This window comes from Dechloromonas denitrificans (genome assembly GCF_001551835.1).
GTDB classification, from domain to species: domain Bacteria; phylum Pseudomonadota; class Gammaproteobacteria; order Burkholderiales; family Rhodocyclaceae; genus Azonexus; species Azonexus denitrificans.
This window is the reverse complement of the sequence record NZ_LODL01000013.1, coordinates 231,336-286,453: the sequence shown is the minus strand read 5'-3', so window position 1 is coordinate 286,453 and position 55,118 is coordinate 231,336. Positions and strand designations below refer to the sequence as shown.

The 55,118-nt window shown below is 63.3% G+C and carries 60 protein-coding genes and 2 riboswitches (1 of these 62 only partly in view); of the genes, 40 read left to right on the top strand and 20 right to left on the bottom strand.

All coding sequences use genetic code 11. The features are described 5' to 3' along the window. From AT959_RS07610 to cobT, 3 genes are all read right to left on the bottom strand, one after another. Positions 1–368: the 5' portion of a hypothetical protein gene (locus tag AT959_RS07610; protein ID WP_066882249.1), read on the bottom strand. It extends 205 nt beyond the left edge of the window; only the first 368 of its 573 coding nucleotides appear in the window; its start codon is at positions 366–368; its stop codon lies beyond the left edge, outside the window. An 83-nt stretch (positions 369–451) separates the two neighbouring features. Continuing rightward, on the bottom strand, positions 452–1,213 hold the full coding sequence (locus AT959_RS07605) for an adenosylcobinamide-GDP ribazoletransferase (RefSeq protein ID WP_066882248.1): 762 nt from the start codon (positions 1,211–1,213) through the stop codon (positions 452–454). 5 nt (positions 1,214–1,218) lie between these two features. After that, positions 1,219–2,268, bottom strand: a complete 1,050-nt coding sequence (gene cobT / locus AT959_RS07600; protein WP_066882246.1) for a nicotinate-nucleotide--dimethylbenzimidazole phosphoribosyltransferase — start codon at positions 2,266–2,268, stop codon at positions 1,219–1,221. An 80-nt stretch (positions 2,269–2,348) separates the two neighbouring features. Then, a riboswitch (cobalamin riboswitch) is annotated at positions 2,349–2,531 on the bottom strand. A gap of 36 nt (positions 2,532–2,567) precedes the next feature. Here cobT and cobU point away from each other — a divergent pair. The 4 genes from cobU (at position 2,568) to AT959_RS07580 (ending at position 5,641) form a co-directional block, all read left to right on the top strand. Beyond that, positions 2,568–3,128 (top strand): bifunctional adenosylcobinamide kinase/adenosylcobinamide-phosphate guanylyltransferase, encoded by a 561-nt coding sequence (gene cobU, locus AT959_RS07595; protein WP_066882244.1) that lies wholly within the window; start codon positions 2,568–2,570, stop codon positions 3,126–3,128. A 36-nt stretch (positions 3,129–3,164) separates the two neighbouring features. Then, a complete protein-coding gene (locus tag AT959_RS07590) occupies positions 3,165–3,590 on the top strand; it encodes a Pvc16 family protein (RefSeq protein ID WP_066882242.1) in 426 nt (141 codons plus the stop codon). An 84-nt stretch (positions 3,591–3,674) separates the two neighbouring features. Then, the gene (locus tag AT959_RS07585; RefSeq protein ID WP_066882240.1) at positions 3,675–4,283 is read left to right on the top strand and encodes a sensor histidine kinase; all 609 of its coding nucleotides are present in this window, start codon (positions 3,675–3,677) and stop codon (positions 4,281–4,283) included. After that, positions 4,283–5,641, top strand: coding sequence for a response regulator (locus AT959_RS07580; RefSeq protein ID WP_066882238.1), 1,359 nt, complete (start codon positions 4,283–4,285; stop codon positions 5,639–5,641). The genes AT959_RS07585 and AT959_RS07580 overlap by 1 nt, the downstream gene beginning before the upstream one ends. On the opposite strand, the gene AT959_RS07575 is transcribed toward AT959_RS07580, so the two are convergent. After that, on the bottom strand, positions 5,638–7,104 hold the full coding sequence (locus AT959_RS07575) for a cobyric acid synthase (RefSeq protein WP_066882236.1): 1,467 nt from the start codon (positions 7,102–7,104) through the stop codon (positions 5,638–5,640). The two genes, AT959_RS07580 and AT959_RS07575, sit on opposite strands and share 4 nt — an antisense overlap. 99 nt (positions 7,105–7,203) lie before the next feature. On the opposite strand from AT959_RS07575, the gene AT959_RS07570 reads away from it, so the two are divergent. The 10 genes from AT959_RS07570 (at position 7,204) to AT959_RS07525 (ending at position 16,943) form a co-directional block, all read left to right on the top strand. Beyond that, entirely contained in the window at positions 7,204–8,259 is a 1,056-nt protein-coding gene (locus AT959_RS07570; RefSeq protein WP_066882234.1) for an NYN domain-containing protein, read from the top strand. A 74-nt stretch (positions 8,260–8,333) separates the two neighbouring features. Then, a riboswitch (cobalamin riboswitch) is annotated at positions 8,334–8,521 on the top strand. Positions 8,522–8,562: 41 nt separating this feature from the next. Further along, positions 8,563–9,318 carry a 5,6-dimethylbenzimidazole synthase gene (bluB, locus tag AT959_RS07565; RefSeq protein WP_066882232.1) on the top strand — a complete coding sequence of 252 codons (756 nt, stop codon included), beginning with the start codon at positions 8,563–8,565 and terminating at the stop codon, positions 9,316–9,318. A 23-nt stretch (positions 9,319–9,341) separates the two neighbouring features. After that, a complete protein-coding gene (cbiB, locus tag AT959_RS07560) occupies positions 9,342–10,232 on the top strand; it encodes an adenosylcobinamide-phosphate synthase CbiB (protein WP_066882362.1) in 891 nt (296 codons plus the stop codon). After that, the gene (gene cobD, locus AT959_RS07555; protein ID WP_066882230.1) at positions 10,225–11,217 is read left to right on the top strand and encodes a threonine-phosphate decarboxylase CobD; all 993 of its coding nucleotides are present in this window, start codon (positions 10,225–10,227) and stop codon (positions 11,215–11,217) included. Before cbiB ends, cobD begins: the two co-directional genes overlap by 8 nt. Then, on the top strand, positions 11,214–12,128 hold the full coding sequence (locus AT959_RS07550; RefSeq protein ID WP_205629853.1) for a cobalamin-binding protein: 915 nt from the start codon (positions 11,214–11,216) through the stop codon (positions 12,126–12,128). The genes cobD and AT959_RS07550 overlap by 4 nt, the downstream gene beginning before the upstream one ends. Before the next feature lie 6 nt (positions 12,129–12,134). Continuing rightward, the gene (locus AT959_RS07545) at positions 12,135–12,926 is read left to right on the top strand and encodes a cobalamin-binding protein (RefSeq protein ID WP_066882228.1); all 792 of its coding nucleotides are present in this window, start codon (positions 12,135–12,137) and stop codon (positions 12,924–12,926) included. A 57-nt stretch (positions 12,927–12,983) separates the two neighbouring features. Continuing rightward, the gene (locus AT959_RS07540) at positions 12,984–13,316 is read left to right on the top strand and encodes a hypothetical protein (RefSeq protein WP_066882226.1); all 333 of its coding nucleotides are present in this window, start codon (positions 12,984–12,986) and stop codon (positions 13,314–13,316) included. Continuing rightward, positions 13,313–13,903: an SCO family protein gene (locus tag AT959_RS07535; protein WP_066882224.1), complete on the top strand. Its 591-nt coding sequence runs from the start codon at positions 13,313–13,315 to the stop codon at positions 13,901–13,903. The genes AT959_RS07540 and AT959_RS07535 overlap by 4 nt, the downstream gene beginning before the upstream one ends. 17 nt (positions 13,904–13,920) lie before the next feature. Continuing rightward, entirely contained in the window at positions 13,921–14,853 is a 933-nt protein-coding gene (locus AT959_RS07530; RefSeq protein WP_066882222.1) for an ABC transporter substrate-binding protein, read from the top strand. Beyond that, the gene (locus AT959_RS07525) at positions 14,850–16,943 is read left to right on the top strand and encodes a diguanylate cyclase (protein ID WP_066882220.1); all 2,094 of its coding nucleotides are present in this window, start codon (positions 14,850–14,852) and stop codon (positions 16,941–16,943) included. Before AT959_RS07530 ends, AT959_RS07525 begins: the two co-directional genes overlap by 4 nt. Positions 16,944–16,950: 7 nt before the next feature. On the opposite strand, the gene AT959_RS07520 is transcribed toward AT959_RS07525, so the two are convergent. The 3 genes from AT959_RS07520 to AT959_RS21070 are packed head-to-tail and all read right to left on the bottom strand — an operon-like array spanning position 16,951 to position 19,906. After that, positions 16,951–19,038 carry a TonB-dependent receptor plug domain-containing protein gene (locus tag AT959_RS07520; RefSeq protein ID WP_083518275.1) on the bottom strand — a complete coding sequence of 696 codons (2,088 nt, stop codon included), beginning with the start codon at positions 19,036–19,038 and terminating at the stop codon, positions 16,951–16,953. Then, positions 19,035–19,640 (bottom strand): PilZ domain-containing protein, encoded by a 606-nt coding sequence (locus tag AT959_RS07515; RefSeq protein ID WP_066882218.1) that lies wholly within the window; start codon positions 19,638–19,640, stop codon positions 19,035–19,037. The genes AT959_RS07520 and AT959_RS07515 overlap by 4 nt, the downstream gene beginning before the upstream one ends. Before the next feature lie 41 nt (positions 19,641–19,681). After that, positions 19,682–19,906: a hypothetical protein gene (locus AT959_RS21070; RefSeq protein WP_157651241.1), complete on the bottom strand. Its 225-nt coding sequence runs from the start codon at positions 19,904–19,906 to the stop codon at positions 19,682–19,684. Here AT959_RS21070 and metX point away from each other — a divergent pair. Genes metX through AT959_RS07500 form a run of 3 tightly spaced genes read left to right on the top strand, consistent with a single transcriptional unit; the run spans position 19,895 to position 22,895 of the window. After that, positions 19,895–21,019, top strand: a complete 1,125-nt coding sequence (gene metX, locus AT959_RS07510; RefSeq protein WP_066882216.1) for a homoserine O-succinyltransferase MetX — start codon at positions 19,895–19,897, stop codon at positions 21,017–21,019. The genes AT959_RS21070 and metX overlap by 12 nt on opposite strands. Beyond that, positions 21,016–21,627, top strand: coding sequence for a methionine biosynthesis protein MetW (gene metW, locus AT959_RS07505; protein ID WP_066882214.1), 612 nt, complete (start codon positions 21,016–21,018; stop codon positions 21,625–21,627). The genes metX and metW overlap by 4 nt, the downstream gene beginning before the upstream one ends. Beyond that, positions 21,627–22,895, top strand: a complete 1,269-nt coding sequence (locus AT959_RS07500; protein ID WP_066882212.1) for an AmpG family muropeptide MFS transporter — start codon at positions 21,627–21,629, stop codon at positions 22,893–22,895. Before metW ends, AT959_RS07500 begins: the two co-directional genes overlap by 1 nt. Here AT959_RS07500 and AT959_RS07495 read toward each other — a convergent pair. From AT959_RS07495 to AT959_RS07480, 5 genes are all read right to left on the bottom strand, one after another. Then, complete coding sequence (locus AT959_RS07495) at positions 22,879–23,187, bottom strand: hypothetical protein (RefSeq protein WP_066882356.1); 309 nt, start codon at positions 23,185–23,187, stop codon at positions 22,879–22,881. The two genes, AT959_RS07500 and AT959_RS07495, sit on opposite strands and share 17 nt — an antisense overlap. A gap of 2 nt (positions 23,188–23,189) precedes the next feature. Continuing rightward, positions 23,190–23,483, bottom strand: coding sequence for a YqjK family protein (locus AT959_RS20455; protein WP_083518273.1), 294 nt, complete (start codon positions 23,481–23,483; stop codon positions 23,190–23,192). Next, positions 23,480–23,887 (bottom strand): phage holin family protein, encoded by a 408-nt coding sequence (locus AT959_RS07490; RefSeq protein ID WP_066882210.1) that lies wholly within the window; start codon positions 23,885–23,887, stop codon positions 23,480–23,482. The genes AT959_RS20455 and AT959_RS07490 overlap by 4 nt, the downstream gene beginning before the upstream one ends. A 4-nt stretch (positions 23,888–23,891) precedes the next feature. Next, positions 23,892–24,206 (bottom strand): ElaB/YgaM/YqjD family protein, encoded by a 315-nt coding sequence (locus AT959_RS07485; protein ID WP_066882208.1) that lies wholly within the window; start codon positions 24,204–24,206, stop codon positions 23,892–23,894. A gap of 79 nt (positions 24,207–24,285) precedes the next feature. Further along, the gene (locus tag AT959_RS07480; RefSeq protein WP_066882206.1) at positions 24,286–25,065 is read right to left on the bottom strand and encodes an exodeoxyribonuclease III; all 780 of its coding nucleotides are present in this window, start codon (positions 25,063–25,065) and stop codon (positions 24,286–24,288) included. A gap of 47 nt (positions 25,066–25,112) precedes the next feature. Here AT959_RS07480 and pyrE point away from each other — a divergent pair, with 47 nt between their 5' ends. Together pyrE and AT959_RS07470 are read left to right on the top strand one after the other, a co-directional pair. Further along, positions 25,113–25,754: an orotate phosphoribosyltransferase gene (gene pyrE, locus AT959_RS07475; RefSeq protein ID WP_066882204.1), complete on the top strand. Its 642-nt coding sequence runs from the start codon at positions 25,113–25,115 to the stop codon at positions 25,752–25,754. Next, positions 25,747–26,394, top strand: a complete 648-nt coding sequence (locus tag AT959_RS07470; protein ID WP_157651240.1) for a hypothetical protein — start codon at positions 25,747–25,749, stop codon at positions 26,392–26,394. The genes pyrE and AT959_RS07470 overlap by 8 nt, the downstream gene beginning before the upstream one ends. On the opposite strand, the gene gatB is transcribed toward AT959_RS07470, so the two are convergent. Genes gatB through gatC form a run of 4 tightly spaced genes read right to left on the bottom strand, consistent with a single transcriptional unit; the run spans position 26,395 to position 30,137 of the window. Further along, a complete protein-coding gene (gatB, locus tag AT959_RS07465) occupies positions 26,395–27,849 on the bottom strand; it encodes an Asp-tRNA(Asn)/Glu-tRNA(Gln) amidotransferase subunit GatB (protein WP_066882200.1) in 1,455 nt (484 codons plus the stop codon). 12 nt (positions 27,850–27,861) lie between these two features. Then, positions 27,862–28,392, bottom strand: a complete 531-nt coding sequence (locus AT959_RS07460) for a hypothetical protein (protein WP_066882198.1) — start codon at positions 28,390–28,392, stop codon at positions 27,862–27,864. Between the two features lie 3 nt (positions 28,393–28,395). Then, positions 28,396–29,853 (bottom strand): Asp-tRNA(Asn)/Glu-tRNA(Gln) amidotransferase subunit GatA, encoded by a 1,458-nt coding sequence (gene gatA, locus AT959_RS07455; protein WP_066882196.1) that lies wholly within the window; start codon positions 29,851–29,853, stop codon positions 28,396–28,398. Further along, the gene (gene gatC / locus AT959_RS07450; RefSeq protein WP_066882194.1) at positions 29,850–30,137 is read right to left on the bottom strand and encodes an Asp-tRNA(Asn)/Glu-tRNA(Gln) amidotransferase subunit GatC; all 288 of its coding nucleotides are present in this window, start codon (positions 30,135–30,137) and stop codon (positions 29,850–29,852) included. Before gatC ends, gatA begins: the two co-directional genes overlap by 4 nt. A 104-nt stretch (positions 30,138–30,241) precedes the next feature. Between gatC and AT959_RS07445 the strand changes: the two genes are divergently transcribed. The 9 genes from AT959_RS07445 to ubiT all read left to right on the top strand — a co-directional run bounded on the left by AT959_RS07445 (position 30,242) and on the right by ubiT (position 39,280). After that, positions 30,242–31,285: a rod shape-determining protein gene (locus AT959_RS07445; RefSeq protein WP_066882192.1), complete on the top strand. Its 1,044-nt coding sequence runs from the start codon at positions 30,242–30,244 to the stop codon at positions 31,283–31,285. A 30-nt stretch (positions 31,286–31,315) separates the two neighbouring features. Then, the gene (gene mreC, locus AT959_RS07440; protein ID WP_066882190.1) at positions 31,316–32,254 is read left to right on the top strand and encodes a rod shape-determining protein MreC; all 939 of its coding nucleotides are present in this window, start codon (positions 31,316–31,318) and stop codon (positions 32,252–32,254) included. Beyond that, positions 32,254–32,775, top strand: a complete 522-nt coding sequence (mreD, locus tag AT959_RS07435) for a rod shape-determining protein MreD (protein WP_066882189.1) — start codon at positions 32,254–32,256, stop codon at positions 32,773–32,775. The genes mreC and mreD overlap by 1 nt, the downstream gene beginning before the upstream one ends. Before the next feature lie 15 nt (positions 32,776–32,790). Next, positions 32,791–34,701, top strand: coding sequence for a penicillin-binding protein 2 (mrdA, locus tag AT959_RS07430; protein WP_066882187.1), 1,911 nt, complete (start codon positions 32,791–32,793; stop codon positions 34,699–34,701). Continuing rightward, positions 34,698–35,810, top strand: a complete 1,113-nt coding sequence (gene rodA / locus AT959_RS07425) for a rod shape-determining protein RodA (RefSeq protein WP_066882185.1) — start codon at positions 34,698–34,700, stop codon at positions 35,808–35,810. Before mrdA ends, rodA begins: the two co-directional genes overlap by 4 nt. Then, positions 35,807–36,793, top strand: coding sequence for a septal ring lytic transglycosylase RlpA family protein (locus AT959_RS07420; RefSeq protein ID WP_066882183.1), 987 nt, complete (start codon positions 35,807–35,809; stop codon positions 36,791–36,793). Before rodA ends, AT959_RS07420 begins: the two co-directional genes overlap by 4 nt. A 108-nt stretch (positions 36,794–36,901) precedes the next feature. Then, positions 36,902–37,909, top strand: a complete 1,008-nt coding sequence (gene ubiU, locus AT959_RS07415; RefSeq protein ID WP_066882181.1) for a ubiquinone anaerobic biosynthesis protein UbiU — start codon at positions 36,902–36,904, stop codon at positions 37,907–37,909. 10 nt (positions 37,910–37,919) lie between these two features. After that, complete coding sequence (locus AT959_RS07410; protein WP_066882179.1) at positions 37,920–38,822, top strand: U32 family peptidase; 903 nt, start codon at positions 37,920–37,922, stop codon at positions 38,820–38,822. 2 nt (positions 38,823–38,824) lie between these two features. Beyond that, positions 38,825–39,280 carry a ubiquinone anaerobic biosynthesis accessory factor UbiT gene (ubiT, locus tag AT959_RS07405; protein WP_066882177.1) on the top strand — a complete coding sequence of 152 codons (456 nt, stop codon included), beginning with the start codon at positions 38,825–38,827 and terminating at the stop codon, positions 39,278–39,280. Here the strand turns inward: ubiT and AT959_RS07400 are convergent. From AT959_RS07400 to AT959_RS07385, 4 genes are all read right to left on the bottom strand, one after another. Continuing rightward, positions 39,266–40,516, bottom strand: a complete 1,251-nt coding sequence (locus AT959_RS07400; RefSeq protein ID WP_066882175.1) for a SpoIIE family protein phosphatase — start codon at positions 40,514–40,516, stop codon at positions 39,266–39,268. The genes ubiT and AT959_RS07400 overlap by 15 nt on opposite strands. A 105-nt stretch (positions 40,517–40,621) precedes the next feature. Continuing rightward, the gene (locus AT959_RS07395) at positions 40,622–40,906 is read right to left on the bottom strand and encodes a ubiquitin family protein (RefSeq protein ID WP_066882173.1); all 285 of its coding nucleotides are present in this window, start codon (positions 40,904–40,906) and stop codon (positions 40,622–40,624) included. 110 nt (positions 40,907–41,016) lie between these two features. After that, positions 41,017–42,852 (bottom strand): PHA/PHB synthase family protein, encoded by a 1,836-nt coding sequence (locus tag AT959_RS07390; RefSeq protein WP_066882171.1) that lies wholly within the window; start codon positions 42,850–42,852, stop codon positions 41,017–41,019. Positions 42,853–42,868: 16 nt separating this feature from the next. Then, complete coding sequence (locus AT959_RS07385; protein ID WP_066882169.1) at positions 42,869–43,906, bottom strand: MBL fold metallo-hydrolase; 1,038 nt, start codon at positions 43,904–43,906, stop codon at positions 42,869–42,871. A gap of 101 nt (positions 43,907–44,007) precedes the next feature. Between AT959_RS07385 and AT959_RS07380 the strand changes: the two genes are divergently transcribed. From AT959_RS07380 to AT959_RS07325, 12 genes are all read left to right on the top strand, one after another. After that, positions 44,008–44,400 carry a MerR family transcriptional regulator gene (locus tag AT959_RS07380; protein WP_066882167.1) on the top strand — a complete coding sequence of 131 codons (393 nt, stop codon included), beginning with the start codon at positions 44,008–44,010 and terminating at the stop codon, positions 44,398–44,400. A 52-nt stretch (positions 44,401–44,452) separates the two neighbouring features. Continuing rightward, on the top strand, positions 44,453–44,896 hold the full coding sequence (locus AT959_RS07375; protein ID WP_066882164.1) for a PaaI family thioesterase: 444 nt from the start codon (positions 44,453–44,455) through the stop codon (positions 44,894–44,896). A 24-nt stretch (positions 44,897–44,920) separates the two neighbouring features. Beyond that, positions 44,921–46,093, top strand: a complete 1,173-nt coding sequence (locus AT959_RS07370) for an isovaleryl-CoA dehydrogenase (protein ID WP_066882162.1) — start codon at positions 44,921–44,923, stop codon at positions 46,091–46,093. A 54-nt stretch (positions 46,094–46,147) separates the two neighbouring features. After that, positions 46,148–47,296, top strand: a complete 1,149-nt coding sequence (gene can, locus AT959_RS07365; protein ID WP_066882160.1) for a carbonate dehydratase — start codon at positions 46,148–46,150, stop codon at positions 47,294–47,296. Between the two features lie 28 nt (positions 47,297–47,324). Next, a complete protein-coding gene (locus AT959_RS07360; RefSeq protein ID WP_066882158.1) occupies positions 47,325–48,515 on the top strand; it encodes an acetyl-CoA C-acyltransferase in 1,191 nt (396 codons plus the stop codon). Then, complete coding sequence (locus tag AT959_RS07355; RefSeq protein ID WP_066882156.1) at positions 48,516–49,427, top strand: DMT family transporter; 912 nt, start codon at positions 48,516–48,518, stop codon at positions 49,425–49,427. After that, positions 49,427–50,563: an acyl-CoA dehydrogenase family protein gene (locus tag AT959_RS07350; protein ID WP_066882154.1), complete on the top strand. Its 1,137-nt coding sequence runs from the start codon at positions 49,427–49,429 to the stop codon at positions 50,561–50,563. Before AT959_RS07355 ends, AT959_RS07350 begins: the two co-directional genes overlap by 1 nt. A 70-nt stretch (positions 50,564–50,633) precedes the next feature. Then, positions 50,634–51,239 (top strand): 2-hydroxychromene-2-carboxylate isomerase, encoded by a 606-nt coding sequence (locus AT959_RS07345; protein ID WP_066882152.1) that lies wholly within the window; start codon positions 50,634–50,636, stop codon positions 51,237–51,239. A 7-nt stretch (positions 51,240–51,246) separates the two neighbouring features. After that, on the top strand, positions 51,247–51,846 hold the full coding sequence (locus AT959_RS07340; protein WP_066882149.1) for an LOG family protein: 600 nt from the start codon (positions 51,247–51,249) through the stop codon (positions 51,844–51,846). Between the two features lie 54 nt (positions 51,847–51,900). Next, complete coding sequence (locus AT959_RS07335) at positions 51,901–53,508, top strand: carboxyl transferase domain-containing protein (RefSeq protein WP_066882147.1); 1,608 nt, start codon at positions 51,901–51,903, stop codon at positions 53,506–53,508. 10 nt (positions 53,509–53,518) lie between these two features. Continuing rightward, the gene (locus tag AT959_RS07330; protein ID WP_066882146.1) at positions 53,519–54,304 is read left to right on the top strand and encodes an enoyl-CoA hydratase/isomerase family protein; all 786 of its coding nucleotides are present in this window, start codon (positions 53,519–53,521) and stop codon (positions 54,302–54,304) included. A 2-nt stretch (positions 54,305–54,306) separates the two neighbouring features. Beyond that, a partial coding sequence (locus AT959_RS07325) for an ATP-binding protein (protein ID WP_157651243.1) occupies positions 54,307–55,118 on the top strand: 812 nt, incomplete at its 3' end.

Sequence of the window (55,118 nt, the reverse complement as noted above, 5' to 3'; positions counted from 1 at the left end):
TTGTAGTGCGCCAGCAACTGGGTGCGATGGTCAAGATACAGCGGGCTGTGGCGGATGAATTCAAGCTCGGCCTCCTTGGCCCGTATTTCGGCCTCGATTTCGGCATCGCTGCTGCGGTAATGAGCTTTTTCCGCTTCGGTCCAGTGCGGCTTGTCGCCGTGTTTTTCGCGCAGGATGGCCGAAGTACTCTGCAGCACGATCTGCGAATGGGTGCCGGCATCGCGAAAGACATGCACCATGTCCTTGCCGTGCCCTTCCTTGCCAACGTAGCGCATGCCCGCCGTGACCCGCTTCGGGTTGAAGGCGAACTGGCGGGCACAGGCGGCCCGCAGCAGATCGAAGAGTTCATTGATTTTTGCGGGATTCACAGGCCGATCCTTTCGTTCAAGTCTGGCGACAACGAGGACAACTGATCCCCGTGAGCATACGCCACACTAGGCCGGTACGGCGGCTAATGAGCGAACTGGGCGAGCAAGCCGAGGTAGAAGGCGATTTCGCTGATTTGCTGCGTCGCCCCCAGGCAATCGCCGGTGTAGCCACCAAGCCAGCGTCGGAACTTGGCGGCCAGCCAGAAGGTGGCCAAGCCCGCCAGCAGGCAGCCGGCGACGGCCTTGGCGAGCGGCAGCAGGGCCAGGGCGAGCCCGACGAACAACAGCGCGCAGAACAGGGCGCCAGTGGACAGCCGGGTGGCCAGCGGCTTGGCCTTGGCCAGCAGGTCTTCACGCACGTAGTCCATCGTTGCCAGCAAGAGTGTCGCGCAGAAGCGCGACACGGCATGGCCGGCCAGTAGCGCAAAAGGCACCAGCGCCGGGTCGAGCGCCACCAGCAGCGTGAATTTGCCGAGCAGGGCGAGCACCATGGCGACGACGCCATAACTGCCGACCCGCGAGTCCTTCATGATCTCCAGGATGCGCAGCTTGTCCCAACCGCCACCGAGGCCGTCGACGGTGTCCGACAACCCGTCCTCGTGGAAGGCCCCGGTCGCGTAGATGGTGGCGGCCATCGACAGCAGCACGGCGACCGCCGGCGGCCAGAGCAAGGCGGCCGCGCCATAGACCAGCGCCCCGATGCCGCCGACCAGCAGGCCGACGGCGGGAAAGTAGCGCGCCGAGTGGTTCAGCGCCTCGGCCGAATGCCCGACCCAGCCGGGCACCGGCAGCCGCGTGAAGAAACGGACGGCACCGAAGAAATACTCGACTTCGCGCTTCAGCATGCGCCCTAGGCCTTGTCGGAAACGCCGGCCGACTCGAAGCTGGCCATCTCGTTGAGGAAATTGGCCGCCGCCTGGACCAGCGGATAGGCCAGCGCGGCGCCCGTCCCTTCGCCGAGGCGCAGGCCGAGGTCGAGCAGCGGCTCGGCCTGCAGCGCCCGCAACTGGGCCTGATGGCCGGGTTCGGCCGAGCGGTGGCAGAAGACGCAGTAATCGGCCAAGGCCGGGAACAGGGTGGCTGCGGTCAACGCTGCCGAACTGACAATAAAGCCGTCGATCAGCAGCACCATCTTGGCTTCGGCCGCGGCCAGCATGGCGCCGACCATCATCGCGATCTCGAAGCCGCCGAATTCGGCCAGCACGGCCAGCGGCTCATTGTTGCCGCCGGCGGCACGATAGCGGCCGAGTGCTTGTTCGAGCAGGCCCTGCTTGCGGACGAGGCCGGCATCGTCGAGGCCGGTGCCGCGGCCGACACAATCGGCCAACGAGACACCGGTCAGGCAGTGGGTAATCAGCGACGCGGCGGCCGTGTTGCCGATGCCCATTTCACCGAAACCGACGATATTGCAGCCATTGGCGAACAGATTGCGGCTGATTTCGGCGCCGCGCTCGATGGCCGTGGCGCACTGCTCGACGGTCATCGCCGGCTGTTCGAGATAATTGGCCGTGCCCGGCGCCACCTTGGCGTTGATCAGGCCGCTGCGCTTGCCGAAATCATGTGCCACACCGGCGTCGATGACGGCGAGGTGCATGTCGGCCTGGCGCGCGAAGACGTTGATCGCGGCGCCGCCGGCCAGGAAATTCTCGACCATCTGCCAGGTCACGTCCTGCGGAAAAGCCGAGACGCCGGCCTTGGCCGCGCCGTGATCGCCGGCGAAAACCAGCAGGTGCGGCTGGCCGAACTGCGGATCGAGCCGCTGCTGGATCAGGCCGAGCTTTTTGGCGACCTGCTCCAGCTGGCCAAGGGCGCCGAGCGGCTTGGTCTTCTGGTCGATCTTGTGCTGCAACGCGGCGGCGAGGCCCTGATCCGGGGCGACGATATTAAATTTTGAATGCATCCGATTCTTCCTTGAAAACGCAAAAGGGCCTCGCGGCGGCGTTCGCAAAAACGCTACCGCGAAGCCCTGTCCACAGGCTTCCAGCCCAAACTGAAACGATAGGTCTTCTGGCTCTCGGATCAGCCGTCTGCCGCACCTTCCCGCCGGGTCTGTTTCCCCATAGGCAGTGGTCTGTCGCGACATCCGTCCCCGATTACAGCGGCGGGCCCGCCACGGATTTGCACCGTGTTCCGTTTTATCGAATCGGCCCGGATTATCCGGCTTGCCGGTTGGGGGCGCAATCACCTAAAGTGCCGGCCATGAAAGAACTGATCCTTGGCGGCGCCCGTTCGGGCAAGAGCCTGCTCGCCGAACAGCGGGCCGCGGCCAGCGGCCGGCGCGTAATTTACCTCGCGACGGCCGAAGCGCGCGACGGCGAAATGGCCCGGCGCATCGCCCATCACCGCGCACGCCGCCCGGCCGACTGGGGCTGCGCCGAAGAGGCCCTGCACCTAGCGGCCAAACTGCGCGAATTGGCGGCGCCGGACACTTGCCTGCTGGTCGACTGCCTGACCCTGTGGCTCTCCAACCTGCTCTTGGCCGGCCGCGCGGCAAGCCAGGCCGAGGCTGGCGAGGCCATCGACTGCCCGCTGTTCACGCAGCAAACAGGCGAACTGATCGCCCTGCTCCCCCAACTGCCCGGCCACATCATTCTCGTCTCCAATGAAGTCGGCTGGGGCATCGTGCCGATGCATCCGGTGTCGCGCCTCTTTGCCGACGAGCAGGGCCGCCTCAACCAGCACGTCGCTGCCGTCTGCGACCAGGTGACGCTGGTCGCGGCCGGCCTGCCGCTGACCCTCAAGGCACCCGGCCTGTGCTAACCTGAAGAATCTAGCCGGCATTTTCAGGAGGTCGCCATGCCCCTTTTCTCCCGCCTGACTGCCTTGTCTCACGTCATCGAGAAACATGCCACGCTGCCGGTCCGGATCAGCCGGCCGGACGACGCCCCCGGCCTGTTCATCTGGCCCTGGCGCATCGAGGAAGACTCCCGGGTGCGCAATTCGCCGCTGCCGCGCCTGCCCGGCGACGCCCCGCTGATCCGCGTCCCGGCCCCGGTCATTCACTTTCTCGTGCTGGCCGGCACCCAGCTTGACGAAGCAACGATCGCCACACTCGAAGCCGCCCGCTTGGCCCTGCTCGAAACTCCGGTCTTCGAAGCCGGCAACGGCCGGGTCAGCGTTGCTCCGGCCGTAATGACGGCCGGCGAGCTGACCGACCTGTTCACTGCCGCCGCCATCCCGCTCCGCCTCTGCCTGGCCTACACGCTGCGCTCCTCGGCCTGAGGCGCCGGATCTATCCCGCTTTAGCGCCAGCGGAGGTATGCTTGCCAGCAAAGACACGACAGATGTCACTGGAGAGGGACTGCTTTGGACAAATTGCTCGATATTCTCGCTTCCGGCATTCACGACGCGAAGAACCAGATGTTCGTCGCCGAATCGCTGATTGCCGCCACCGAAGCCCAGCACGGCATTTCACTGGGTGAAGCCCGCTATGCCATCGAAGCGGCGGCCGACCGACTGTCGCGGACGCTGGCGGCCTACCGCTTGCTGCGCCATAGCGCGACCCCGGCCGTCACCCCGGTCATCGTCAGCGACCTCTGTGCCGAAGTCGCTCTCGCCCAGAAAAGCCATCTTGCCCGGCAAAACATCGAACTGACGGTGGACTGTCCGCTGGCCGACGAATGGCCGCTTGATCGCGATCTGGTCGGCGACATGCTGAACAACGCCGTGCAGAACGCCGGCCGCTTTGCGCGCCGTGCCGTTCTCCTCAGCGCCCGCCGCGACGGTGACGGCCTGGTGCTGGCGGTCGAGGATGATGGCCCCGGCTTCGCCAGCCTGCCACCGGCCGCCGGGGTTGGCCTGACGGTGGCCGAACGCCTGGCTCTGCTGCATGTCCGCCAGGGCCGGCAAGGCAGCCTGCGCCTGGATAACTCGGCCAGCCTCGGCGGCGCCCGCTTCGAACTGAGGCTGCCCTGATGGCCGACTTCAGCCAGAAACGCTTTCTCGTCATCGACGACCAGCCGCTGGCCCGCGATGCCTTGCGCACCATCGCGCAGACGGTCGGCGCCTTTGCCGTCGAGTTCGCCTCCAACTATCAGGACGCCATTTACCGCATCCGCAACAACACGCCGGACATCATCCTCTGCGACTACGTGCTCGGCGAAGGCCGCTCGGGCCAGCAACTGCTGGAAGAACTACGCCGCTTCAACCTGCTGCCGGACGAATGCATCTTCATGATGGTGACCGGCGAACAGGCCTACGAACAGGTGGTTTCCGCCGTCGAACTGGTCCCCGACGACTACATCATCAAGCCCTTTTCGCCGGACAAGCTGCTGCTGCGGCTGGAACGCATCGTCGCCAAGAAGAATTTCTTCGCCGCCTATTACAAGGAAAAACGGCAGCAGGAATATGCCCGGGCGCTGGCCATCCTCAATGCGCAGCGCGACAGCGAGGCCGGCCGGCCCTATCGTTTCGAAATCCTCCGCCAGGAGGCCGAAGTGCAGCTCGCCAGCGGCGATGCAGAAGCGGCCGAAGCCAGCTACCGGAACATTCTCGACAATTACGAATTCCCCTGGGCGCGGGCCGGCGTCGCCCGCTCGCTGCACAAGCAGAACCGGCTGACCGAGGCACGCGACGAAATCGAGCGCGTCGTCGCCGGCACGCCGCACTTCTTCGATGCCTCGGACATCAAGGCCAACATCTGCATGGCCCAGGGCGAGCACGCCGAAGCGCAGAAGGTACTCGACGAAGTAAGCAAGAAAACGCCACGCAATTACTTGCGCAAGCGCCTGCTGGCCGAGGCCGCGACCTTGAACGGCGATATGGAGACGGCGCGGGCGGCGCTGGCCGATGTCGTCGCCAACGACACCATGCCCGGCGCGGTGACCACCGAAGACCGGCTGAGCCTGGCCCGTAGCCATATCGACAAGGGCGACAAGATTTCGGCCGAAAAGGTCCTGGTCGGCCTGCGCGACAGCGAAATCATGGTTCTCGGTCTCGACGGCCAGGCCAGCTTTGCCGCGCTGCTGGCGATCAGTTCGGTCGACAAGGGCAAACCGCGCTTTGCCGGTCTGCGTCCGGCGCTACTGGCCAGCGAACTCGAACCGGCAACCCGGCTCGACGTGATGCGGGCGGCGCTGTCGCTCACCGACAACGACCTGGCCGACCGCCACGCCGAACACCTGATGGCCAGCCCGGATGCGAAAAAAGTGTTCAGCGCCATCCGCAGCCAGTACGCGCTGCACGGCCGGGAAAACGATTTCCGCGAAATCCAGCGCCAGGTGGCGCTCAAGCGCATCCACCACGACGACGTGCCGGCGGCCGGCCCCGGCTAGGCCAGCGGCAGGAAAGTCGCCATCTTCGACCAGTCGAGCGCCGCTTCGACCGAATCGGCCAGGCGGTCGAGATCGGCCTCGCGGCGGGCGGCGAAATCGACCTGGGCGCTCTCCGTCATGCCGGCCCAGGCAAGCAAGGCGGTCAAGGCATCGGGATGATCGAACAGGCCGTGGCAATAGGTGGCAAAGACCTGGTTGTCGTCCGAAATGGCCCCGTCGCTGCGCCCATCGGTCAGTTGCACCGCCGCTTGGGCCAGGCCCGGGCCGCGCGTGATGCCGAGGTGGATCTCGTAGCCGGTCATCGCCGGCGAGCCGGGCAGGCCGAGATGACCCGCGACATTGCGCAGCTGCTTTTCCGTTTCCAGCGTCGTGTCGACATCCAGCACGCCAAGGCCCGGCGTGCTGCCGGGCTGGCCTTCGAGGCCGAGCGGGTCGTGCAGCATGCCGCCGAGCATCTGGTAGCCGCCGCAAAGGCCGACCACCTTGCCGCCGTAGCGCAGGTGTTTCTTGAGCGCCGTTTCCCAGCCCTGCGCGCGCAGCCATTCGATGTCGGCGCGCACCGCCTTCGAGCCGGGCAGCACGATCAGGTCGGCGGCGGGCGGTGTTTCGCCCGGGCCGATCCAGCGGAAATCGACTTCCGGGTGCAGGCGCAGCGGGTCGAGGTCGTTGTGGTTGGAAACGCGCGGATAGGCCGGGGCAACCACTTTCAATTTTGCCGTTTTTTTGCCGTCGACCGCAGCGGTCGCGATAGCGTCCTCGGCATCGAGCATCAGGCCGTGTAAATAAGGCAGCACGCCGAGCACCGGCTTGCCGGTGCGCTCTTCCAGCCAGCTCAGGCCGGATTCGAGCAGCCCGATGTCGCCGCGGAAGCGGTTGATGACGAAGCCCTTGACCCGGTTCTGCTCGGACGGCGAAAGCAGTTCCAGCGTGCCGACCAGGTGGGCGAAGACGCCGCCGCGATCGATGTCGGCGACGATGATGACCGGGCAATCGACCGCCTCGGCGAAGCCCATGTTGGCGATGTCGCGGGCGCGCAGGTTGATTTCGGCCGGCGAGCCGGCGCCTTCGACCAGCACGCAGTCGTAGGCGGCGGTCAGGCGCTCCCAGGAAGCGAGCACGGCGCCCATCGCCCGCGGCTTGTACTCGTGATAGGCCTTGGCATCGAGGTCGATCGCCACCTTGCCGTGGATGATGACCTGCGCCTTCTTGTCGGTGGTCGGTTTCAACAGCACCGGGTTGAAATCGGTATGCGGCGGCAGGCCGCAGGCCAGCGCCTGCAGCGCCTGGGCGCGACCGATCTCGCCGCCGTCCACGGTGACCGCCGAATTGAGGGCCATGTTCTGCGGCTTGAAGGGCGCGACATTGATGCCGCGGCGCTTGAAAATCCGGCACAGGGCGGCGACCAGCGTCGATTTGCCGGCATCGGAGGTGGTGCCTTGCACCATCAGGGAAAAGCAGGACATGGCAACTCTCAAGGGAAAAAACCTCGATTATCGCCGCAAGCGATGAGGAACAAATCAGGCACAATGCAACAGCCTATCCTGATCGCATGAAACGCCCGCATGAAACACGACTTACCCAATTTTGCGTTGCTAATCGACGCCGACAACGATACTCCGGACATCATCGCCCCGATCATCGAGGAAATCACCCGTGACGCCCGCCTATCTGTGCGGCGGGTTTATGGAGACTTCACGACACCACACTTGGCGAAATGGCGTGAAACGCTAGCCAACCACGGCATCCATCCGATTCAGCAATACCAGAATTCGGTTGGCAAGAATGCCAGTGACAGCGCTCTCATCATCGATGCCATGGACCTGTTACATGGACGAAGGCTAGACGGCTTCTGCCTAGTTAGCAGCGATGGCGACTTCACTCGGCTCGCCACCCGTATTCGCGAAGACGGCCTCAGCGTCGTCGGCTTTGGCCGGAAACATGCGCCCAAAGCCTTTGTCAGTGCCTGTGAACGCTACACCTACGTTGAAAACCTGGGCTTCGCTCCGGAGTCCGCTCCACCAGCAGCTTCCGCCTCCGTACCGGTCGCCACATCAGCCCAATCCTCGTTAGGTAGCACCTCGAGCCGCAACGGCGACATATCGCCCGAAATTAAGTCTCGACCACCAACGGGAAAATCCCCAGCAACCGAGCATATTAAGCTCAAGAGTCAGTTGCTGCGCGCCTACACCAACGTCGCAGATGAGGATGGCTGGGCTTTGGTTTCCCGAATCGCACTCTATCTGCGCGCCAATCACAGTGATTTCGACCCACGCAGCCATGGCGCCAGTAACTTTATCAAGCTGCTACAAACAAGTGGCAGCTTCGAGCTCAAGCAACGCAAACAAGGCAACGGCACCGCCCACTTCTGCCGCCCAACCAAGCGCCCAATGAGCACCGAATATATAGCTGCCCTCAAGGCCGCGGTGGCCACAGGTCAAGGTATCGATGGCTGGACGAGCCTTGCAGCAATCGGCAACCACCTGCGTGAAAACGGCTACAACCTCGAATCATCTGGCTGCGCCAGCCTTACCGAGGCTATGCACGCATGTGGCCTGTTCGATATGCGCGACGCTAGCGGTGCCCACAAAGATTTCCGACTCGGCAAAAGAACAGCCTGACGTTGGGGAAACCTTGTAATTATGGCACTTGCTTCGCTGCGCCGCCTCGCTTAGCATCGGCCCCGCCCAAATTGCTTGGGCAGGTGTCTCCGGGTGCCGTTCGGTTCGCGCCGGGCGGAGAATCGGGAAGGCGGTGCGATTCCGCCACGTGCCCAGCGCTGTAAGGATGACGCTCGACGCAACAGGCCACTGGTTTTAGCCGGGAAGGCGCGGCGAGCGGGTGAATCCGAGTCAGAAGACCGGCCGGGAGACAAGGCAAGGCTGCACGGCCAGGCAGCCATCGTGTTTCCAGAAGGGGAATCCATGGAAAACCACAACGCGCCCAGCGCGCACCCTTTTTCCGACGCCGACCGGGCGGCGGTCTATCAAGCCATTTTCAACCGTCGCGACGTGCGCGGCCAGTTCCTGCCGACGCCGGTTCCCGACGAGGTGCTCAGCCGCGTGCTGATGGCCGCCCACCATGCGCCTTCGGTCGGCTTCATGCAACCGTGGAATTTCCTGCTCGTCCGTTCTGATGAAGTGAAGCAACGCGTGCATGGCGTGTTCAGCGCCGCCAACCGCGAAGCAGCGCAGATGTTCCCGGACGAGAAACGCGAGATCTACAGCAGCCTGAAACTGCAGGGCATCCTCGAAGCGCCGCTCAACCTGTGCATCACCTGCGACCGGACGCGTTCCGGCCCGGTCGTCATCGGCCGCACCCATATGCCGACCATGGATTTGTACAGCAGCGTCTGCGCCGTGCAGAACCTCTGGCTGGCCGCCCGCGCCGAAGGGCTGGGCGTCGGCTGGGTCAGCATCTTCCATGAGAAGGCGCTGCAGGACGCGCTCGGCATCCCCCACCACATCGTGCCCGTCGCCTACCTGTGCATCGGCTACGTCAGCCATTTCAAGGACAAGCCGGAGCTGGAACAGGCCGGCTGGCTGCCGCGCCTGCCGATCAACGACCTGGTCTATTTCGAACAATGGGGCGCCACGGATTCGGCCCAAAACGACCCGTTGACCGCAGCCCTCGGCGCCATGCAGGCCGCCATCCAGCACCAGCAGGTTTTCCCGAAGTGACGCTGGCCTTCGAGTCCTTTGCCATGCCGCTGGCCGCCCTGACGGCCGTACTGCTCGACCGCCTGCTCGGCGAAGTCAGCCGCTGGCACCCGCTGGTCGGTTTCGGCCAGCTGGCGGCACGGCTCGAACGCCAACTCAACCGCCGTTCGCTGGCCGGCGGCGCCATCGCCTGGCTGCTCGCGGTCGGCCCCTGGGTCGGCCTCGCCGTCTGGTTGCACCCGCTGGCGCCGTTCGCCATCGACGTCGTCCTGCTCTATTTCGCGCTCGGCGCGCAAAGCCTGTGCGAACACGCCGTAGCCATCGCCCGGCCCTTGCAGGAAGGCCGTCTCGACGAGGCCCGGCAGCGCGTCGGCTGGATTGTTTCCCGTGAAACATCGAGCCTCGACGAGTCCGGCGTCGCCAAGGCCGGCGTCGAATCGGTGCTCGAAAACGGCAACGACGCGATCTTCGGCACGCTGTTCTGGTTCGCGCTGCTCGGCGGCCCGGGCGCCCTGCTCTTCCGGCTGGCCAACACGCTGGATGCGATGTGGGGCTACCGCACCGAACGCTACAACCTGTTCGGCCGTTTTGCCGCCCGTTTCGACGACGCGCTGAACTTCATTCCCGCCCGCCTGACCGCCCTGACTTACGCCCTGCTCGGCCGGACGCGGACGGCGCTGGCCTGCTGGCGCACCCAGGCGCCGGGCTGGGACAGCCCGAACGCCGGACCGGTGATGGCGGCTGGCGCCGGCAGCCTCGGTGTGCGCTGCGGCGGCGCCGCGATTTATCACGGCCACGAAGAAATCCGCCCGCCGCTCGGCGACGGCCCGGCCCCGGTCGCCGCCGACCTGCAGCGCGCCATCACCCTGGTCCGCCGCAGCCTGTGGCTGTGGCTGGCCGTCCTGTTCATCATTTCCGGAGCCCTGCATGCTTGAGCATGGCGGACGCCTGCGCCTGGCCGCAGCCCATTACGACATTCCGCTCGACCGATGGCTGGACCTGTCCACCGGCATCAATCCCCACACCTGGCCGGTGCCGGCCTTGCCGAACGAGGTCTGGCATCGCCTGCCGGAAAGCGGTGATGGCCTGGAAAGCGCCGCCGCCGCCTATTACGGCAACGCCAACCTGCTGCCGGTCGCCGGCTCGCAGGCCGCCATCCAGTTGCTGCCGACGCTGTTGCCACGCGCCGTCGTCGCCTGCATTTCGCCGATCTACGGCGAGCACCCGCAAGCCTGGCAACGCGCCGGGCACCGCCTGCGTTTCCTGCAGAACGCCATGCTGCCGCGCGCCCTGGCCGCGGCGACGCCCTACGTGCTGCTCTGCAACCCGAACAACCCGACCGGCGACCGCCACCCGCGCGAACTGGCGGTGGACGCTGCGCAACAGCTGAAAAAGCGCGGCGGCTGGCTGATCGTCGATGAAGCCTTCATCGACCCGACGCCGGCCGACAGCCTGACGCCGCTGGCTGGCACCGACGAAGCGCCGAACCTGATCGTGCTCCGTTCGCTCGGCAAGTTCTTCGGCCTGGCCGGCGCCCGCGTCGGCTTCCTGTTCGCCGCCCCCGACCTGCTGAACCGGATGCAGGAGGCGATGGGGCCATGGACGATCAGCGGCCCGGCCCGTGAAGTGGCCAAACTGGCGCTGCAGGATCAGGCCTGGCAGGCCGGCACCCGGCAGCAACTGCTGGCCGCCGGCCAACGCCTGCACCAGTTGCTGGCGCCGCTCGGCGAGGTCAAATCGACCGCCCTCTTCGCGACGCTGAGCTCGCCGCAGGCCAGCGAACTGCACGAAGCCCTGGCCCGCCAGGGCATCCTGACCCGCCGTTTCGACCAGCAGCCGCTGCTCCGCTTCGGCCTGCCCGGCGATGAAGCCGGCTGGCAGCGCCTGGCCACCGCCCTTGCCGGATGGAAACCCGCATGACCAAGACCGCTCCCGCCCTGCCCGTTTTTCGTTTTCTGGCGGCGTTGACCGCCGGACTCGCCACGCTGCCCGCCGCCCAGGCCGATGTCGTGGTCAAGGACGACACCGGCCAGGAAGTCCGCCTCAAGGCGCCGGCCAAACGTATCGTCGCCCTCGCCCCGCACATCGCCGAAAGCCTCTATGCCGCCGGCGCCGGCGACAAGCTGGTCGGCACCGTCGATTACAGCGACTACCCGCCGGAAGCGAAGAAGGTGACGCGCGTCGGCGGCTATTCGCGGATCGACCTCGAAGCCGTCGCCGCGCTGAAGCCCGACCTCGTACTGGCCTGGGAAAGCGGCAACAACATGCCGCAGATCGGCAAACTGAAGGCGCTCGGCCTGACCGTGCATGTCTCGCAGCCGAACAAGATGGAAAACGTCGCCGACCAGCTCGTCCGCCTGGGCCAGCTGGCCGGTACCGAGAGCGCCGCCAATGCCGCCGCCGAACGTTTCCGCAAGCGTCTGGAAGGGTTGCGCGCGGCCAATGCCAACAAGCCGAAAGTGCGCGTCTTCTACCAGATCTGGAAATCGCCACTGACGACGGTCGGCGGCCCGCAGATCATCAGCGACGCGATCCTGCTCTGCGGTGGCGACAACGTCTTCGGCCACCTCAAGCAGATGGCACCGACGGTCAGCGTCGAAGCGGTACTCGAAGCCGATCCGGAAGCCATCGTCGCCACCGGCATGGGCGACGCCAAGCCGGAATGGCTGCACGACTGGGACAAATGGACGCGGATGACGGCGGTCAAGCGCGACAACCTGTTCCACATCAACCCCGACATCATGCAGCGCCACACGCCGCGCATTCTCGACGGCGCCGAGAAACTTTGCGCCCATCTCGATGTCGCAAGAAGCCATCGTCCCGCCAAGTAGAAACCCATGCCCCGTCTGCCCCAACGCATCGTCTGCCTGACCACCGAAACCGTCGAGGTGCTCTACGCCCTCGGCGAGCAGGACCGCATCGTCGGCATTTCCGGCTACACGGTACGGCCGCCGCAAGCGCGCAAGGAAAAACCCAAGGTCTTCGCCTTCACCAGCGGTGACATCGACAAGATTCTCGCCACCCGGCCCGACCTGGTGCTGACCTTCTCCGACCTGCAAAGCGAGATTTCGCGCGACCTGATCAAGGCCGGCGTCCCGGTCTATGCCTTCAATATGCGCAGCGTCGAGGACATTCTCGGCATGATCGAAACCGTCGGCCGCCTGGTCGGCGCCGAAGCCAAAGCGCAGGAAATCGTCGCCGGGCTGGAAGCCGAGATCGAGCAAACCCGGGCCATCGCCGCCGAACGCCTGGCCCGCACCGGCAAGAAGCCGCGCGTCTATTTCGAGGAATGGGACGAGCCGCTGATCAGCGGCATCCGCTGGGCCTCCGAACTGATCGAAATCGCCGGCGGCGAGGACGTTTTCGCCGAGCAGGCCCGCTCGCCGCTGGCCAAGGATCGCCGGCCGACGCCGGAAGCGGTGATCGCCGCCGCCCCCGACATCATCATCGGCTCCTGGTGCGGCAAGCACTTCCGGCCCGAACGCGTCGCCGCCCGCCCGGGCTGGGCGACCATTCCGGCGGTCAACAGCGGAAAAATGCACGAAATCAAATCGGCCGTCATCCTGACCCCGGGGCCGGTGGCGATCAGCGAAGGTCTGCCGCAATTGCTCGAGATATTTGATTTCTAAGAAAGATCGCCAGCCCACGCTGGCTATAATCGCTGGCCTGTCGACCGGAGATTACCCATGAAAATCGCTGTCCTTGCCCTTGCCCTCGCCCTGCCGTTCGCCACCCCGGCCTTCGCCGCCGAAGAGGGCAATACCGCCATCAGCCAGCTCGGTGAAATCAACGGCATCGCACTGGCCTGCCAGCAAGCGGCGATCGTCAGCCGGGCCCGCAACGCGGTACAGACAACGGCGCCGAAAACTCGCGCCAACGGCGAGATTTTCGAAGAAGCAACGAGCGCCAGCTACCTGCAATTCGGTAATGGCAAAAAGACCTGCCCGGACGCCGCGACCCTGGCCAAACGCCTGGGCGAGGCGGAAAAGCAGTTGAGCGCTGCGTTCCCGAGCCGATGATCCGCTGCGCCGCCCTCCTCCTCGGCCTGCTGCTGGCTGGCCCGGCCGCCGCCCAGGCGACGCAAAGCCTGCAATTGCTCAAGGAGGAAAACGGCGGCATCGTGCCCCGCTACCTGCTGCAGGACCCGAACGGCCGCTCGGTGAGCAGCGAGGATTTCCGCGGCCGCTTCCAGCTCATCGCCTTCGGCTACACCTATTGCCCGGACATCTGCCCGACCACCCTGGTCGAAATGGCCGCCATCCTGAAAGAACTCGGCGAGCAGGCCAGCCGCGTCCAGCCGCTGTTCATCTCGGTCGACCCCGAGCGCGACACCGGCCCGGTGCTGAAGACCTACACCACCTTCTTCGACCCGCGCATTCTCGGCCTGAACGGGCCGCCCGCCCTGGTACGCCGGGCGGCCGACAATTTCAAGATCCGCTATGCCAAGGTCCGCGAACCGGGCACGCCGGCCGACCGTTATGCGGTCGACCACTCGGCCGGGATGATCCTGCTCGGCCCGGACGGCCAGTTCATCAAGAAATTTGCCTTCGCCATGCCGGTCGAAGAAATCAGCCGACAAATCGCCGCTCTCATCGCCGCCCGCTGACCCGGGGAAATCCGCCATTGCAACGGCATAGGGGCAGCAGCTATATTGCGGCGGTGCTCCTCATCCTGCGCCTCTTTCTCGTTTTCCTGCTCGCCGCCACGACGGCGCGGGCCGCTAACGTCGCGCTGGTCCTCAGCGACAATTCCGGCCCCTACGCCGAATTCGCCAGCACCTATCGCGACGCCCTCGAAGGTTCGAGTTGGAAGATCGCCAGCCAGGGCGGCAGCGACAGCCTGGCCGGGAGCAGCCCCGACCTGATCGTCGCCGTCGGCAGCAATGCCTTCCGCCAGGTCCTCAACCAGGGCGGCTCGACGCCGGTCGTCGCCACCCTGATCCCGCGCCAGGCCTACGAGAAACTGCTGGCCGAAAGCCCCGGCCGCAGCCGCCGGACAACGGCGATCTATCTCGATCAGCCGGCCAGCCGCCAGGCCGCTTTTATACGCCACCTGCTGCCCGGCAAAAAACGCGTCGGCATGCTGGTCAGCAGCGAAACCCGGGCCAGCATCGGTCAGTTTCGCCAGGCCTTCACCGCGGCCGGCCTGACGCTGGACAACGAGGACAGCGACACTGATCAAACCCTGCTGCCGTCCCTGACCAGCCTGCTGCCCCGCGTCAATCTGCTGCTGGCGATTCCCGATACCCAGATTTACCGGCGCGAGAACATCAAGGCCATTCTCGTCACCACCTACCGCTACCAGCGTCCGGTGGTGGCCTTTTCGGCCGCCTTCGTCAATGCCGGCGCGCTCGCCGCGCTGTATTCGACGCCGGCCCAGATCGCCCGCCAGGCGGCTGAACTGACCCAGTCGTTCAGCGCCACGCTACCGTCCCCGATGCCGCCCAGCCAGTTTGCGGTAGTCATCAATTCGAACGTCGCCCAGGCGCTCGACCTGAACATTCAGGACGAAGCCGCCATCCGCCGTGCCATGCTTGCCGACAAGGAGGCCCGATGAGCCGCCTCAACCTGCGCCAGCGTCTGCTGCTGCTGTCACTGCTGCCCAGCGCAGTGATCGCCATCACCCTGGTCTCCTATTTCACCCTGAGCGGTATCCAGACCCTGGAGGGCGAACTGCGCACCAAAGCCCTGGCCACTGTCCGCTACCTGGCCCAGATCAGCGAATACGGGATCATTTCCGGCCAACTCGAAAGCCTGCACGGGCTGGCCCAGACCACCGTCCAGGAATCCGGCGTCAAGGCCGCCGTCATCGTCAATCCGAAGGGCCGGGCGATCGCCGTCAGCGGCCGGGTTTCGCTGGCCAGCGAGGCCCTGCGCCAGTCCCTGAACGAGCCCGCGCAGGTCACCGAGAGCGATCGCTGGATCGCTTTCGGCGCCCCGGTCCTCCGCTCGCTGAACGAAGCCGACACGCTGTTCGAACCGGTCTCCAGCAGCAACGTACCGGCACCGCAGGAAGTCATCGGGCATGTCTTCGTCGAATTCGACAAGTCGGAGTTGATCAACCAGCAGCGCGACCTGCTGCTGCGCGGCCTGCTCATCGTCCTGATCGGCCTGATCCTGATCGCCGCGCTGGCCATCGCCATGGCCGACAGCCTGGCCCGGCCGATCAAGCGCCTCGCCCTGGCCGTTCGTGAAATGTCCTCCGGGCGCTTCGACACCCGGGTGCCGACCCAGTCGAGCGCTGAATTCGGCATTCTCGAGCAAGGCTTCAACGAAATGGCCAATCATATCGAGGATGTCCATCGCTCGATGCAGAGCCGGATCGAGGAAGCCACCGCCCAGCTCGCCTTCCAGGCGCGCCACGACTCGCTGACCGGCCTCCTCAACCGGCGCGAATTCGAGCACCGGCTGGAGAAGGCGCTGTCCAGCGTCCAGGCCGGCGGCGAGGAATTCAGCGTGCTGTTCATCGACCTCGACCGCTTCAAGCCGGTCAACGACACCTGCGGCCATCTGGCCGGCGATGAACTGCTGCGCCAGATCTCGCAGCTTTTCCAGGGCCGGCTGCGCGAGGAAGACACGCTGGCCCGCCTCGGCGGCGACGAGTTCGGCATCATCCTGGCCAACTGCAGCGGCAGCCGCGCCCGTCAGGTCGCCGAGGACATCTGCGGCCTGGCCGGTGCCTATCGCTTCATCTGGCAGGACAAGGTATTCTCGATCGGCGCCAGTATCGGCCTGACGCCGGTCGGCCGGCGCGTCCGCAACATCAACGAAGTGCTAGCCGCCGGCGACGCCGCCTGCTACCGCGCCAAGGAAAGCGGCCGCAACCAGGTCTGCGAGCAGGAAGCCACCAACACCCCGGAACGCCGCCACGAAAGCAACAACTGGGCAGCCCGCCTGGGCAGCGCCCTGACCGAAGACCGTCTGCTGATCGAAGCCTTGCCGCTGCACGCGCTGCAGAGCGAAACGCTGAACGGCCACTGCGTCGAACTGAGCGCCCGCCTGAACGAACCCGGTCAGGCACCGATCGCCCTCTCGGCCCTGATCGATGCGGCCGAACGCTACGATCTGGCCGGCATCATCGACCAGCGCTTCATCGAAACCGCAATCGCCGCCCTTGACCGGGCGCGCCGCAACAACAAGGAACTCCACTGCCTGGTCCCGCTGTCGCGGAATTCATTGAGCCGGCGTTCGGTGATCGACCTGATCGCCCGCAACCTGGCCAGCAAGAATCTTCCCGGCAACGGCCTCTGCCTGATTTTCTCGGAGGATGTGACGACGCACCAGAGCAGCCAGGCGATGGAGTTTTCCCGCCAAGTGCGCGCCCTCGGCTGCCAGGTCGGTCTCGACGACTTTGGTGGTGGACTGTCATCCTTCAATCACCTGCGAGCGATTTCGCCGAGCTGCGTCAAGCTCAGCCGCAGCCTGACCCGCGATCTGGGTGGCAACCGGGCGTCCACCGCGCTATTGCGCGCCGTTCAGGAAATCACCGCCGACCTCGGCATCTATTCGATCGCCGAGAACGTCGATGATCCCGCCACCCTCGGCCAACTGGAAGAACTCGGCATCAGCTACGCCCAGGGCCTCGCCGTCGCCCCCTGCGAACCGTTCGAGGTCTGGCTGGAAGGGGCGGTCTTCAGGAGCGCCTGAGGAGCCCCTAGAAATCCAGGCGCAGGCTGAGCCAGTGGCGATTTTCGACGATGCGGTCGGCCGGATTGCCGTAAGCCTTGAACTCACCGTGAGCACCGTTCAGGGATTGAACGGTGTAAGCCACCTCACCACTCCATCCGGCAAGCCGGAACGGGTAGCCCAGCCGGGTATCGACCCGGGTGTACTTTTCGGCCCAGGTATTGCGCGTCCACTTCATCTTGTCCAGCCAATAGCCGACCAGCGAAAATTCCAGGCCTAGCGGCAGCTTCTGCATCAACATTGCTGAAGTCGCATGCCGGGGCGCCGAGCGTTCGGAAAGCTGATCGAGATTGCCCAGAGTCTGCGAATTAGCACCAGCAAGGGCGGTGGCCAACGCATCGTCGAGGAATTCGGAATAAATATGGACAAAGCTCTGCGAAACCATGATCCGGGTCGGTTCGAATGGCTGCCACTTCCACTGATACTCGACCCCTTCGATACGAATCTGCTGCACCGGTGCGGTGAACTTCGGATCGAGAAGAACCTGAACCAGACGGTTCGGAATTTTTTCCTGGAAGCCCCTGACATCCAGGCTCATCCGCCAGTCCCGCCAATCGCCGAGGTAACCGAGTTCGAGGGTGTCGAGTTGCTCGGCCGGCAGGTTCGGGTTACCGACAAACAGGCGCCCGGTTGCCGATCGCTGCTCGCCAGGCGCAAAGGGCATGCCATTGGCCTTGGCAAAGGGAACGACAACCTCGTTGCCGCGATAATCGACCACACTCCCGGTACGGTAAGCACGTGAATAACTCAGGCGAACGGTGTTTTCGGGGTTCAAATGGAAGCTGGCGCTGATCCGGGGCGAGGTATGTGTCCCAGCCAATGAGTCGTCATCGACAGAGGCACCGAGATTACCGGTAAACCACGTAGCCGGCTTCCATTCAAGATTCCCGAATAGACGGGCAACTTCCCGGCGTACGGTTCCCCGGGAATACAGCATGGTGTCGGAACTCAACGCATCGCTGCGCCATCCCGCCCCCCAGACGACCCGGGCACGCTCGAAGGGAGAAAAGTTGTGCTGCGCTTCTATTTCGTTACGCGTCCCGTGGTCGCCAAATTCGTCAGCCGAATACAGGTAGCCATTCTTGTTCAGGTTGAAACGATCGGATGCCCAGTCTGCGCTGTATGAATAACGCAACTGGAAATCAGAATCCGCCGCTAGCGAATGGCGCCACAACACCTGCAGATAGCTACTCGACTGTGAAAAATCGTGTATCGGCCAGTCCGGACTACTGCCGCCAGTTAGTACATCACCGTTCCTGGCCAGGCGGCCGCGTTGCATCACCGCCTCGACATGGCCGGCACTGAACTGGAGACTGTCGCGGTCGGTCAATGTAAAATCAGCCCGAAAATCGAACAATCGGGAACTGAAGGAATCTTTCCAGTCGAACCGGTCAGTCAGGCCGTTGTCGTCCTTCTGCTGATAGGTAAAACGAAAGTCGCCCGCCTCGCCGAACTTGCCGCCGTTGCGCAGGGTGTAGTCGCGAACGCCCTGATTGCCCTGGTTGGTCGACACGGAAAAACCGCGCACCAGAGCCGGATCAACCGTGATGATGTTGATCACACCGAGAAATGCATTGGAGCCATAAGACGCGGAGTTCGAACCGCGCACTACTTCGATACGCTCAATATCCTCCAGTGCGACCAGCAATGTCGCCCAATTAACCCCATTGCGGAATAACGGGGAATACAAGGATCGGCCATCAATCAGGATCTGCACGCGCGGTGAAAAATCCTCATCGGTCAAACCGTGGTAAGTAACCCGGGCCGCATCAGTGTTGTTTGGGTAGGTTTGAAACCCGGGAACCAGCCTGAAGACATCGTTTAGATCCCGGGCTCCGGATGCTTTGATAATTTCGCGATCAATCACCGTCACCGCGGTCGGAGCATCAGCCAATTTCTGCGGTAAGCGGCTAACCGAAGCGACCACCGGCAATTCGCTGAAATAGATGCTTTCATCGACTGCCACAGCCGAGCCGGCTACGCCCAGGCTGGCGATATAGAGCGCCAGCGGCTTCGGCCAGGTCTTGAGCGATCGGCCTAACAAACGATTTTTCATAGGCCTTCGACGTCAAAAGGGGCGGCCAGGGCAATCTTCCAGGCATCGGCAAAACATTCGGCCTGCGCCCCGATTTTGGCGGCATGCCGCCGGGTAGCAACCAGGCAGAGCGCCAGTCCCGCCTGGTCGACCATCGTCACCCCGGCCAGATCGATCTCCTCGATGCCGACCCGGGTCAGGGCATGCATGAAGTCACCGCGCAAGGTGCCGTTCAAGCCGCCGGTGATCCGCATCACCTTGCGCCCCGAAAGCTCGTGCACCGAGAGGATCGACGCCTGACCTTGGGCCAGGGCACCGCTGATCGCATCGTCGATCATCACCTGGTTGATCGGCCCGGTCTGAAAGCGGGCCCCGAACAGGTCGCCGACCCGACTGACCACCGCCGCCGGAACATCGATGATCGGCGAACCGAACAGCGAAAATTCGCAGCCCGCCGTATGGCCGATATCGAGGCCGAGATCGGTCCGCAGCATCAGCCCTGACAGCGAGAGGTTTTCGATGACGCCGTGGCCGATCGAACCGGCATAGCCAATCCGGACAGGTGGCGGGTTCCCGAAACGAATGCGTTGATGTCTCCGTTGATCCAGTAGGTTGCTCGCCACGTTTTTCCAGTTGATTGGTTTTTTCACATATTAACAAAACTTCACAAAGCTACCGCGCTGCGCAGGGCGGCCCTGTTTAATTGACTTTTCCCGGCCCGCTCGGTATTGTCACCGACACGCTGGAAAGACATCAGCCGCGCCGATTTGAGCTCTGATTGCGGGCGCCACATAAATACAGCTAAAACGGGAACCACCCAGTTCGCGTTTAGGAAGCCTTCTTCAACGCCACTGGGTTTTTTGTTTTCAGGAACAGCATGCCAGGACAATCCGTCGGCGCCGTCAAGTCACAGCGCGCCCACTTCGACCAGCCGCTGCATTTGCGCAGTGGCGGGGTTCTGCCCGCCTACGATCTGGTCTATGAAACCTACGGCTCGCTCAACGCGGCCAAGTCGAATGCCATTCTCGTCTGCCATGCCTTGTCGGGCCACCACCACATTGCCGGGCACTATGCCGAGCAGCCGGACAACATCGGCTGGTGGGACAACATCGTCGGCCCCGGTCGTCCGCTTGATACCGACAAATTCTTCATCGTCGGCCTCAACAACCTCGGCGGCTGCCATGGCTCGACCGGCCCGTCCTCGCTCAATCCGGCGACCGGCAAACCGTGGGGTGCCGATTTTCCGATCGTCGCCGTCAATGACTGGGTCCATGCCCAGGCCCGGCTGGCCGACCAACTCGGCATCGATAGCTGGGCGGCGGTCATGGGCGGCAGCCTGGGCGGCATGCAGGCCTTGCGCTGGAGCATCACCTACCCCGAGCGGGTCCGCAACGCCATTGTGATTGCCGCCGCCCCCAAGCTGTCGGCGCAGAACATTGCCTTCAATGACGTCGCCCGCCAGGCCATCCTGACCGATCCGGACTTCCACGGCGGCAACTACTACGAACACAACACCCGGCCAGTGCGCGGCCTGCGCCTGGCCCGCATGCTCGGTCACATCACCTACCTGTCCGACGACCAGATGGGTGAGAAATTCGGCCGCGAATTGCGCAACAGTGCCTTTTCCTTCGGTTTCGACGTCGAATTCGAGGTCGAATCGTACCTACGCTACCAGGGCGACAAATTCGCCGGCTATTTCGACGCCAACACCTACCTGCTGATGACCAAGGCGCTCGATTATTTCGATCCCTCGCGCGAGGACGGCGGCGATTTGACGGCGACCATGGCCCGTACCCAGGCGAATTTCCTGATCGCTTCGTTTACCACCGACTGGCGCTTCACCCCGGCCCGTTCGAAGGAAATCGTCGCCGCCCTGCTTGCCAACGGGCGCAATGTCTCCTACGCGGAAATCGACCTCAATTTCGGCCACGACTCTTTCCTGATGGACGACGCCCATTACCATGGCGTGGTCGATGCCTACCTGCGGAATATCAAGCTATGACGCATACCCTGGGGCGCCCCGATTTTGACCTGATCGCCGCCTGGATCGAGCCGGGCCATCGCGTTCTCGACCTTGGCTGCGGCGATGGCACGCTGCTCAAGCACCTGATCGAGACGCGCGGTGTACAAGGCTGGGGCGTCGAAATCGACGACAGCAACATCCTCGCTGCGATCAAGAATGGGATCAATGTCATCCAGGGCAACCTCGAACGCGGCCTGGACGAGTTCGCCGACCAGGCCTTCGATCATGTCGTGCTGTCGCGCACCTTGCAAACGGTGCGCCACACCGAGGGCATCCTGCTCGAGATGCTGCGGGTCGGCCGCGAAGCGGTCGTTTCCTTCCCGAATTTCGCCTACTGGAAAAACCTGCGCTCGGTCCTTGACGGCCGCATGCCGGTTTCCGAAGACCTGCCTTACCAGTGGTACGACTCGCCCAACGTCCGCTTCTTCACGCTGCTCGATTTCGAAGCCCTCTGCCAAAAAATGGGGCTGATCATCCGTGAACGCCACGTCCTCGACGAACAAGGCAATATCGTCGCCAATACCGACAACCGGGAAGTCAATTTCCTCGGCAGCCTGGCGGTCTACCGCCTGACGCGCGCCCGCTGATGCCAGCCTGGCTCGGGCCCCTGCTCACCAGGAAGATGCTGATCTGCATCTTCACCGGCTTCAGCTCCGGCCTGCCGCTCTACCTGCTGCTCAACCTGTTGCCGGCCTGGCTGCGCAGCGAAGGCGTCGATCTCAAAACGATCGGCTTCTTTGCCCTGATCCAGTTCCCCTACACCTGGAAATTCCTCTGGTCGCCGCTGCTCGATCGTTTCAGCGTGCCCGGCTTTGGCCGCCGTCGGGGCTGGATGCTGGTCACCCAAGTCGGCCTGCTGTTCGCCATCGGCTTCCTCGGCGGTCTCGATCCGAAGGAAAGCATCTGGCCCATCCTCTGGCTGGCGGCCCTGCTTGCCTTCCTGTCCGGGACACAGGATATTGCGGTCGACGCCTTCCGGCGGGAAATTCTCGACGACCACGAACTCGGCCTCGGCAATGCAGTACACGTTAACGCTTACCGGATCGCTGGCCTGATTCCCGGTTCGCTGTCGCTGATCCTGGCTGACCGCCTGCCGTGGAACGAGGTCTTCTGGATCACCGGCGCCTTCATGCTGCCCGGTATGGCGATGGCTTGGCTGGTCAGCGAGCCGCACATCAAGGGAGTGCCGAAGACCTTGCGCCAGGCGGTCACCGAACCTTTCCACGAGTTCATTGGCCGGCAAGGCTGGCGCGGCGCCGCACTGGTCCTCGGCTTCATCTTTCTCTACAAACTCGGTGACAGCCTGTGCACCGCGCTGGCTACCCCGTTCTACCTCGACATGGGCTTCACCAAGACCGACATCGGCCTGATCGCCAAGCATGCTGGCCTCTGGCCAGCGGTCATTGGCGCCCTGCTCGGTGGCTTGTGGATGATCAGGCTGGGCATCAACCGGGCCTTGTGGCTGTTCGGCGTCGTCCAACTAGTCTCGATCTTCGGCTTCGCCTGGCTGGCCGCCCAGGGCCATTACGACAGCATTGGCGTCGGCGAACGCCTCGCGCTGGCCTTTGTCATCGGCCTGGAAGCACTGGGCGTCGGTTTGGGTACGGCCGCCTTCGTCGCCTTCATTGCCCGCTCGACGCACCCTGCCTATACCGCGACGCAAATGGCTTTGTTCACCAGCCTGGCCGCCGTTCCGCGCACCTTCATCAACGCCTCGGCGGGCTGGCTGGTCGAATCGCTGGGTTGGCTCAACTTTTTCTGGTTATGCGCTGCCCTAGCCCTGCCGGGCATGCTCCTGCTCGTCAAAGTCGCCCCCTGGCACCGTCCCGCAGAAGCGCTCAGTCACCCCGGTTGAGGCGGCGCCGGTCCAGCCACCAGGCGTAAGCCGGCAGGAAAAGCATCGAGCCGGGCAAGACCAAGGCGATCAGATAAGGAGAAAGGTGCGCCATCCGGCGCAAATGGCCGAGAATTTCTTCTTTCTCGGCCGGCGTCCATTGGCCGCCATTACGCGCCTTCATCAGCAAGGGCATCAGGCCGCGTGTCGCGACCAGTTCGGCCAGGATACGGCGCGCTTCGCGCCGCTGTGAAGAGAGTATCTGCTGCCACCAGGCAGGAATGGCAATCTCTGCCTGCTCGCTGCTTGCCACGGTCAACGCATCCCGGTCAGTGAATTTCGTATTGCCTGCCAGCCACGCCAGACAAAAAAGCCACGTTTCGCCCAGCGCCATGCGCGACGCGGACGAGCCACCACGACGGCTGCTACGGCAAGACCGATGGCAGCCGGATGGTGCTTCAGCCAATCCACCCCTTGCATGACCGCATCACCGCGGGCCAACGCAGCCTCGAGTGGTACCACCTGCTGCCGCAGCGTGCGGCGCTGCTCGTCGATACGAGCTTTCAGGGCACCATGCCGGGTCGCCAGCAACAGCAGTTTCTGGTTCATTCCGGCTTTTTGGCGTAGCGGCGCAATTCGGCCATGTCGGCCTCAAGTTCCGTCAGACTGGCCCGGAACAGCTTGCTCGGTTGCTGCGCCTGCTTCTTGATCGAGCCGATCAGCAACAAGCCGCCCCCGATAAACAGCGCGGCAAAGAGGCCAAAGACCAGCACCCGCTGTTCCCAGAAGGCCAATGCAATGCAGAACACAGCCATGACGACGCCGAGCGCGAGCATGAAAGCGGCACCGATCGCTTTTGACCACAGCGTCATGAGGCGGAGTTTCTCCTCCTCCAGCTCGGTCACCAGCAGTTCGGCGCGCGTCTTCCCGATCGCGATCAGCGTCGCGATCATGTTTTTCAAGGCGGCAAAGAGACCTGCGCGGCCAGCTTCACCGCCTGCTTGCTGCGTCATGCGTTCAGCGACGGCCGATCAGCACGCCGAGCGCCAAACCGAGGGCGGCGGCAACACCAACTGCCTTCCACGGTTGGTCATGCACGAAATCGTCGGTCGCCCGCGCCGCGGCCTTGGTCTTGTCGACCAGAGCTGCTTCGGCATCGGCCAGACGTTCCTTGGCATCACGCAGACGAACTTCAATCTTGGTACGCAGCTCACCGACCTTTTCACCGGCGGCACCAGCGGTCGCCCGCAGGATTTCTTCAGCGTCGGAGATAACAACCTTCATGTCGGAAACCAGCTTTTCCTTGTTGGCGGCAGTCAGATCTTGGGACATTTTCAACCTCGTTGGTGACAGATAAGCAAGGAGTACAGGTTAGCCCGTCCGCGCGCTGAAATCAATTCGCATGAAGGGCTTAGGCAAAATCATAATCGATGATCAACGGCGCATGATCGGAGAAACGTTCGGCTTTGTAGATTTCGGCCCGCTGCGCCGTGGCGGCGAGGCCGGGCGTGGCAATCTGGTAATCGATCCGCCAGCCAACATTCTTGGCCCAGGCCTGGCCGCGATTGCTCCACCAGGTGTAGGCCTCGCCCGTCGCGTCCGGATAAAGCCGGCGATAGACATCGACCCAGCCCAGTTCGTCGAACACCTTGCTCAGCCAGGCCCGCTCTTCCGGCAGGAAGCCGGAATTCTTCTGGTTCGACTTCCAGTTTTTCAGGTCGATTTCCTGATGCGCGATATTCCAGTCGCCACACAGCACTATTTCCCGCCCTTCGGCACGCAAGGCCAGCATTTGCGGAAAGAAGGCATCAAGAAAACGGAATTTGGCTTCCTGGCGCTCCGGTGACGAGGAACCGGAAGGCAAATATAGAGAGATGACCGACAGATTGCCGAAATCGGCCCGGATATAGCGCCCTTCGCTATCGAACTCGCCGCCATCGAAGCCTTCGATCACGCGGTCCGGCGGGCGGCGACTCCAGATTCCGACGCCGCTGTAGCCCTTCTTTTCGGCACAGTGATAGAAAGCCTGCATGCCATCCGGCGCATGCATTTCCGGAGAAAGGTCAGGCATCTGCGCTTTCAGTTCCTGCAAGCAGATGATGTCGGCCTGCTGAGCGGCGGCCCAGGGCAGCACATTTTTGCTCCAGGCGGAGCGGATGCCATTGAGGTTCAGGGAGATGATGCGTAACATTGTGCAATGATCGGCGCCGTTTTCACGGCCGTTAGGAATGGAAGAATATGGATTTTCGTCAGGATTTCATCGAATTCGCGCTGGGCTGCCAGGTATTGCGCTTTGGCGAATTCAAGACCAAGGCGGGACGGCTCTCGCCCTATTTCTTTAATGCCGGTTTGTTCAACGACGGCAAGTCGCTCGGCCAACTCGCCGAATTCTACGCCAAAGCGGCCGAAGCCGGCGGCGTTCAGTTCGACATGCTGTTCGGCCCGGCCTACAAGGGTATTCCGCTGGTCGCGGCAATCACCATGGCGCTGGCCCAGCGCGGCCAGAACTACCCCTTCGCCTTCAACCGCAAGGAAGCCAAGGATCACGGTGAAGGCGGCAACATCGTCGGCGCGCCGCTGGCCGGCCGCGTCCTGATTGTCGATGACGTCATTTCCGCCGGCACCTCGGTTCGCGAATCGGTCGAACTGATCCGTGCCGCCGGCGCCACACCGGCCGGCGTATTGATTGCGCTGGATCGCCAGGAACGTGGCCAGGGTGAATTGTCGGCCGTGCAGGAAGTGCAGCGCGACTATGGCATTCCGGTGATTGCAGTGGCTGGACTGGGCGACCTGATGGCCTTCCTGGAAAACCATGCCGAATTTTCCGTACACCGCAGCGCGGTCGCCAGCTACCGCCAGCAATACGGCGTCAATGGCTAAACGCCTGCTCGCCCCTCTCCTGTTGCTGCTTGCGACAACAGCCCAGGCCGGGGGGGAGTTCTATTGCTGCCAGGATCCGGGCAACGGACGTCGTGTCTGTGGCGACACCTTGCCTGATGTCTGCCGGGGCCGGGCTTACCGTCTGCTGGACAGCGCTGGCAACATCATCAAGGAAGTCGGACCGCCGCTCAGCCCGGAAGAAAAAGCCCTGGCCGCCGCGGAAAGCCGACGCAAGAAGAAGCTGGAAGAGGCCGACCGCGAGCAGCGGCGCCGGGATCAGGCCCTGCTCGACACCTACGCGCTGCCGCAGGATATCGACCTCGCTCAGCGCAAGGCCGAAGCCGATGTCAATTTTGCGATTACCGCCTCGCAGGCCAAGATCGACGTGGCGCGCAAGAAGCGCAAGAAATTCGAGGCGGAAGCCGAGTTCTACAAGAAGAAGACGCTGCCGCCCGAGCTCGAGAAAGAGCTGCGGGCCATTGATCACGAGATCAAGCTTGAGCAGGAGTTGCTCGACATCAAGAAACACGATTTCGAGACCATCAAGACCAAGTACGACGCCGACCGCAAGCGCTACAACGAGCTGACCGGCCGCGCCAAGCCAGCCGCACCGTTCAGCGGTGCGGCCCAGCCCCGGTAGTTAGCCCGCCAGCTTCTGGCGCAGCAGGTCGTTGACCTGCTGCGGATTGGCCTTGCCCTTGGCCGCTTTCATCACCTGACCGACCAGCGCGTTGAAAGCCTTCTCCTTGCCGGCCTTGAACTCGGCAACATTGGCGGCATTGGCGGCCAGTACCTCATCGACCAGCGTCTCGATGGCACCGCTGTCGGTAATCTGCTTCAGGCCCTGCTTTTCGATGACGTCGTCGGCTGTGGCCCCCTCGCCATTCCACAAGGCCTCGAAGACTTTTTTGGCGATGTTGTTGGAAATGGTGTTGTCGGCAATCCGCTGGATCAGGCCGGCCAATTTCGCGGCGCTGACCGGCGACTCGACCAGTTCCTTGCCTTCCTTGTTCAGGCGGGCGGCCAGATCGACCATCACCCAGTTGGCGCAGGGCTTGGCATTGGCCTTGCCGGCGAGTGCTACGGTCGACTCGAAATAATCGGCCATTTCCTGGCTGGCGGTCAGCGTAATGGCATCGTAGGCCGACAGACCGAGTTCGTTGACGAAGCGCTCGCGCTTCTGGCCCGGCAATTCGGGCAGTTCGCCCTTGACGCGGTTGATCCAGTCGCTGGAGATGATCAGCGGCAGCAGGTCGGGATCGGGGAAATAGCGGTAATCGTGCGCATCTTCCTTGCTCCGCATCATCCGCGTCTCACCGCTATCCGGATCGAACAGCACGGTCGCCTGCTGGATCTTGCGCCCTTCCTCGATCTCGTTGATCTGCCACTGCACTTCGAAATCGATGGCTTCCTTGAGGAAACGGAAGGAGTTCAGGTTCTTGATTTCACGGCGCGTACCGAATTCAGCTTGGCCTTTCGGACGCACCGAAACGTTGGCATCGCAGCGGAAGGAGCCTTCCTGCATGTTGCCGTCACAGATACCGATCCAGCGTACCAGCGCATGTAGGGACTTGGCGTAGGCCACCGCTTCGTCGGAGGAGCGCATGTCCGGCTCGGAAACGATCTCAAGCAGCGGCGTACCGGCCCGATTGAGGTCAATCCCTGATTTGCCGTGAAAATCTTCATGCAGCGACTTGCCGGCATCTTCTTCCAGATGTGCCCGGGTCAGGCGAACGACTTTTTCATAGGCCTTGTCACCCTGGCCGACCTGCAGCGTAATGTTGCCCCCGACGACGACCGGCAGGTCCATCTGGCTGATCTGGTAGCCCTTCGGCAGATCAGGATAGAAGTAATTCTTGCGGGCAAAGACCGACTTTTGCGCCACTTCGGCGCCGATTGCCAAACCAAAGCGAATGGCACACTCGACTGCCTTCTTGTTGAGCACCGGCAAAACGCCCGGCAAGGCGAGGTCAACCGCACAGGCCTGCGTATTCGGCTCAGCCCCGAAGGCCGTCGAGGCGCCGGAGAAAATTTTCGAAACGGTCGCCAGTTGCGCGTGCGTCTCGATGCCAATCACCACTTCCCACTGATTCATAGTTCTATCCGTTCAGAAACAACGCCCTGATTTCGCCTCGACCATGATCGGCCAGAGGTAACTGAAAGCATCCCCTTCGCAGGACTTGGGGCAACCGTTGAAAGCAACCGTGACTTTGGGACCCTGCTCCCACATCCGTACCGAGCACCCGGTTTCGCTCTTGTGCTTGAGCAAGGCCTGCGGCAGTTTTTCCACCTGTTCAAATTCCTTCAGGTTGAAACGGCAGGTCCCGTATCCTTTCATGCTGACCTGGGCAGAGAAAGCCTTGACCTCGCCCTCCTTGACCAGCAAGTCGAGTTTGGTCACCGTCCCGATCGCATCTTTATGCGAACACGTCGACTTGACGTTGAGCGGTCGGGTCGGCTGCGGCTTGATCTGGCGCTTGGCCAGATACTTCAGCGTATCCGACTTGAATTTCGGCTGCGTTGCTGCGGTCGACGTGCTTTCCGGGGCAGATTCTGCGGCAGCGGGCTCCGGCTGCTTGTCGACCTCGGCGCAGCCCGCCGCGACCAGCGCCGCCAGAATCGCCCAGTACCGCCGCATATTTTACTCGATGCCGGCCGGCCGACGCTGATGCCAGTCGCTGGCCTGCTGATAACGATGGGCGACATTCAGCAACTGCGCCTCGGCAAAATAATTGCCGATCAACTGCAAGCCGACCGGCAGGCCGCCGGCGAAACCGCAGGGCACCGACATGCCGGGCAGGCCGGCCAGATTCACCGCGATGGTGTAGATGTCCGACAGGTACATCTGCACCGGATCGGCCGCTTTTTCACCAAGCGTGAAGGCGGTGGACGGCGACGTCGGCCCCATGATTACGTCGCATACCTTGAAGGCCTCGACAAAGTCGTTGGCGATCAGGCGGCGGATGCGCTGTGCCTGCAGGTAGTAGGCATCATAATAGCCATGCGACAGCACGTAGGCGCCGATCATGATCCGGCGCTTGACCTCGGCACCAAAGCCCTGGGCCCGGCTCTTCATGTACATATCGTCGAGATTACCGTAATCCTCGGCGCGGAAGCCGTAGCGCACACCATCGAAACGCGACAGGTTGGAACTCGCCTCGGCCGGCGCAATGACGTAATAAGCAGGTACCGACAAGTGCGAGTTGGGCAGCGAAATCTCGACGGTCGTCGCGCCGAGCTTTTCGTACTCGGCAATCGCCGCCCGTACCGCGGCCATCACCTCGGCATCGCAGCCTTCGCCGAAGAACTCCTTCGGCAAGCCGATGCGCAAGCCAGCCAGCGGCTGGCCGAGATCGCGGGCATAGTCTTCCGCCGACCGCTCGAGCGAAGTCGAATCGCGCTCGTCGTAACCGGCCATACTATTCAGCAGCAAGGCGCAATCTTCAGCGCTGGCCGCCATTGGACCCGCCTGGTCGAGCGACGAGGCGAAGGCGATCATGCCGTAACGGGACACCACACCGTAGGTCGGCTTCAGGCCGGTCAGGTTGCACAGTGCGGCCGGCTGGCGGATCGAGCCACCGGTATCGGTGCCGGTTGCCGCCGGCGCCAGACGTGCCGCAACGGCCGCCGCCGAACCACCGGAGGAACCGCCGGGCACCCGCCCGTTATCCCACGGATTGCGCACCGGACCGAAATACGAGGTTTCGTTGGAGGAGCCCATCGCGAACTCGTCCATATTGGTCTTGCCGAGCGAGACCAGACCGGCTTCGCCTTCCATTTTCCGAATCACCGTCGCATCGTAGGGCGAGACAAAATTGGCCAGCATCTTCGAGCCGCAGGTCGTCCGCCAGCCTTCGGCACAGAAGATGTCCTTCTGGGCAATCGGGATGCCGGTCAGCAAGCCAGCCGTCCCGGCGGCGATGCGGGCATCGGCGGCGCGGGCGGAATTCAGGCTTTTTTCGGCGTCGACCGTGACGAAGGCATTCAGCGTCGGGTTGAGGCGGTTGATGCGGTCGAGAAAGAATTGCGTCAGTTCGACGCTGGAAATCTGCTTGGCGGCCAGCGCCTGCGACAGTTGCTTGAGGCTGGCGTTGATCATTCGATCACCTTCGGGACAAGATAAAGACCGGCTTCGACTTCCGGGGCGACCGCCTGATAGGCCGCCCGGCGATCCGTTTCGCTGACCACGTCGTCACGCAGTCGCTGGCTCAGGTCCTGGGCATGCGCCATCGGCTCGACACCGCTGGTATCAACGGCCTGCATCTGCTCGATAAGCTGGAAAATTCCGTTGAGGTGCCCCTGGGTGGCGAGAGCCTCGGATTCGCTGACCTCGATGCGGGCGAGATGAGCGATGCGCTGAACCTGTTCTAATGTGAGGGACATTGTCTTAAAAGACTTTTTTGCAGTGCACAAAGTCTTAAAATGGAAAGCGTTATAAGGTATCATAAAAGTTTTCCCTACCGCACCCCCCCAACGCGGAGCTACAGATGTTCGGTTTCCTAAGTAAATATTTTTCCAACGACCTCGCCATCGACCTTGGCACCGCCAACACGCTCATTTATGTGCGTGGCCGGGCCATTGTGCTCGACGAGCCGTCGGTTGTTGCCATTCGCCTCGAAGGCGGCCCCAACGCCAAAAAAACAATCCAGGCCGTCGGCAAGGAAGCCAAGGAAATGCTTGGCAAGGCACCAGGCAGCATTACCGTGATTCGTCCGATGAAGGACGGCGTGATTGCCGACTTCACCGTCACCGAGCAGATGCTCAAGCAGTTCATCAAGAAGGTGCACGACTCCAAGCTGTTCAGCCCGAGCCCGCGCATCATCATCTGCGTCCCCTCCGGTTCGACCCAGGTTGAACGCCGCGCCATCCGCGAATCCGCGATCGGTGCTGGTGCCAGCCAGGTTTACCTGATCGAGGAACCGATGGCGGCAGCGATCGGTGCCGGCCTGCCGGTTGCCGAAGCGACCGGCTCGATGGTCGTCGATATCGGCGGCGGCACCACCGAAGTTGGCGTCATCTCGCTCGGCGGCATGGTCTATGCCGGTTCCGTGCGCGTTGGCGGCGACAAGCTGGACGAGGCGATCATCAATTACATCAGCCGCAACTACGGCATGATGATCGGCGAGAACACCGCCGAGAACATCAAGAAGAACATCGGCTCCGCCTTCCCGGGCGCCGAGGTCAAGGAAATGGAAGTTTCCGGCATCAACAAGGCCGAAGGCATCCCGCGCAAGTTCACGATTTCCTCCAACGAAATCCTCGAAGCGCTGACCGACCCGCTCAACCAGATCGTTTCCGCCGTCAAATCGGCGCTGGAAAAGACCCCGCCCGAACTCGGTGCCGACATTGCCGAAAAGGGCATGGTCCTGACCGGCGGCGGTGCCCTGTTGCGTGATCTCGACCGTCTGCTGATGGAAGAAACCGGCCTGCCGGTGATCGTCGCCGACGAGCCGCTGACCTGCGTTGCCCGCGGTTGCGGCATGGCGCTGGAAAAAATGGACAAGCTGGGCAGCATTTTTGCCTCTGACTAACCGTTGACCGCAGCAAGGCAGGATTAAGCGATGGCCGGCATCGACCACGCACCGCCACCGTTCTTCAAGCGAGGGCCAGCACCGCTGGCCCTCCTGACTTTCTACGTCGCCATTTCGCTCGCCCTGTTCGTCGTCGACCTGCGTTTCCGCAGCCTCGACCTCTTCCGGCAGAGCATTGCGCTGCTCGTCGACCCGGTCCAACGCGTCGCCCAGACGCCGGGTAGCCTGGTCGACTATGCCGCCAACTACCTGCAAGGCATGCGCGAGCTGCAGCACGAAAACAGCGAACTGAAGCATGCGCAACTCAATACCGCCCCCAATCTGCAGCGCCTGCTGCAACTGGAGGCGGAAAACGAGCGGCTGCGCAAACTCCTTGCCGTCAAGGAGCGCGAGAAAGCCAACGGCCAGGTGGCCCAGATTCTCTACACCGCCCGCGACCCGTTCTCGCGCAAGGTGATTGTCGACAAGGGCCAGCAGTCGGGCATCGTCGCCGGCCAGCCGGCGATCGACGAAGCCGGAGTGGTCGGGCAGGTGACCCGTGTCTTCCCGTTCTCGGCCGAAATCACGCTGATTACCGACAAGGATCAGGCAGTCCCGGTACAGATCGTCCGCAGCGGTCATCGCTCGGTCGTCTTCGGCCTCGGCAACGGCCAGCTTGAACTGCGTTACATGCCGGCCAACGCCGATGTCCAGGTGGGCGACATCCTTGTCACTTCGGGTCTGGACAGCGTTTATCTCCCAGGCTTCCCGGTCGCCAAGGTGGTCAATATCGAACGCGACAGCGCCTATTCCTTTGCCCGCATCTTCTGCGTACCAGTCGCTGGCGTCGAAAACTTCGGCGAAATCATGGTGCTCGATCCCCGCCAGCCGCTGCCGCCGGCGCCGCCCGAATCGGCTGGCCGCGGTGGCGACCTCGGCGATAGGGCCGGCCTGCGCCAGAAAAAGAAGCGCGCCGCGAAGAGCAACTGATGCAACCGACCTTCTCCTCATCCCGAATTCTGCTGCCGGTCCGGCCGTGGTTCATCTTTTTCAGTCTGATCGCGGCGGTGGCCCTCAATTTCCTGCCCACCGCGCACTGGCCCGGCATGCCGGACTGGGTGGCGCTCGTCCTGTGTTTCTGGAGCGTCCGCGAATTCCGCCGAGTCGGCATGGGCTGGGCCTTCATTCTCGGCCTGCTGATGGATGTCGCCGACGGCTCGGTGCTCGGCCAGCATTGCTTCGCCTACGTCCTGCTTGCCTACGTCTCGACCTCGCTGTCCCGCCGCCTGCTCTGGTTCCCGCTCGCCCAGCAGGCCTTGCAGGTCATGCCGCTGCTGTTCGGCGCCCAATTGATCCAGGCCCTGATGCGGCTCGCCGTCGGCGCCGAGTTCCCGGGCTGGAGCTATTTCATCGCCCCGCTGATCGAGACGCTGCTCTGGATACCCGCCACTTTCGTTCTGCTCCTGCCTCAGTACCGACCGGTCGAGCAGGATCCCGACCGTCCCATTTAAGCAGGCCGCACGCCCGTGGGTGATTTCCACAATCCCGAAGCTGATCTTGACCGCTTTCGCTTTCGCCTCGGCTTTGCAGCGGTCTTCGTGCTATTCGCCTTTTCCCTCCTGCTTGGCCGCTTTTTCTGGCTGCAGGTCATCCAGCACGACTTCTATCAGACGCGAGCCGAAGACAACCGCATCGCGCTGATCCCCATTGTCCCCAACCGAGGCGTCATCACCGACCGCAATGGCGTGGTGCTGGCCCACAATTATTCGGCCTTCACGCTGGAAATCACTCCCTCCCGGGCCGGCGACCTGGAAGAGACGATCACTGCATTATCCGAGGTCATCGACATCCAGGCCAAGGACCGCAAGCGTTTCAAGCGCCTGATGGATGAAGCGAAAAATTTTGAATCGATCCCTATCCGGACCCGCCTCAGCGATGCCGAAGTCGCCATGTTCGCTGCCCAGCGCTATCGTTTTCCAGGCGTCGAAGTCAAAGCCCGCCTCTTCCGCCAGTACCCGCTGAACAACGTTGCTTCGCACGCCATCGGCTATATCGGCCGGATCACCGACCGCGATCTGAAATGGATCGAGGAAGCGGAGAAGCAGGCCAACTACAAGGGCACCGACCACATCGGGAAAAACGGCCTGGAACAGCATTACGAATTCGAACTGCATGGCGAAACCGGCTACGAAGAGGTTGAAATCGACGCCGGCGGTCGTGCCCTGCGCAGCCTGAAACGCATTCCCCCGGTCTCCGGCAATAACCTGTCGCTGACCTTGGATGCCAAGCTGCAGGAGATTACCGAACAGGCCTTCGGCGACCGCAAGGGTTCGCTGGTCGCCATCGAACCCTCAACTGGCGGCATCCTGGCTTTGGTCTCGAATCCGACCTACGACCCCAACCTGTTCGTCGATGGCATTACGCCGGACAACTGGAAGGAACTGAACGATCACCCAAGCAAGCCGATGATCAACCGGGCGATCAACGGCGCCTACCCGCCGGGCTCGACCTTCAAGCCGTTCATGGCGCTGGCCGCGCTGGAGATGGGCAAGCGGACACCGGGTCAGGCGATCAGCGACCCGGGCTATTTCAATTTCGGCAACCACCAGTTCCGCGATGACAAGAAGGGCGGTCACGGCATGGTGGACATGTACAAATCCATCGTCCATTCCTGCGATACCTACTACTACATCCTGGCCAACGACATGGGGATCGACAATATCGCCAAGTTCATGGGCGCCCTCGGCCTCGGTCAGCGGACTGGCATTGATCTCGGCAAGGACGACCTCTCGGAATCGAAGGGCGTCCTGCCGTCACAGGAATGGAAACGCCAGCGCTTCAAAAAGCCGGAGCAGCAAAAATGGTATGCCGGGGAAACCATCTCGATCGGCATCGGCCAGGGCTACAACGCCTACACCCCGATCCAGCTCGCCCAAGCCACCGCAACGCTGGCCAATAACGGCGTGATGTTCCGGCCGCACCTGGTCCGCCACATCGTCGATACCAAGACCGGTGAAAAACGGCTGGTCGAACCAAAGCCGATCCGCGATCTGCAGTTGAAGGCTCAGAATATCGAAGTCATCCGGCGTGCCCTGGTTGGGGTCAACAAGGAAGGCACCGGCGCCCGTGCCTTTGCCGGCGCCCCTTATGAAGCGGCCGGCAAGACCGGCACGGCCCAGGTCTACTCGCTGAAGGGTGCGCAGTACAAGGAAGGCGCGATCAAGAAGGAATTGCGCGATCACGCCTTGTTCATCGCCTACGCGCCGGCTGACAAGCCGACTATCGCGCTCGCCGTCCTCGTTGAAAACGGCGGCTTTGGCGCCCAGTCGGCGGCGCCGATCGCGCGCATGGTGATCGATTACTATCTGCTCGGCAAGCTGCCGGCCGGGGCGGCCAAGGATGATCCGGCCGCCATTGAAGAGGAGCACGAAGAATGATCGATGTCGCTGGCTCCTTGCGCCGTGCCTGGCATCAGTTGATCGCCCATATCGACTTCCCGCTGCTCCTCATCACACTGGCCATCATGGCGGTCGGCTTGGCGACGGTGAATTCCGCCACCATCGACAGTTCGCACCGGATGATGTCGCAGGCCGGCAACATGGGGCTGGCCATGGTCATCATGTGGTTCGTCTCCCGCCTGCCGCCGCAAAAACTGATGAGCTTCGCCATTCCGCTCTACGTGCTCGGCGTCGTGCTGCTGATCGCCGTCTTCCTGTTCGGGGTCAAGGTCAATGGCGCCCGGCGCTGGCTGCCGCTCGGCTTTACCCGGATCCAGCCCTCCGAAATCATGAAGATCGCGATGCCGCTGATGTTGGCCTGGTATTTCCAGAAATACGAGGCGACGCTGAAGATGAAGCATTATCTGGTCGCCGCCCTGCTGCTCTTCGTCCCCTTCGCGCTGATCGCCAAGCAGCCCGATCTCGGCACCGCGCTACTGGTCGGCTCGGCCGGCTTCTACGTCATTTTCTTCGCCGGCCTGCCGTGGAAGATCATCGTCGGCATGATCGCTGCCGCCGCTGCCGCTGCGCCGCTGCTCTGGGGGATGATGCACGACTACCAGCAAAAGCGCATTCTGACCCTGATCGACCCGACCACCGACCCGCTCGGTACCGGTTACCACATCATCCAGTCGATCATCGCCATCGGCTCCGGCGGCGCCATCGGCAAAGGCTACCTGAACGGTACCCAGACCCACCTCGAATTCATCCCCGAGAAGCACACCGACTTCATTTTCGCGGTGTACTCCGAAGAATGGGGTCTGCTCGGCAATGCCACGCTGGTCTTCCTCTACACGCTGCTGATCGGCCGCGGCATGATCATTGCCTCCGGTGCCCCGACCCTGTTCTCGCGGCTGCTGGCCGGCGCCATCACGCTCGGCTTCTTCACCTACGCCTTCATCAACATGGGCATGGTCAGCGGCATCCTGCCGGTGGTCGGCGTGCCCCTGCCGTTCATGAGCTATGGCGGCACGGCGCTGGTCATCCTGTTCCTCGGCATCGGTATCCTGATGTCGATCCACACCCACCGGATGCTGGTCAAAAAATGATTCGCCATTTGGCCGCCGGCTCTCTGGTCCTGTTGCTGGCCGCCTGTGGCGGCAGGACCTTGCCGGATGCTACGGTCGACACGACAAAAGGGCCGATTTCCAAAACGCCGACCAAGAAGCCGACGGCAGTTTTAAAAAGAGGCGGTGGCTTCTACAAGGATGACGGCCCGGCCGACGAGATTCCCGACGGCCTCGATGACATCCCCGACGCCGAAGCGAAGTGGGAACCGCTGCACAAGCCGGCCACCAAGCCCTACGTCGTGCTCGGCAAGGAATATGTCCCGAACAACAGCGTCCGGCCCTACAAGACGCGCGGCATCGCCAGCTGGTACGGCAAGAAGTTCCACGGCCAGAAGACCTCGATCGGCGAGCCTTACGACATGTTCGCAATGACCGCCGCCCACCCCACCCTGGCGCTTCCCTCCTACGTCCGGGTCACCCAGTTGCAAAGCGGCAAATCGGTCATCGTCCGGGTCACCGACCGCGGTCCTTTCCATGCCGACCGGGTCATCGATCTTTCCTATACCGCCGCCTACAAGCTGGGCCTGATCAACGGTGGCAGTGGCCAAGTCGAAGTCGAGGCGATCATTCCGGGCGAACCGACCGCCACCGCTTACGCCCAGCTCACGCCCCCGGCCCGGCCAGCCACTAGCGAGCGCGACGACATCGAGCAACTGGCCCGGCGCATGGCCCAGGAAGAACGCCCGGTGCAAAACACCAGCTCAAGCACGACCAGCGGCGAAAGCGCTGCCAAGGGCGTCTATCTGCAACTCGGCGCTTTCGCCAACGCCGACAATGCCGAGAATCTGAAAAGCCACCTGCTGCGCGAGCTGGACTGGCTCAACGAAACGATGCGCATCAACCCCGGCGGCGGCATCCACCGCCTGCAACTCGGCCCCTACGCCAGCCGTGGCGATGCCGACAAGGTCGCCGAAAAAATCCGCGCCGCACTCGGCTACAAGCCGACCATCGTCGTTCGCTGAGCCGGAAAACAGCCGGCCGGGCAACAACCCGCCGGTGGTTTGACGAGGATCAATGGCACCCGGCGCCGGCTGGCTATACTCGCCGGCTTACTCTTCAGATCGTATGCCATGAGCTCCCTGCCCGAACTCATCTGCCCGGCCGGCAGCCTGCCTGCCCTCAAGGCCGCGGTGGATAACGGCGCCGATGCCGTCTATCTCGGCTTCAAGAACGACACCAACGCCCGCAACTTCGCCGGCCTCAATTTCGACCAGAAAACCATGAGCGAAGGCATCCGCTACGCCCATGCCAAAGGCCGCGAGATCCTGCTGGCGATCAACACCTTCCCGCAGGCCGGCCGCGTCGCCGACTGGCAAAAGGCCGTCGATGCCGCGGTCGACCAGAATGTCGATGCAATTATCCTGGCCGATGTCGGGCTGCTCGACTATGCCCGCAACCGCCACCCGCAGCAGCGCCTGCATCTGTCAGTGCAGGGCTCGGCAACCAGCTACGAGGCGATCAATTTCTGCCAGCGCGAGTTCGGCATCCGCCGCGCCGTGCTGCCGCGCGTGCTGACGCTGGCCCAGGTCGAGCACGTCATCAAGAACACCTCGGTCGAAATCGAAGTCTTCGGCTTCGGCAGCCTGTGCGTCATGAATGAAGGGCGCTGCTGGCTCTCCTCCTACGCCTGCGGCGAATCGCCGAATACCGTTGGCGCCTGCTCGCCAGCCAAGTACGTTAAGTGGGACAAGCAGCCGGGCAGCATGGAAACCCGACTCAACGGCATCCTGATCGACCGCTTCGGCGACGACGAACCGGCCGGCTACCCGACGCTGTGCAAGGGCCGCTTCGAAGTCGAAGGCGAAACCTATTACGCGCTGGAAGAGCCGACCAGCCTCAACGTGCTGTCCATCCTGCCGGAGATCATCAAGATCGGCGTCAAGGCGATCAAGGTCGAAGGTCGCCAGCGCAGCCCGGCCTACGTCACCCAGGTCACCCGCACGCTGCGCGCCGCGCTCGATTCGCTGGCCGACGGCAGCGAACGGTTCCACGTGAAACCGGCCTGGCAGGCCGAACTCTCCAAGGTCTCGGAAGGCAGCCAGGCGACGCTCGGTGCCTACAACCGGCCATGGCGCTAAAGGAAGACGCATGAAACTCTCGCTCGGTCCCCTGCTCTATTTCTGGCCGAAAGCCGAAGTCATGGAGTTCTACGCCGAAATGGCGCAGAACCCGGCCCTCGACATCATCTACGTCGGCGAAGTCGTCTGCTCCCGCCGCCAGCAGTTGCGCACCGCCGACTGGATCGGCCTCGCCCGCGACCTGACCGATGCCGGCAAGCAAGTCGTCGTCTCGGCCCAGGCCCTGCTCGAATCGGAAAGCGACCTCAAGGCGCTGCGCCGACTGATCGACGATGCCGGCTGCAGCCTCGAAGCCAACGACCTCGGCGCGGTCAACCTCGCCCAGGGCAAGAATTTCGTCGCCGGCCCGCACCTCAACATCTACAACGAAGCGACGCTCGCCACCTACGCCCGCTATGGCATGACGCGCTGGGTGCCGCCGCTCGAAGCGCCGCGCACGCTGATCGAAACCCTGCACCGGAGCAAGCCGGCCGGCGTCGAGAGCGAGGTCTTCGTTTTCGGCAAGATCCCGCTCGCCTTCTCGGCCCGCTGCTTCACGGCCCGCCATTACGACCTGAACAAGGACGACTGTCAGTTCAAGTGCCTCGACCATGCCGAAGGCCTCACCCTGAAAACCCGCGAAGGCCAGGATTTCCTGACCATCAATGGTATCCAGACGATGTCGGCGCAAAGCTACAACCTGCTGCACGAAATCCCGGACATGCTGCAGCTGGGCATCGACATCGTTCGTATCAGCCCGCAGAAGCAGCATCTCGACGCCATCATCGGCGCCTTCGATGCGGCCCGCAACGGCCAGGCGTTCAGCGTCGACAGCCGCGACTGGAGCGCCAGCGGCCTGGTTGACGGCTACTGGTTCGGCGATGCCGGGATCGTTCAGCGCCACACGCAAGCCCTTGCCCAACTGGAAGCCTGAGCATGAATCCGAATTTCACCATCCCGAAGTTTCGCCTGCCGACCTTCATCGCCAGCCTCGGGCAAAAGCTGCCGCAATGGCCGCATGCGCTGGCTCTGGTTGCCGGGCTGAATGCGGCGCTGAAAATGAAATTGCTGCCTGAAGACGAGTTAGCCGCGCTGGAAGACAAGCTATTTCGCGTCCGCGTGCTCGATACCGGTGGTGAAGCCAGCTACACCTACCGCGGCGGCCTGTTCCGCCCGGTCTTCCGGCCCGAACGCGAACCCGACCTGGCCTTCGCCGCCAACCTGTCGGCCTACCTGCAGTTGCTGGCTCGCCAGGAAGATCCGGATACGCTGTTCTTCAACCGCGAACTGGAAATCACCGGCGACACCGAACTCGGCCTGATCGTCAAGAACATGCTCGATGCGGTGGAATGGCCGAAACTATCGGACCGCCTGCCGCTACTGCGCCACTGAGGACTGGCAGTGGCCGATGACGAGTACCGACATGTCGTCATGCGGCAAACTCCCTTTCAGGTGGCTGGCCAGGGCCTGATGGACCGCTGTAATCGGTGCTAGCCCCCCCTTCTGCCGGAGGGCAGCGGTCAGGCGCGGCTCGCCGAACTGCTCGCTGGCCTGATCACTAGCTTCCAGCACACCGTCGGAGAGCAGTACCAGTGCGTTTCCCTCTCGCCAGGAAAAGTCCTCGAAGCCGGCCTCGTCGCCCCGTGCCCGCGTAATGCCCAGCGGCAGGTTGCGCGAGACAAAGCGCTGCAGCACATCGCCTGCCGCATCGATCCACAGCACGTCGGGCACGCCGCCGACCCAGATCTGGCCGCACTGCGCCGCGTCATCGACGCAGACGAAGGCCGCCGCGACAAAACGCCCGAGCGGCAGCGAGTTGCTGAGCAAAAAGTTGATCGACTCGACAATGCTGGCCAGGGGCTGCGCCAGTTCAACCAGCCGGTAGAACTCCTGGACCATGGGCAGGATGCTGACCGCGGCGGCCAGACCATGACCGGTCGCGTCGGCCAGGATGGCATAGCGCAAACCGGATGGCGCCCGCGCCGCCAGTACCATGTCGCCGGAAAAATGGTCGGCCGGCGTCACCGAATAATCGACTGCCGCCTGCTTCAGCAGATCGCTGCGGATCTGGTGTTCGAGGATGCGCCGGGCCAATTCGGCCTCGCGCTGATGCTCGTCGTAATGCGCCTTCAACAGACTGGCCTGCTCCGCCACCTTGCTCTGGGCCAGCTGCTTTTCGGTGATGTCGCGCAGGGTTTCGACAACCGCAATCAAGGCACCGGTTTCGTTGTAGACCGGCCCGGCATCGACGGCCAGATAGAGGCGCTGCTGGCGGCGCGGCATCCAGCACCAGTTTTCGGCATGAACACCGAAGACCGGCTGGCCCGGGTCTTCGAAAACAGTGTAGAGATTGGCGATCTGTTCGTAGCTGGCGGTTGCCACCAGGTCGGCCAGACAGGCCCGCTCCTGCTCGTAAAAAGCCTGCCAGTGATGGCGCGTGCCGATCACCTCCGCCGCCATCACCCCGGTCAGCCTTTCGCAGGCGCGATTCCAGATCAGCACCCGCTGCTCGGCATCAAGCACGAAGGTGGGCACCACGAGGTGTTCCATCAGCGTGATGGCAAAGGAAACATGCTGTTCCTGATGCTTCAGCGCATCGCGAATCTGCGCAACCACGGCTTGCGACATGACGGCCTCCCCCTTGGGCATTAGCCGGCTAAGCATACACCCGGCCTCCAGCCTTCCGTAATTACTGCGGTGCACCGCCGTCAAAGGAGAAAAACCACACCCCGCTCAAACGGCCCCGACCGGCACGATGCTGAGCACTTCCTCCAGTTCAACCGGGGTAGACAGTCCGGCCAACTCGCGGATGCTGTGGGGACCAAGATAGACGGCGAAGCCCGGGGCCAATTCGCCACCCGAGGCAATCAGATGCGAGCGGATCGCCGGATATTCATGGCACAGCGCATCGAAAAGCTCACCCACGGTATCGCCACTGGCCGTAATTTCGTCATGCCCCCCGGCGTAGCTGCGCAAATCGGGCGGAATGTGAATGGAGACGACGGGAGAATCGAACATGGCAGGCCTCCTTGCAGTCTGTGTTTATGAGACAGGACCAGCCGGGGCGAGTTCTGAAAATAAAATGGGAGGCTTCCGCCTCCCGTTTTTCTACTGCCACAAATCGATGTTTAAGCCTTTTTCTGGGCATCCAGGCGGAACTTGACGTAGCTGCCCGGCGCCGGCTCGATGACCTTCAGCGCGCCGTCTTCCGGCTTGCGCGCCTTGACCTTGGCCGAACCGCCCGGCAGGCTGTTCACCCACTGGTTCCAGTGCGTCCACCACGAACCGGCGTTCTGCGTCGCGCCGGCCAGGAAGTCGTCCGGGCTTTCCGGCAGGTTGCCGTCGGTCGCGTCATTGGTCCAGAAACCATACTTGTTGGCGGCCGGCGGATTGACGATGCCGGCGATGTGACCGGAACCCCCCAGGACGAACTTGGTGTTGCCGGACGGCAGACGGGCGCCCATGTAGGTGCTCTTCCACGGAGCGATGTGGTCTTCGATGGTCGAGATGAAGTAGCACGGGGTCTTGACCTTGCTGATGTCGATCTTGACGCCGCCCAGCGTGATGCCACCCGGTTCCTTGAGCAGGTTGCCGAGGTACATGTTGCGCAGGTAGAAGCTGTGCATCGCGGCCGGCATGCGCGTCGAATCGGAGTTCCAGTAGAGCAGGTCGAAGGGGAACGGATCCTTGCCCATCAGGTAGTTGTTGACCACGAAGGACCAGATCAGGTCGTTGGCGCGCAGCATGTTGAAGGTGCCGGCCATTTCGGAACCTTCGAGGAAGCCGCGTTCCTGCATGCGCTTTTCGAGGCCGGAGACGGCGCCTTCATCGAGGAAGATGCCCAGTTCGCCCGGCTCCGAGAAATCGAGCATGGTCGTGAAGAAGGTGGCGGAAGCAACCCGCTTGTCCTTCTTCGCCGTCATGTAGGCCAGCGTCGTCATCAGCAGCGTACCGCCCAGGCAGTAGCCGGCCATGTTGACGCTGTCTTCGCCGGTGTGGGCACAGACCTGATTGACCGCTTCGAGCGAGCCTTCGAGCAGGTAGTTTTCGAAGGACTTGGCGGCCAGCTTCTCGTCCGGATTGGTCCAGGACATGATGAAGGTGGTGTGGCCCTGGTCGGTCGCCCACTTGACCAGCGAATTCTTCTCGCGCAGGTCAAGGATGTAGTACTTGTTGATCCACGGCGGGACGATCAGGAAGGGCTTCTTGTTCTGGTCCGGCGTCGTCGGATCGTACTGGATGAGCTGGAACAGTTCGTTCTGGAAGACCACCTTGCCCGGCGTCGTCGCAACGTTCTTGCCCATTTCGAAAGCCGAGGTGTCGGTCATCCGGATGCGCAGTTGGCCGTCGCCGGATTCAACGTCGTGCAGCAGGTTGTTGAGGCCCTTGATCAGGTTCTGGCCATGGCTCTTCACCGTTTCGCGGAAGACTTCCGGATTGGTCAGCGCGAAGTTGGATGGCGACAGCGCGTCGATGTACTGGCGGGTAAAGAAATTGACCTTCTGCTGCGTCGCTTCGTCGAGGCCTTCGGTGCCGGCGACCGTGTCATGCAGGTGGCGGGCGGTGATCAGGTAGGACTGCTTGACGAAGTCGAACAGGAAATGCTGTTCCCATTCTTCATCCTTGAAGCGGTTGTCGCCCTTCTTCGGCGCGGCGACCGGCGCATGCACCGGCACGCCCATCATCTTCATCGTCGTGTTCTGCCACAGCGAGAAGTAGTCCCACATCATGTTCATCTGGGTCTGGGCCATCTTGTACGGATTGGCCATCAGGCGCGACGAGAGGTCCATGAAAGCCTTGGCTACGCCAAGTTCGTCAGCCGGCGCATTGACGCCGTCCTTGGCCTTCTTTTCGATGAAGTGGGTAATCAGGCGCGAAGCGCGCTGGGCGACTTCGGCATAAGTCTTGGCGATTTCAGCCGGATTGGGCAGATTCATGGCCTGGTCATTCTGTTGCTGCGACATACTCAAACTCCCTCTGTCAGTGCACGGTGCGGGCTTTACACCGCGTATATCGAATCACGCCGTCGGCGTCGGTCATGCGTGACAGCCGGCCGGCTTGTTCTAGATGGTTCAGATGGGCAATCGCTTCGCCCATCGCGAACATGGTTTGATGCGTATCGAGTGCTCGCTGGAATAAAGTCTCCAGCAACTCGGCTGCGCTCTTTGGCGCATCTTCACAGCTATTCTCCAGAGCACGCAATCGTTCTGCATGGTGCGCGTGCAAGGCCTCAACCCGGGACTGCACGCCGAAAAACGGCAATCCGTGCGAAGGCAACACCAGGGTATTTGCCGGAATATCCCGCGACATTTCATCCAGCGAAGCCAGATACCAGCCAAGCGCATCGGCCTCCGGCGTCGCCGCAAAAACGCTGATATTCGTCGAAATTCTTGGCAAAAGCATGTCGCCAGAAATTAACACGTCAAGTTCGGCGCAGTAAAGCGCCATATGCTCGGGAGCATGACCATGGCCGATCAAAACCTGCCATTTCTTGGCGTTTACCGTCAGGGTGTCGGCTGCCTTCAGGCGCTGATAGTACTCGGGCAGTGCCGGCACCGCCTTGCGGTAGCCCGAACCGCGCTTGGCGAAGCGCTCCAGTTGCTCGGCATCCAGCCCGTGCTGGCGGAACTGTTCGACCATGAAACGCGCGCCGTGGCCGCCGACTTCGTGCCAGACGGCATGCGCGGTCAGGAATTCGCCGGTCGTCATCGCCAGCGGAGCGCCGGTCTGCTCGATCAGCCAGGTCGCCAAGCCGAGGTGATCGGGGTGGAAGTGGGTGACGACCAGCCGGCTCACCGGCCCGTCGAGACGAGCGAGGATCTGCGACCAGACGGCCCTGACCTCATCCGCCGGAAAGCCGGTATCGATGATGACCCAGGAGGCACCATCGCGGAGCAGCCAGAGATTGATGTGGTCGAGCTGGAACGGCAAGGGCATGCGCAACCAGAAAACGCCGGGCGCAACTTCGATCAACTCGCCGGCAGCCGGCGGCTGGGCATGCGGATAATGCAGGGACATGGGCAAACCTGTCGGAGGGGAAGCACAACTTACCATACGGTGTCGGATTGAAAAATCCCCCTCCTTCTGATTTACTGGCGCGCACCTTCGAGGAGACAAGCTTGAGCCAAGCGGCCATCACTTTCGCCATTTCCGACCTCGCCCGCGAGTTCGGCATCACCCCGCGCACCATCCGTTTCTGGGAAGACCAGGGCATCCTGTCGCCCGAGCGCGAAGGCAGCAAGCGCGTCTTCAACCGTCGCGACCGGGCCCGCCTGAAAATGGCCCTGCGCGGCAAGCGGCTCGGCCTGTCGCTGGCCGAGATCAAGGACCTGATCGGGATGTACAACTCGACCGAGGACGAAACGCCGCAACTGCTCGAGTGTCTACGCATCATGTCCAGCCGGCGCCAGGCCCTCGAGCAGCAACGCGAGGACATCGAGGCGATGTTGGCCGAAATTGCTCAGTTCGAGCAGCAATGTCAGCAGGAACTGGCCCGTCGCGATGAGGCCTGAAATTTTTCAAGCAATCAGTTGACGTTAACGTCAACGTAAATACAATCACACCATGAACCGAATTTCCGATCCGCATTTCGCCGACCGTGTCCGCGCCAGTTTCGAGCGGCAGAACGCCATGAGCCTGATCCGCGCCACCCTGCCGGTGATCGAGCACGGCCGGACCGAAATCCACCTGCCGCACTGGCAAGGCATCGAGCAGCAGCACGGCTTCGTGCATGGCGGCGTCGTCGGCATGATCGCCGACTCGGCCGCCGGCTATGCGGCGATGACCATGGTGTCGCCCACCGCCTCGGTGCTGACCGTGGAATACAAGATGAACCTGGTCGCCCCGGCCGATGGCGAGCAGTTGATCGCCCGCGGCAAGGTGGTGCGGCCGGGCCGGACACTGATCATTACCCAGGCCGAAGTCTTCGCCTTGAAAGACGGCCAGGAAACCCTGTGCGCGCTGATGCAGCAGACCATCATGGTCATGCACGGCAAGACGGAAAAATAAACTTACAAGACGGAGACAAACCCTATGAACATTCCCAGCCTCGACTTCGGCCTCGGCGAAGACATCAATATGCTGCGCGATGCGGTGAAGGCCTTTGCCGACGCCGAGATCGCGCCGCGTGCCGCGGAGATCGACCGCCTGAACGAATTCCCGGCCGACCTTTGGAAAAAGTTCGGCGACATGGGCCTGCTCGGCATGACCGCCGGCGAGGAATACGGCGGCACCAACATGGGCTACCTCGCCCACATCGTCGCGCTCGAGGAAATTTCCCGCGCCTCGGCCTCGGTCGGTCTGTCCTACGGTGCACACTCGAATTTGTGCGTAAACCAGATTCGCCGCAACGGTACGGAAGCGCAGCGCCAGAAATATTTGCCGAAACTGATCTCCGGCGAACACGTCGGCGCACTGGCGATGTCCGAGCCGAACGCCGGTTCCGATGTCGTGTCGATGAAGCTGAAGGCCGACAAGAAGGGCGACCGTTACGTGCTGAACGGTTCCAAGATGTGGATCACCAACGGCGGCGATGCCGACACGCTGGTCGTCTACGCCAAGACCGACCTCGCCGCCGGGGCCAAGGGGATGACCGCCTTCATCGTCGAGAAAGGTTTCAAGGGCTTCAGCCACGGCACCCACCTCGACAAGCTGGGCATGCGCGGCTCGAATACTTTCCCGCTCTTCTTCGACGATTGCGAAGTGCCGGAAGAAAACGTGCTGGGCGGTGTCGGTAACGGCACCAAGGTGCTGATGTCCGGCCTCGACTACGAGCGCGCCGTGCTCTGCGGCGGCCCGCTCGGCATCATGGCCGCCTGCATGGACGTGGTCGTCCCTTTCCTGCACGAGCGTAAGCAGTTCGGTCAGGCAATCGGCGAGTTCCAGCTGATGCAGGGCAAGGTCGCCGACATGTACTCGACCTGGATGGCCAACCGCGCCTATGTCTACGCCGTCGGCCGCGCCTGCGATGCCACCGACCACGCCCGGACGCTGCGCAAGGATGCCGCTGGCGCCATTCTCTATTCCGCCGAAAAGGCGACCTGGATGGCCGGCGAGGCGATCCAGACCCTGGGCGGGGTTGGCTATACCAACGAGTACGCAACCGGCCGTTTGTGGCGCGACGCCAAGCTCTACGAGATCGGGGCAGGCACCTCCGAAATCCGTAGAATGCTGATTGGTCGAGAACTTTTCGCCGAAACCGCATAAACAGCTCCCGCCGGCGTCCCCGGAACGGGGGCGCCGCAACAGGAGCTCAACAGAATGTCCGTTACCCTACGCACCCTCACTGCCAACGATACCGAAGCGCTGGAACAGGTCCGCCAGTTTTTCCGCAATTACGCGGCCTGGCTGGGCGTCGATCTGTCCTTCCAGCACTTCGATCAGGAAATGGCCTCGCTGCCCGGCGCCTACTCGGCCCCGGAAGGACGCCTGTTTTTTGCCGAAATCGACGGTCGACCGGCGGGCTGTGTCGGTGTGCGCCCGCTCAGCGACAGCGATGGCGTCTGCGAGATGAAGCGCCTCTACGTCGATCCGGAACTGCGCGGCCAAGGCATCGGCGCCTCGCTGGCGCTGGCCGCGATCAAGGCCGCCAAGGAAATCGGCTACCGCAAGCTGATCATCGACACCCTGCCCAATATGCGGATGGCCGTGAAGCTGTACCGCGAGCTGGGCTTCACCGAGGCACCGAACTACTACCAGACACCGGTCGAAGGCACGATGTTCCTGGCGCTCGACCTCGACAACTGGTCGGAAGAGGAAATCCGCAACGAAAACCTTTCCCACCTGTTCGACTTCAACCGGGCCTGGGCGCAGCGCATGCAGGAAGTCGATCCGACCTATTTCAACAAGCTGTCCAAGCTGCAGACCCCGGAATTCCTGTGGATCGGCTGCTCCGACTCGCGCGTCCCGGCCAACCAGATCGTCGGCCTGCTGCCGGGCGAAGTGTTCGTCCATCGCAATGTCGCCAACGTCGTCGTCCATACCGACCTCAACTGCCTGTCGGTGATCCAGTACGCGGTTGATGTCCTCAAGGTCAAGCACATCATGGTCGTCGGCCACTACGGCTGCGGCGGCGTCCAGGCCGCACTGAACAAGGCGCGGGTCGGTATCGTCGACCTCTGGCTGCGCCATGTCCAGGACGTGCACAACAAACACCTGGCGGCCGTCGACAACCTGCCGGAAGGCCAGCGCCACGACCGCCTGTGCGAGCTCAACGTGCTCGAACAAGTGGTCAATGTGTCGCATAACCCGATCGTGCGCGACGCCTGGCAGCGCGGCCAGGAGCTGACCATCCACGGCTGGATTTACGGCCTGAAGGACGGCCTGATGCACGACCTCGGCATCACCATCGATTGCCCCGAAGATTTACCCACCCGCTACGACGCCGCCTTGAAGGCGTTGGAAGCTTAGCCATAACAAGCACTCAGGAGAAATCAGCATGAATGACCCGATCGTTATCGTTTCCGCCGCCCGTACCCCGATGGGCAGCTTTCAGGGCGGCTTTGCCGGCCTGAGCGGCCCGCAGCTCGGTGCCGTCGCCATCAAGGCCGCCGTCGAGCGGGCCGGCATCGATGCCAATCTGGTCGAGGAAGTGCTGATGGGCTGCGTCCTGCCGGCCGGCGTCGGCCAGGCGCCGGTCCGCCAAGCGGCGCTGCTCGCCGGCCTGCCGCTGTCGGCCGGCTGCGCGATGGTCAGCAAGGTCTGCGGTTCCGGCATGAAGGCGACGATGATTGGCCACGACGGCCTGCTCGCCGGCTCGAACGCCATCACCGTCGTCGGCGGCATGGAATCGATGACCAATGCCCCCTACCTGCTGCCCAAGGCGCGCGGCGGCTTCCGTCTCGGCCACGGCCAGGTCATCGACCACATGTTCATGGACGGCCTGGAAGACGCATATTCCAAGGAAACCCGCGGCCGCCTGATGGGCACCTTCGCCGAAGACTGCGCCGGCAGCTACGGCTTCAGCCGCGAGGCACAGGATGAATTCGCCGTCCGCTCGACCACCCGCGCCAAGGAAGCCAGCGACAACGGTTCCTTTGCCTGGGAAATCGCCCCGGTCACCGTCGCCGGGCGCAAGGGCGACGTCGTGATCGACAAGGATGAAGGCCCGTTTGCGGTCAACGTCGAAAAAATCCCGACATTGAAGCCGGCCTTCAAGAAGGACGGCACGGTCACCGCCGCCAATTCCTCCTCCATCTCCGACGGCGCCGCCGCCATGGTCCTGATGCGCACCTCGAAGGCGGCCGAACTCGGCCTCAAGCCGATCGCCCGCATCGTCGGCCACACCACCAATGCCGGCACGCCCGCCCTCTTCCCGTCCGCCCCGGTCGGCGCCATGCAGAAGCTGCTGGCGAAGACCGGCTGGAGCGTGGACAGCGTCGACCTGTGGGAAATCAACGAAGCCTTCGCCGTCGTCACGATGGCCGCGCTGCACGACCTCAAGCTCGATCCGGCCAAGGTCAACGTGCACGGCGGCGCCTGCGCCCTCGGCCACCCGATCGGCGCATCCGGCGCCCGCATCGTCGTCACCCTGCTCGGCGCGCTGAAGAAATACGGCAAAAAGCGCGGCGTCGCTTCGTTGTGCATCGGTGGTGGCGAAGCCACGGCCCTCGCCGTGGAAATGCTGTAATTGCCGCAACGGGCGCCTTCGTTCACCTACGTCAAGCTGGTGGCAGCCATGGCCATGTGGGGCGGCACCTGGATCGCCGGACGCGTCGTCGCGCAGGAGCTGTCGGCCCCGCTCGCCGTGGCCGCCCTGCGCTTCCTGCTCGCCGCGCTGCTGATGGCCGGCGTCGCCCTGTATGCCGAAGGCGGCATCCAGATGCCGCAAGGCGCCCGGGAATGGGGCCTGATCTGGGCGCTCGGCTTCTTCGGCATCTTCCTTTACGGCCTGTGCTTCTTCTTCGGCCTGCGCCACATTCCGGCCGGGCGCGGCGCGCTGGTCGTCGCCCTCAACCCGGTGGTGATCGTCATCGCCGCCTGGCTGACCGGCAAGGAAGGAATGACGCCGCGCAAGGCCCTGGGCAGCGCCATCGCACTGGCCGGCTGCCTGACCGTGATCGGCAACGGCGATCCGCTCGCCCTGCTGCACGGCTCGGTCGGCCTCGGCGAACTGCTCATCCTCGGCTGCGTGGCGAGCTGGACGGCCTACACCTTCATCGGCTGGCAGGCGACGCGGACCTTTACGCCGATCGCCACGACGCTCTACGCCAGCCTGAGCGGCGCCCTGCTGCTCGGCCTGGCCGCGCTGCTCCAGGGCGACATCGACCTCGCCGCCTGGTCGTGGCGCGTCTGGGCCAGCCTGCTCTTCCTCGCCATTTTCGGCACGGCCATCGCCTATACCTGGTTCACCGACGCCGTGCACCGGATCGGCGCCGGCCAGGCTGCCGTTTTCATCAATCTGGTTCCCGTCTTTGCCGTGCTGCAGGCGGCCGTCCTGCTCGACGAGCGGCTCGGCCTGCCGGTACTGGCGGGCGGCCTGCTGGTCATTGCCGGCGTCTGGCTGACCACCCTGAAAAAGACCTCTCTGGAAAGTAAATAATGATTCTCACGCAAGAACAGGAAATGATCCGCGACTCGATCCGCGCCTACGCGCAGGAACAGATCGCCCCCTTTGCCGCCGACTGGGACAAGAACCACACCTTCCCGCGCGCCGCCCTCAACGGCCTGGCCGAACTCGGCGTGCTCGGCATGGTCGTCCCGGAAGAATGGGACGGCGCCGGCCTCGGCTATCTTGAACTCGGCCTGGCGATCGAGGAAATCGCCGCCGCCGATGGCGCCACCTCGACCATCGTCAGCGTCCAGAACTCGCTGGCCTGCATGATCCTGCTCAAGTACGGCTCGGATGCCTTGAAGGAAGAATGGCTGAAGCCGCTGGCCCGCGGTGAAAAGCTCGGCTGCTTCTGCCTGACCGAACCGCATGTCGGCTCCGACGCCGGCGCCATCACCACCACGGCCCGCCGCGAAGGCGACGAGTGGGTACTGAATGGCGTCAAGCAGTTCATCACCACCGGCAAGGAAGGCGATGTCGCCATCGTCTTCGCGGTCACCGACAAGGCGGCCGGCAAGAAGGGCATTTCGACTTTCCTGGTACCGACCGCGACGCCCGGCTACATCGTCGCCCGCCTCGAAGAAAAGATCGGCCAGCACGCTTCCGACACCGCGCAGATCCTTTTCGAGAACTGCCGCATTCCGGCCGCCAACCTGCTCGGCAAGGAAGGCGAAGGCTACAAGATCGCCCTCTCCAACCTCGAAGGCGGCCGCATCGGCATCGCCGCCCAGTCGATCGGCATGGCCCGCGCCGCGCTGGAAGCTGCCGTGCGCTACGCCAAGGAGCGCACCTCCTTCGGCAAGCCACTGACCGAGCATCAGGCGATCGCCTTCATGCTGGCCGACATGGCGACCCAGATCGACGTTGCCCGCCAGGCCGTCTGGCATGCCGCCGCGCTGCGCGACGCTGGCCTGCCCTGTTTGAAGGAGGCCTCGCAGGCCAAGCTGTTCGCCTCGCAGATGGCCGAGAAAGTCTGTTCCGACGCCATTCAGGTGCACGGCGGTTACGGTGTGACGGCCGATTTCCCGGTCGAGCGCATCTATCGTGACGTCCGCGTTTGCCAGATTTACGAAGGCGCTTCCGAAATCCAGAAACTGGTCATCGCCCGCGCCGTGTTGGCCGACTAGGCAAACCCCTGCGGTCGACGGGCTAAAAAACACAAAAATGCCCGCGACCGCACCCCCAAGGAGACAAGGCATGTCCGCCGCAATCGACTTCTATTTCGATTTTTCCAGCCCCTACGGCTACCTGATGGCCGAGCAGATCGACGCCGTCGCCGCCCGCCACGGCCGCCAGGTCAACTGGCACCCGATCCTGCTCGGCGTCATCTTCCAGGCCACCGGTTCGCGACCGCCGGCCGATGGCGTCAGCAGCAAGGGCACCTACATGCTGCGCGACTTTGCGCGTTCGGCCCGCTTCCTCGGCCTGCCCTACAACCCGCCGAGCCGCTTCCCGCTGCCGACGCAGAACGCCGCCCGCGCCTTCTACTGGCTTGACGGCCAGGACGGTGCGTTGGCCCGGCAATTCGCCCGCGCCGTCTACCGCGCTTTCTTCGTCGACGACCGCGACATTTCGGCGCCCGAGACCGTGCTCGAAATTGCCGAAAAACTCGGCGTCGACCGCAGCACTCTGGCGACCGCGCTGCAAAGCCCGGAGATCAAGGCCCGCCTGAAGCGCGAAGTCGACGCCGCTATCGCCGCCGGCGTCTTCGGCTCGCCGCACGTCATCATCGACGGCGAGGCTTTCTTCGGCGCCGACCGCCTGCCGCAGATCGAAAAGTGGCTCGAAACCGGCGGCTTCTGAGAACACCATGCAAAGAATCTGCGTTTTCTGCGGCTCGAATGCCGGCAATAACCCGCTCTACCGCGCCGAAGCCGAAAAACTCGGCCGCCTGCTCGCCGACCGCGGCATCGAACTGGTCTATGGCGGCGGCAACGTCGGCCTGATGGGCGCTGTCGCCGATGCCTGCCTGGCCGCCGGCGGCACGGTGATCGGCGTTATTCCCCAAGCCCTGATGGGCAAGGAAGTGGCGGGCCGCCCAGTCGATCACCGGGCGCTGACCCGGCTCGAAGTGGTCGATTCGATGCACACCCGCAAGGCACGGATGGCCGAACTGGCCGACGGCTTCATCGCCCTGCCCGGCGGCTTCGGCACCTTCGAGGAGTTCTGCGAAGTGCTGACCTGGGGCCAGCTCGGGTTCCACGTGAAACCGATGGGCCTGCTCAACGTCAATGGCTTCTACGACCCGCTGCTGGCGCTGTTCGAACATGCCGTCGGCGAAGGTTTCCTGCGCCAGCAGAACCGGGCGATGGCGCTGGCCGAGACCGACCTCGAGCGGCTGCTCGAAGCGATGGCGGCCTACCGGCCGGAGCCGGTCAGCAAGTGGCTGAAAGAGGAAAGGCAGTTGTAGGACTGCACAAGACAATTTGTTCAGGCAACGGATACGACAAAAAAGCGAGGAGACATGACCGTACTGAAAACCCAACTGAACCCGCGATCGGCCGACTTTCAGGCCAACGCGGACGCCATGCGGACGGTGGTTGCCGACCTGCATGAAAAAGTCGACAAGATCGCCCGCGGCGGGCCGGAAGCGGCGCGCCAGAAGCACCTGGCGCGCGGCAAGCTGCTGCCGCGCGAGCGGGTCAATGGCCTGCTCGACCCCGGCACCCCCTTCCTCGAAATCGGCCAGTTCGCCGCTTACGGCATGTACGGCGGCGACGTCCCGGCCGCCTCGGTGATCGCCGGCATCGGCCGCGTCGAAGGCGTCGAATGCATGATCGTCGCCAACGACGCCACCGTGAAGGGCGGCACTTACTATCCGCTGACGGTGAAAAAGCATCTGCGGGCGCAGGAAATCGCGCTGGAAAACCGGCTGCCCTGCGTCTATCTGGTCGACTCCGGCGGCGCCTTCCTGCCCATGCAGGACGAAGTCTTCCCGGACAAGGAACATTTCGGCCGCATCTTCTTCAACCAGGCCAACCTGTCGGCGCAAGGCATTCCACAGATCGCCGCCGTACTCGGTTCCTGTACCGCCGGTGGCGCCTACGTGCCCGCGATGTGCGACGAGTCGATCATCGTCAAGAACCAGGGCACCATCTTTTTGGGCGGCCCACCGCTGGTCAAGGCGGCGACCGGCGAAGTGGTCTCGGCCGAAGATTTGGGCGGCGCCGATGTCCATACCCGGATTTCCGGCGTCGTCGACCATCTGGCCGAGAACGATGCCCACGCGCTGGCCATCGCCCGCCGCATCATCAAGGATCTAAACTGGAAAAAGGCGCCGCCGGTGACGTTGACCGCGCCGGTCGAGCCGCGCTACCCGAGCGGCGAGCTGTACGGCGTCATTCCGACCGACAGCAAGAAGCCCTTCGACGTCCGCGAGATCATCGCCCGCATCGTCGATGACTCCGATTTCGACGAATTCAAGGCCCGCTACGGCACGACGTTGGTCTGCGGCTTCGCGCGCATCTACGGCTACCCGGTCGGCATCGTCGCCAACAACGGCATCCTGTTCTCGGAATCGGCGCTGAAAGGCGCCCATTTCATCGAACTGTGCGCCCAGCGCGGCATTCCGCTGGTTTTCCTGCAGAACATCACCGGCTTCATGGTCGGCCGCAAGTACGAAAACGGCGGCATCGCCCGCGACGGTGCCAAGATGGTGACCGCCGTCGCCACCGCCAAGGTACCGAAATTCACTGTCGTCATCGGCGGCTCGTTCGGGGCCGGCAACTACGGCATGTGCGGCCGCGCCTACTCGCCGCGCTTCCTGTGGATGTGGCCGAACGCCCGCATTTCGGTGATGGGCGGCGAACAGGCAGCCGGCGTGCTGGCCACCGTCAAGCGCGATGGCCTCGAGGCGGCCGGCAAGACGTGGAGCGCCGAAGAGGAAGCCGCCTTCAAGGCGCCGATCCGCGAGCAGTACGAGACGCAGGGCCATCCCTACTATGCCTCGGCCCGGCTGTGGGACGACGGCATCATCGACCCGGCCGACACTCGCCGCGTCCTTGGCCTCGGCCTGTCGGCCTCAATGAATGCCCCGGCCGAAGAAACCAAATTCGGCATCTTCCGGATGTAAGGAGCGCACCATGTTCATGACCCTGGAAATCGAACTGAACGGCCCGGTCGCCACCATCTGGATGAACCGGCCCGAGTTGCACAACGCCTTCGACGAACTGCTGATCGCCGAACTGACCGCCGCCTGCATCGCCCTCGACGCCGACACTGACATCCGTGCCGTCGTCCTCGCCGGACGGGGAAAAAGCTTCTCGGCCGGCGCCGATCTCAACTGGATGAAACGTGCCGCCAATAACGGCGTCGACGACAACCTGAACGACGCCCGCGCCCTGGCCAAGATGCTACGCACGCTGGCCGAGATGAAGAAGCCGACCATCGCCCGTGTGCAGGGCGCCGCCCTCGGCGGCGGCATGGGCCTGGCCGCCGCCTGCGATATCGCGGTCGCGTCGAGCAAGGCGGTCTTCGCCACCTCCGAAGTCAAGTTCGGCATCATCCCGTCGGCCATTTCGCCCTACGTGCTGCGCGCCATCGGCGCCCGCCAGGCAACCCGCTACTTCCAGTCGGCCGAACGGATCGACGCCGCCCGCGCCCGCGAAATCGGCCTCGTCCATGAAGCCGTCGAACCGGAACAGCTCGACGCCAAGGTGCAGGAAATCGTCGGCGCACTGCTGCAGGGTGGCCCGCTAGCCCAGGCCGCCGCCAAGGACCTGATCCGGGCGGTCAACGGCCAACTGATCAACGAAACGCTGGTCGAGGAAACCGCGCACCGTATCGCCCACCTGCGTGCCACGCCGGAAGCCCGCGAAGGCATCGCCGCCTTCCTCGACAAACGCTCACCCGCCTGGATTGGGGAATAAGCATGTTCAACAAGATTCTGATTGCCAATAGAGGCGAAATCGCCTGCCGGGTCATCAAGACCGCCCGCCGCATGGGCATCCGCACCGTCGCCGTCTATTCCGAGGCCGACGCCAATGCCCGCCACGTCCGGCTGGCCGACGAGGCCGTGCTGCTCGGTCCGGCCGCCGCCCGCGAGTCCTACCTGGTCGCCGACAAGATCATCGAAGCCTGCCAGCGCACCGGCTCCCAGGCCGTACATCCGGGCTACGGCTTCCTCTCCGAGAACGCCGCTTTCGCCGATGCGCTGGCCGCCAGCGGCATCACCTTCATCGGCCCGCCGGCTTCGGCCATTCGCGCCATGGGCTCGAAGTCCGAAGCCAAGAAACTGATGGGCAATGCCGCCGTACCGCTGACCCCGGGTTACCACGGCGACGACCAGACGCCCGAATTGCTGCACCAGGAAGCCGACCAGATTGGTTACCCGGTACTGATCAAGGCAGCCGCCGGCGGCGGCGGCAAGGGCATGCGCCTGGTCGAGCAAAGCGCCGATTTTCCCGACGCGCTGGCCTCCTGCAAGCGCGAAGCCGCCTCCAGCTTCGGCAACGAGCATGTGCTGATCGAGAAATACATCACCCGGCCACGCCACATCGAAATCCAGGTCTTTGCCGATACGCAGGGCAACTGCGTCTATCTGTTCGAGCGCGATTGTTCGGTGCAGCGCCGCCACCAGAAAGTCCTGGAAGAAGCGCCCGCCCCCGGCATGACGCTCGAACGGCGCCGGCAGATGGGCGAAGCCGCCGTCGCCGCCGCCAAGGCGGTCGGCTATGTCGGCGC

Coding starts and splice junctions, on each gene's coding strand:
- AT959_RS07605 (WP_066882248.1), bottom strand. CDS start 1,213: ATGCTGAAGCGCGAAGTCGAGTATTTCTTCGGTGCCGTCCGTTTCTTC.
- cobT (WP_066882246.1), bottom strand. CDS start 2,268: ATGCATTCAAAATTTAATATCGTCGCCCCGGATCAGGGCCTCGCCGCC.
- cobU (WP_066882244.1), top strand. CDS start 2,568: ATGAAAGAACTGATCCTTGGCGGCGCCCGTTCGGGCAAGAGCCTGCTC.
- AT959_RS07590 (WP_066882242.1), top strand. CDS start 3,165: ATGCCCCTTTTCTCCCGCCTGACTGCCTTGTCTCACGTCATCGAGAAA.
- AT959_RS07580 (WP_066882238.1), top strand. CDS start 4,283: ATGGCCGACTTCAGCCAGAAACGCTTTCTCGTCATCGACGACCAGCCG.
- AT959_RS07575 (WP_066882236.1), bottom strand. CDS start 7,104: ATGTCCTGCTTTTCCCTGATGGTGCAAGGCACCACCTCCGATGCCGGC.
- AT959_RS07570 (WP_066882234.1), top strand. CDS start 7,204: ATGAAACACGACTTACCCAATTTTGCGTTGCTAATCGACGCCGACAAC.
- bluB (WP_066882232.1), top strand. CDS start 8,563: ATGGAAAACCACAACGCGCCCAGCGCGCACCCTTTTTCCGACGCCGAC.
- cbiB (WP_066882362.1), top strand. CDS start 9,342: ATGCCGCTGGCCGCCCTGACGGCCGTACTGCTCGACCGCCTGCTCGGC.
- cobD (WP_066882230.1), top strand. CDS start 10,225: ATGCTTGAGCATGGCGGACGCCTGCGCCTGGCCGCAGCCCATTACGAC.
- AT959_RS07550 (WP_205629853.1), top strand. CDS start 11,214: ATGACCAAGACCGCTCCCGCCCTGCCCGTTTTTCGTTTTCTGGCGGCG.
- AT959_RS07545 (WP_066882228.1), top strand. CDS start 12,135: ATGCCCCGTCTGCCCCAACGCATCGTCTGCCTGACCACCGAAACCGTC.
- AT959_RS07540 (WP_066882226.1), top strand. CDS start 12,984: ATGAAAATCGCTGTCCTTGCCCTTGCCCTCGCCCTGCCGTTCGCCACC.
- AT959_RS07535 (WP_066882224.1), top strand. CDS start 13,313: ATGATCCGCTGCGCCGCCCTCCTCCTCGGCCTGCTGCTGGCTGGCCCG.
- AT959_RS07525 (WP_066882220.1), top strand. CDS start 14,850: ATGAGCCGCCTCAACCTGCGCCAGCGTCTGCTGCTGCTGTCACTGCTG.
- AT959_RS07520 (WP_083518275.1), bottom strand. CDS start 19,038: ATGAAAAATCGTTTGTTAGGCCGATCGCTCAAGACCTGGCCGAAGCCG.
- metX (WP_066882216.1), top strand. CDS start 19,895: ATGCCAGGACAATCCGTCGGCGCCGTCAAGTCACAGCGCGCCCACTTC.
- metW (WP_066882214.1), top strand. CDS start 21,016: ATGACGCATACCCTGGGGCGCCCCGATTTTGACCTGATCGCCGCCTGG.
- AT959_RS07500 (WP_066882212.1), top strand. CDS start 21,627: ATGCCAGCCTGGCTCGGGCCCCTGCTCACCAGGAAGATGCTGATCTGC.
- AT959_RS20455 (WP_083518273.1), bottom strand. CDS start 23,483: ATGAACCAGAAACTGCTGTTGCTGGCGACCCGGCATGGTGCCCTGAAA.
- AT959_RS07490 (WP_066882210.1), bottom strand. CDS start 23,887: ATGACGCAGCAAGCAGGCGGTGAAGCTGGCCGCGCAGGTCTCTTTGCC.
- AT959_RS07485 (WP_066882208.1), bottom strand. CDS start 24,206: ATGTCCCAAGATCTGACTGCCGCCAACAAGGAAAAGCTGGTTTCCGAC.
- AT959_RS07480 (WP_066882206.1), bottom strand. CDS start 25,065: ATGTTACGCATCATCTCCCTGAACCTCAATGGCATCCGCTCCGCCTGG.
- pyrE (WP_066882204.1), top strand. CDS start 25,113: ATGGATTTTCGTCAGGATTTCATCGAATTCGCGCTGGGCTGCCAGGTA.
- AT959_RS07470 (WP_157651240.1), top strand. CDS start 25,747: ATGGCTAAACGCCTGCTCGCCCCTCTCCTGTTGCTGCTTGCGACAACA.
- gatB (WP_066882200.1), bottom strand. CDS start 27,849: ATGAATCAGTGGGAAGTGGTGATTGGCATCGAGACGCACGCGCAACTG.
- AT959_RS07460 (WP_066882198.1), bottom strand. CDS start 28,392: ATGCGGCGGTACTGGGCGATTCTGGCGGCGCTGGTCGCGGCGGGCTGC.
- gatA (WP_066882196.1), bottom strand. CDS start 29,853: ATGATCAACGCCAGCCTCAAGCAACTGTCGCAGGCGCTGGCCGCCAAG.
- gatC (WP_066882194.1), bottom strand. CDS start 30,137: ATGTCCCTCACATTAGAACAGGTTCAGCGCATCGCTCATCTCGCCCGC.
- AT959_RS07445 (WP_066882192.1), top strand. CDS start 30,242: ATGTTCGGTTTCCTAAGTAAATATTTTTCCAACGACCTCGCCATCGAC.
- mreC (WP_066882190.1), top strand. CDS start 31,316: ATGGCCGGCATCGACCACGCACCGCCACCGTTCTTCAAGCGAGGGCCA.
- mreD (WP_066882189.1), top strand. CDS start 32,254: ATGCAACCGACCTTCTCCTCATCCCGAATTCTGCTGCCGGTCCGGCCG.
- rodA (WP_066882185.1), top strand. CDS start 34,698: ATGATCGATGTCGCTGGCTCCTTGCGCCGTGCCTGGCATCAGTTGATC.
- AT959_RS07420 (WP_066882183.1), top strand. CDS start 35,807: ATGATTCGCCATTTGGCCGCCGGCTCTCTGGTCCTGTTGCTGGCCGCC.
- ubiU (WP_066882181.1), top strand. CDS start 36,902: ATGAGCTCCCTGCCCGAACTCATCTGCCCGGCCGGCAGCCTGCCTGCC.
- AT959_RS07410 (WP_066882179.1), top strand. CDS start 37,920: ATGAAACTCTCGCTCGGTCCCCTGCTCTATTTCTGGCCGAAAGCCGAA.
- ubiT (WP_066882177.1), top strand. CDS start 38,825: ATGAATCCGAATTTCACCATCCCGAAGTTTCGCCTGCCGACCTTCATC.
- AT959_RS07400 (WP_066882175.1), bottom strand. CDS start 40,516: ATGTCGCAAGCCGTGGTTGCGCAGATTCGCGATGCGCTGAAGCATCAG.
- AT959_RS07395 (WP_066882173.1), bottom strand. CDS start 40,906: ATGTTCGATTCTCCCGTCGTCTCCATTCACATTCCGCCCGATTTGCGC.
- AT959_RS07390 (WP_066882171.1), bottom strand. CDS start 42,852: ATGTCGCAGCAACAGAATGACCAGGCCATGAATCTGCCCAATCCGGCT.
- AT959_RS07385 (WP_066882169.1), bottom strand. CDS start 43,906: ATGTCCCTGCATTATCCGCATGCCCAGCCGCCGGCTGCCGGCGAGTTG.
- AT959_RS07375 (WP_066882164.1), top strand. CDS start 44,453: ATGAACCGAATTTCCGATCCGCATTTCGCCGACCGTGTCCGCGCCAGT.
- AT959_RS07370 (WP_066882162.1), top strand. CDS start 44,921: ATGAACATTCCCAGCCTCGACTTCGGCCTCGGCGAAGACATCAATATG.
- can (WP_066882160.1), top strand. CDS start 46,148: ATGTCCGTTACCCTACGCACCCTCACTGCCAACGATACCGAAGCGCTG.
- AT959_RS07360 (WP_066882158.1), top strand. CDS start 47,325: ATGAATGACCCGATCGTTATCGTTTCCGCCGCCCGTACCCCGATGGGC.
- AT959_RS07350 (WP_066882154.1), top strand. CDS start 49,427: ATGATTCTCACGCAAGAACAGGAAATGATCCGCGACTCGATCCGCGCC.
- AT959_RS07345 (WP_066882152.1), top strand. CDS start 50,634: ATGTCCGCCGCAATCGACTTCTATTTCGATTTTTCCAGCCCCTACGGC.
- AT959_RS07340 (WP_066882149.1), top strand. CDS start 51,247: ATGCAAAGAATCTGCGTTTTCTGCGGCTCGAATGCCGGCAATAACCCG.
- AT959_RS07335 (WP_066882147.1), top strand. CDS start 51,901: ATGACCGTACTGAAAACCCAACTGAACCCGCGATCGGCCGACTTTCAG.
- AT959_RS07330 (WP_066882146.1), top strand. CDS start 53,519: ATGTTCATGACCCTGGAAATCGAACTGAACGGCCCGGTCGCCACCATC.